At 66.9% G+C, this 55768-nt stretch carries 56 protein-coding genes and 3 pseudogenes (1 of these 59 cut by a window edge); 26 read left to right on the top strand and 33 right to left on the bottom strand.

Annotated features, from left to right (window positions below; genetic code table 11):
* The gene (locus G015_RS0108430) at nt 1-615 is read right to left on the bottom strand and encodes an L-threonylcarbamoyladenylate synthase (protein ID WP_012983095.1); all 615 of its coding nucleotides are present in this window, start codon (nt 613-615) and stop codon (nt 1-3) included.
* Between the two features lie 111 nt (nt 616-726).
* On the opposite strand from G015_RS0108430, the gene G015_RS0108425 reads away from it, so the two are divergent.
* Nucleotides 727-1023, top strand: coding sequence for a YciI family protein (locus tag G015_RS0108425; protein WP_012983096.1), 297 nt, complete (start codon nt 727-729; stop codon nt 1021-1023).
* 2 nt (nt 1024-1025) lie between these two features.
* Complete coding sequence (locus tag G015_RS0108420; protein ID WP_012983097.1) at nt 1026-1895, top strand: peptidylprolyl isomerase; 870 nt, start codon at nt 1026-1028, stop codon at nt 1893-1895.
* Between the two features lie 23 nt (nt 1896-1918).
* Here G015_RS0108420 and G015_RS0108415 read toward each other — a convergent pair whose 3' ends face one another.
* Nucleotides 1919-2467 (bottom strand): copper chaperone PCu(A)C, encoded by a 549-nt coding sequence (locus G015_RS0108415; protein WP_012983098.1) that lies wholly within the window; start codon nt 2465-2467, stop codon nt 1919-1921.
* 167 nt (nt 2468-2634) lie between these two features.
* Between G015_RS0108415 and G015_RS0108410 the strand changes: the two genes are divergently transcribed.
* From G015_RS0108410 to G015_RS0108390, 5 genes are all read left to right on the top strand, one after another.
* A complete protein-coding gene (locus tag G015_RS0108410) occupies nt 2635-3954 on the top strand; it encodes an efflux RND transporter periplasmic adaptor subunit (RefSeq protein WP_020146474.1) in 1320 nt (439 codons plus the stop codon).
* Entirely contained in the window at nt 3947-7141 is a 3195-nt protein-coding gene (locus G015_RS0108405) for an efflux RND transporter permease subunit (RefSeq protein WP_012983100.1), read from the top strand. The genes G015_RS0108410 and G015_RS0108405 overlap by 8 nt, the downstream gene beginning before the upstream one ends.
* Before the next feature lie 91 nt (nt 7142-7232).
* On the top strand, nt 7233-7670 hold the full coding sequence (locus G015_RS0108400) for a hypothetical protein (protein WP_012983101.1): 438 nt from the start codon (nt 7233-7235) through the stop codon (nt 7668-7670).
* 67 nt (nt 7671-7737) lie between these two features.
* Nucleotides 7738-8385, top strand: coding sequence for an endonuclease III (gene nth / locus G015_RS0108395; RefSeq protein ID WP_012983102.1), 648 nt, complete (start codon nt 7738-7740; stop codon nt 8383-8385).
* Between the two features lie 28 nt (nt 8386-8413).
* Entirely contained in the window at nt 8414-8839 is a 426-nt protein-coding gene (locus G015_RS0108390) for a DUF1841 family protein (RefSeq protein ID WP_018174105.1), read from the top strand.
* A 1-nt stretch (nt 8840) separates the two neighbouring features.
* On the opposite strand, the gene G015_RS0108385 is transcribed toward G015_RS0108390, so the two are convergent.
* From G015_RS0108385 to G015_RS0108375, 3 genes are read right to left on the bottom strand one after another with little or no spacing between them, the layout of a single operon-like run.
* Nucleotides 8841-11981, bottom strand: coding sequence for an efflux RND transporter permease subunit (locus G015_RS0108385; RefSeq protein WP_020146473.1), 3141 nt, complete (start codon nt 11979-11981; stop codon nt 8841-8843).
* Complete coding sequence (locus G015_RS0108380; protein WP_020146472.1) at nt 11978-13105, bottom strand: efflux RND transporter periplasmic adaptor subunit; 1128 nt, start codon at nt 13103-13105, stop codon at nt 11978-11980. Before G015_RS0108380 ends, G015_RS0108385 begins: the two co-directional genes overlap by 4 nt.
* Nucleotides 13106-13135: 30 nt before the next feature.
* Nucleotides 13136-13588 carry a hypothetical protein gene (locus tag G015_RS0108375; RefSeq protein WP_018174108.1) on the bottom strand — a complete coding sequence of 151 codons (453 nt, stop codon included), beginning with the start codon at nt 13586-13588 and terminating at the stop codon, nt 13136-13138.
* Nucleotides 13589-13710: 122 nt separating this feature from the next.
* Between G015_RS0108375 and G015_RS13635 the strand changes: the two are divergent.
* Nucleotides 13711-14146 (top strand): annotated as a pseudogene (locus G015_RS13635) (SRPBCC family protein).
* 18 nt (nt 14147-14164) lie between these two features.
* Here G015_RS13635 and G015_RS0108365 read toward each other — a convergent pair.
* Both G015_RS0108365 and aroC read right to left on the bottom strand, forming a co-directional pair.
* Nucleotides 14165-15322 (bottom strand): MFS transporter, encoded by a 1158-nt coding sequence (locus G015_RS0108365; RefSeq protein ID WP_018137755.1) that lies wholly within the window; start codon nt 15320-15322, stop codon nt 14165-14167.
* 45 nt (nt 15323-15367) lie between these two features.
* Nucleotides 15368-16474 carry a chorismate synthase gene (gene aroC / locus G015_RS0108360; RefSeq protein ID WP_018137754.1) on the bottom strand — a complete coding sequence of 369 codons (1107 nt, stop codon included), beginning with the start codon at nt 16472-16474 and terminating at the stop codon, nt 15368-15370.
* Between the two features lie 124 nt (nt 16475-16598).
* Here aroC and G015_RS0108355 point away from each other — a divergent pair, with 124 nt between their 5' ends.
* Entirely contained in the window at nt 16599-17105 is a 507-nt protein-coding gene (locus tag G015_RS0108355) for a heme-binding protein (RefSeq protein ID WP_018137753.1), read from the top strand.
* A gap of 68 nt (nt 17106-17173) precedes the next feature.
* Nucleotides 17174-17629, top strand: coding sequence for a rhodanese-like domain-containing protein (locus G015_RS0108350; protein ID WP_018137752.1), 456 nt, complete (start codon nt 17174-17176; stop codon nt 17627-17629).
* 30 nt (nt 17630-17659) lie between these two features.
* Here the strand turns inward: G015_RS0108350 and rnk are convergent, their stop codons facing one another.
* The 5 genes from rnk to G015_RS0108325 form a co-directional block, all read right to left on the bottom strand.
* Nucleotides 17660-18070, bottom strand: coding sequence for a nucleoside diphosphate kinase regulator (gene rnk, locus G015_RS0108345; RefSeq protein WP_018137751.1), 411 nt, complete (start codon nt 18068-18070; stop codon nt 17660-17662).
* 146 nt (nt 18071-18216) lie between these two features.
* Complete coding sequence (locus tag G015_RS0108340) at nt 18217-18561, bottom strand: rhodanese-like domain-containing protein (protein WP_020146470.1); 345 nt, start codon at nt 18559-18561, stop codon at nt 18217-18219.
* A gap of 62 nt (nt 18562-18623) precedes the next feature.
* Nucleotides 18624-19292 (bottom strand): thioredoxin family protein, encoded by a 669-nt coding sequence (locus tag G015_RS0108335; protein WP_020146469.1) that lies wholly within the window; start codon nt 19290-19292, stop codon nt 18624-18626.
* Between the two features lie 12 nt (nt 19293-19304).
* Nucleotides 19305-19757: a glycine cleavage system protein H gene (locus tag G015_RS0108330; RefSeq protein WP_012983113.1), complete on the bottom strand. Its 453-nt coding sequence runs from the start codon at nt 19755-19757 to the stop codon at nt 19305-19307.
* Nucleotides 19757-20155 carry a hypothetical protein gene (locus tag G015_RS0108325; RefSeq protein ID WP_018137748.1) on the bottom strand — a complete coding sequence of 133 codons (399 nt, stop codon included), beginning with the start codon at nt 20153-20155 and terminating at the stop codon, nt 19757-19759. Before G015_RS0108325 ends, G015_RS0108330 begins: the two co-directional genes overlap by 1 nt.
* 167 nt (nt 20156-20322) lie before the next feature.
* Between G015_RS0108325 and G015_RS0108320 the strand changes: the two genes are divergently transcribed.
* The 4 genes and pseudogenes from G015_RS0108320 to G015_RS0108305 all read left to right on the top strand — a co-directional run bounded on the left by G015_RS0108320 (nt 20323) and on the right by G015_RS0108305 (nt 24668).
* Nucleotides 20323-20880, top strand: coding sequence for a hemerythrin domain-containing protein (locus tag G015_RS0108320; protein WP_018137747.1), 558 nt, complete (start codon nt 20323-20325; stop codon nt 20878-20880).
* A complete protein-coding gene (locus tag G015_RS14010) occupies nt 20873-21013 on the top strand; it encodes a DUF2249 domain-containing protein (protein WP_020146468.1) in 141 nt (46 codons plus the stop codon). The genes G015_RS0108320 and G015_RS14010 overlap by 8 nt, the downstream gene beginning before the upstream one ends.
* A 255-nt stretch (nt 21014-21268) precedes the next feature.
* Nucleotides 21269-21859, top strand: a pseudogene (locus G015_RS0108310) (hemerythrin domain-containing protein); the annotation flags it as partial.
* A gap of 154 nt (nt 21860-22013) precedes the next feature.
* Nucleotides 22014-24668, top strand: a complete 2655-nt coding sequence (locus G015_RS0108305; RefSeq protein WP_020146466.1) for a diguanylate cyclase — start codon at nt 22014-22016, stop codon at nt 24666-24668.
* 24 nt (nt 24669-24692) lie between these two features.
* Here the strand turns inward: G015_RS0108305 and G015_RS0108300 are convergent, their stop codons facing one another.
* From G015_RS0108300 to rluB, 3 genes are read right to left on the bottom strand one after another with little or no spacing between them, the layout of a single operon-like run.
* Nucleotides 24693-25898: an MFS transporter gene (locus tag G015_RS0108300; protein ID WP_020146465.1), complete on the bottom strand. Its 1206-nt coding sequence runs from the start codon at nt 25896-25898 to the stop codon at nt 24693-24695.
* A gap of 5 nt (nt 25899-25903) precedes the next feature.
* Nucleotides 25904-26554 (bottom strand): endonuclease III domain-containing protein, encoded by a 651-nt coding sequence (locus tag G015_RS0108295; protein ID WP_018993996.1) that lies wholly within the window; start codon nt 26552-26554, stop codon nt 25904-25906.
* Nucleotides 26554-27510: a 23S rRNA pseudouridine(2605) synthase RluB gene (gene rluB / locus G015_RS0108290; protein ID WP_018138420.1), complete on the bottom strand. Its 957-nt coding sequence runs from the start codon at nt 27508-27510 to the stop codon at nt 26554-26556. Before rluB ends, G015_RS0108295 begins: the two co-directional genes overlap by 1 nt.
* A 98-nt stretch (nt 27511-27608) precedes the next feature.
* Between rluB and moaB the strand changes: the two genes are divergently transcribed.
* On the top strand, nt 27609-28145 hold the full coding sequence (gene moaB, locus G015_RS0108285) for a molybdenum cofactor biosynthesis protein B (protein ID WP_020146464.1): 537 nt from the start codon (nt 27609-27611) through the stop codon (nt 28143-28145).
* Between the two features lie 241 nt (nt 28146-28386).
* Nucleotides 28387-30324, top strand: coding sequence for a methyl-accepting chemotaxis protein (locus tag G015_RS0108280; RefSeq protein ID WP_020146463.1), 1938 nt, complete (start codon nt 28387-28389; stop codon nt 30322-30324).
* A 41-nt stretch (nt 30325-30365) separates the two neighbouring features.
* Here the strand turns inward: G015_RS0108280 and G015_RS13630 are convergent.
* The 4 genes and pseudogenes from G015_RS13630 to G015_RS0108260 all read right to left on the bottom strand — a co-directional run bounded on the left by G015_RS13630 (nt 30366) and on the right by G015_RS0108260 (nt 34005).
* Nucleotides 30366-30702, bottom strand: a pseudogene (locus G015_RS13630) (DUF488 domain-containing protein).
* 7 nt (nt 30703-30709) lie between these two features.
* Nucleotides 30710-32494 (bottom strand): N-acetylglutaminylglutamine amidotransferase, encoded by a 1785-nt coding sequence (locus G015_RS0108270; RefSeq protein WP_020146461.1) that lies wholly within the window; start codon nt 32492-32494, stop codon nt 30710-30712.
* 89 nt (nt 32495-32583) lie between these two features.
* Nucleotides 32584-33486, bottom strand: a complete 903-nt coding sequence (locus G015_RS0108265) for a LysR family transcriptional regulator (RefSeq protein ID WP_255325698.1) — start codon at nt 33484-33486, stop codon at nt 32584-32586.
* A gap of 129 nt (nt 33487-33615) precedes the next feature.
* On the bottom strand, nt 33616-34005 hold the full coding sequence (locus tag G015_RS0108260) for a hypothetical protein (protein WP_017925307.1): 390 nt from the start codon (nt 34003-34005) through the stop codon (nt 33616-33618).
* 50 nt (nt 34006-34055) lie between these two features.
* Between G015_RS0108260 and sohB the strand changes: the two genes are divergently transcribed.
* From sohB to G015_RS0108245, 3 genes are all read left to right on the top strand, one after another.
* A complete protein-coding gene (sohB, locus tag G015_RS0108255; protein ID WP_018649326.1) occupies nt 34056-35138 on the top strand; it encodes a protease SohB in 1083 nt (360 codons plus the stop codon).
* Nucleotides 35139-35200: 62 nt separating this feature from the next.
* On the top strand, nt 35201-35701 hold the full coding sequence (locus tag G015_RS0108250; RefSeq protein ID WP_018138414.1) for a DsrE family protein: 501 nt from the start codon (nt 35201-35203) through the stop codon (nt 35699-35701).
* 118 nt (nt 35702-35819) lie between these two features.
* Nucleotides 35820-37151 (top strand): ethylbenzene dehydrogenase-related protein, encoded by a 1332-nt coding sequence (locus G015_RS0108245; protein ID WP_020146460.1) that lies wholly within the window; start codon nt 35820-35822, stop codon nt 37149-37151.
* 29 nt (nt 37152-37180) lie between these two features.
* Here G015_RS0108245 and G015_RS0108240 read toward each other — a convergent pair whose 3' ends face one another.
* Nucleotides 37181-38155 (bottom strand): hypothetical protein, encoded by a 975-nt coding sequence (locus G015_RS0108240; protein ID WP_020146459.1) that lies wholly within the window; start codon nt 38153-38155, stop codon nt 37181-37183.
* Between the two features lie 114 nt (nt 38156-38269).
* Here G015_RS0108240 and arsS point away from each other — a divergent pair, with 114 nt between their 5' ends.
* From arsS to G015_RS0108210, 6 genes are all read left to right on the top strand, one after another.
* Nucleotides 38270-39229: an arsenosugar biosynthesis radical SAM (seleno)protein ArsS gene (arsS, locus tag G015_RS0108235; RefSeq protein ID WP_020146458.1), complete on the top strand. Its 960-nt coding sequence runs from the start codon at nt 38270-38272 to the stop codon at nt 39227-39229.
* Nucleotides 39230-39346: 117 nt separating this feature from the next.
* Entirely contained in the window at nt 39347-39742 is a 396-nt protein-coding gene (locus tag G015_RS0108230; RefSeq protein ID WP_020146457.1) for a DUF302 domain-containing protein, read from the top strand.
* A 62-nt stretch (nt 39743-39804) separates the two neighbouring features.
* Nucleotides 39805-40302, top strand: coding sequence for an ATP-dependent zinc protease (locus G015_RS0108225; RefSeq protein ID WP_020146456.1), 498 nt, complete (start codon nt 39805-39807; stop codon nt 40300-40302).
* Entirely contained in the window at nt 40299-41204 is a 906-nt protein-coding gene (rimK, locus tag G015_RS0108220; protein WP_020146455.1) for a 30S ribosomal protein S6--L-glutamate ligase, read from the top strand. Before G015_RS0108225 ends, rimK begins: the two co-directional genes overlap by 4 nt.
* Nucleotides 41204-42274: a succinylglutamate desuccinylase/aspartoacylase family protein gene (locus G015_RS0108215; protein ID WP_020146454.1), complete on the top strand. Its 1071-nt coding sequence runs from the start codon at nt 41204-41206 to the stop codon at nt 42272-42274. The genes rimK and G015_RS0108215 overlap by 1 nt, the downstream gene beginning before the upstream one ends.
* Before the next feature lie 76 nt (nt 42275-42350).
* On the top strand, nt 42351-43691 hold the full coding sequence (locus G015_RS0108210) for a TlpA disulfide reductase family protein (protein ID WP_020146453.1): 1341 nt from the start codon (nt 42351-42353) through the stop codon (nt 43689-43691).
* Here G015_RS0108210 and G015_RS0108205 read toward each other — a convergent pair.
* Together G015_RS0108205 and G015_RS0108200 are read right to left on the bottom strand one after the other, a co-directional pair.
* Nucleotides 43688-45283, bottom strand: a complete 1596-nt coding sequence (locus G015_RS0108205; protein ID WP_020146452.1) for a hypothetical protein — start codon at nt 45281-45283, stop codon at nt 43688-43690. The genes G015_RS0108210 and G015_RS0108205 overlap by 4 nt on opposite strands.
* A gap of 28 nt (nt 45284-45311) precedes the next feature.
* Entirely contained in the window at nt 45312-45905 is a 594-nt protein-coding gene (locus G015_RS0108200) for a cytochrome b (RefSeq protein ID WP_020146451.1), read from the bottom strand.
* Between the two features lie 113 nt (nt 45906-46018).
* On the opposite strand from G015_RS0108200, the gene G015_RS0108195 reads away from it, so the two are divergent.
* The gene (locus G015_RS0108195; protein ID WP_018138404.1) at nt 46019-46744 is read left to right on the top strand and encodes an HAD family hydrolase; all 726 of its coding nucleotides are present in this window, start codon (nt 46019-46021) and stop codon (nt 46742-46744) included.
* Nucleotides 46745-46770: 26 nt separating this feature from the next.
* On the opposite strand, the gene arfB is transcribed toward G015_RS0108195, so the two are convergent.
* The 11 genes from arfB to ilvB form a co-directional block, all read right to left on the bottom strand.
* The gene (gene arfB, locus G015_RS0108190) at nt 46771-47190 is read right to left on the bottom strand and encodes an alternative ribosome rescue aminoacyl-tRNA hydrolase ArfB (protein WP_018138403.1); all 420 of its coding nucleotides are present in this window, start codon (nt 47188-47190) and stop codon (nt 46771-46773) included.
* A 13-nt stretch (nt 47191-47203) separates the two neighbouring features.
* On the bottom strand, nt 47204-47476 hold the full coding sequence (locus G015_RS0108185; RefSeq protein ID WP_018138402.1) for a hypothetical protein: 273 nt from the start codon (nt 47474-47476) through the stop codon (nt 47204-47206).
* Between the two features lie 204 nt (nt 47477-47680).
* A complete protein-coding gene (locus tag G015_RS0108180) occupies nt 47681-49273 on the bottom strand; it encodes a peptide chain release factor 3 (RefSeq protein WP_020146450.1) in 1593 nt (530 codons plus the stop codon).
* Nucleotides 49274-49415: 142 nt separating this feature from the next.
* A complete protein-coding gene (locus G015_RS0108175) occupies nt 49416-50219 on the bottom strand; it encodes a tetratricopeptide repeat protein (RefSeq protein WP_018994014.1) in 804 nt (267 codons plus the stop codon).
* A 156-nt stretch (nt 50220-50375) separates the two neighbouring features.
* The gene (gene rimI, locus G015_RS0108170) at nt 50376-50855 is read right to left on the bottom strand and encodes a ribosomal protein S18-alanine N-acetyltransferase (RefSeq protein ID WP_026182202.1); all 480 of its coding nucleotides are present in this window, start codon (nt 50853-50855) and stop codon (nt 50376-50378) included.
* 94 nt (nt 50856-50949) lie between these two features.
* Complete coding sequence (locus tag G015_RS13625; protein WP_026296445.1) at nt 50950-51753, bottom strand: uracil-DNA glycosylase family protein; 804 nt, start codon at nt 51751-51753, stop codon at nt 50950-50952.
* A 3-nt stretch (nt 51754-51756) separates the two neighbouring features.
* Nucleotides 51757-52566, bottom strand: coding sequence for a CDP-diacylglycerol--serine O-phosphatidyltransferase (pssA, locus tag G015_RS0108160; protein WP_018138397.1), 810 nt, complete (start codon nt 52564-52566; stop codon nt 51757-51759).
* A complete protein-coding gene (locus G015_RS0108155; RefSeq protein WP_018138396.1) occupies nt 52563-53231 on the bottom strand; it encodes a phosphatidylserine decarboxylase in 669 nt (222 codons plus the stop codon). Before G015_RS0108155 ends, pssA begins: the two co-directional genes overlap by 4 nt.
* 63 nt (nt 53232-53294) lie before the next feature.
* Nucleotides 53295-54311 (bottom strand): ketol-acid reductoisomerase, encoded by a 1017-nt coding sequence (ilvC, locus tag G015_RS0108150; protein WP_018138395.1) that lies wholly within the window; start codon nt 54309-54311, stop codon nt 53295-53297.
* A gap of 91 nt (nt 54312-54402) precedes the next feature.
* Nucleotides 54403-54897 (bottom strand): acetolactate synthase small subunit, encoded by a 495-nt coding sequence (gene ilvN / locus G015_RS0108145; RefSeq protein ID WP_018138394.1) that lies wholly within the window; start codon nt 54895-54897, stop codon nt 54403-54405.
* Nucleotides 54898-54919: 22 nt separating this feature from the next.
* Nucleotides 54920-55768 carry the 3' portion of a biosynthetic-type acetolactate synthase large subunit gene (gene ilvB, locus G015_RS0108140; protein WP_018138393.1) on the bottom strand. 870 nt of this gene lie beyond the right edge of the window, so only the last 849 of its 1719 coding nucleotides appear in the window; its start codon lies off the right edge, out of view; it ends in the stop codon at nt 54920-54922.

Raw genomic sequence — 55768 nt, 5'->3', positions numbered from 1 at the left:
CTATTCCTCAAGAAACGCCACGTCGCCGACACCGTGACGGATGATCTCCGGTACGTCACCGGTCAGGTCGATCACGCTCGTCGGCTCCAGGGTGCCGGCCCCGCCATCGACGACTTCGTCCACGACCTTTGACAGCCGCTCGTCGATCACCCAGGGCTCGCTCAGCGGCAGATCCTCGCCCGGCAGTTGCAGCGTCGCGGTCATCAGCGGCGATCCCAGTTCCTCCAGCAGCGCCGAGACGATGCGGCTGTCCGGAACGCGCAGGCCAATGGTGCGCCGCTTGGGGTGCTGCAGGCGGCGCGGCACCTCGCGCGTGGCCGGCAGGATGAAGGTATAGGGCCCGGGCGTCAGGCCTTTCATCAGGCGAAAGGCCGTGTTGTCGACCTTGGCATAGACGCCAAGCTCCGAGAGATCCCGGCACAGCAGCGTGAGGTGATGGGTCTCGTCGACCTGGCGAATGCGGCGGATACGGTCGGCGCCGGCCTTGTCGCCCGGCAAACAGGCCAGGGCATAGCAGGCATCGGTCGGGATCGCGATCACGGTGCCCTCGTGCAGCCGATCCAGGACCTGCCGGACCAACCGGGGCTGCGGGTTTTCGGGGTGTATCGCGATCATGAAGTCGGGCCACTGATGACAAGGCGCGCAGTGTAGCGCATGGTGGGCGCCGCTTATAAGGCGGTCTGGCTGCGTTAGAATTTACGTCCCAACCCACGGAGACGCCGATCAATGCTCTACATGATCCAGGGCCAGGACGCGCCCGACTCGCTGGATGCCCGCCTCGCCGCGCGGCCGGAACACGTCGCCCGCCTGCAGGCGCTGCACGACGCCGGTCGCCTGGTCCTGGCCGGTCCGCTGCCGGCGATTGACAGCAACGACCCGGGCCCCGCCGGGTTCACCGGCAGCCTGATCGTGGCCGAGTTTCCGTCGCTGGAGGCCGCCCACGACTGGGCCGACGCCGACCCCTATGTCGCCGCGGGGGTCTATACCTCGGTGGACGTTCGTCCTTTCAAGCAGGTGTTTTGATCATGCGTACCCGTCCCGCCGCGCTCGTTGCCACTCTCGCCCTCGCGGGCCTTCTGGCCGCCTGCGGGAATGGCGACGAGGGTCTGCCGCTGCCCGACGAAGAGGCTAGCGAGCTCGACACGGTCATCACCGATACCGATGACGAGGACACGGTCGCCATCGTTAACGATCGCGCGATCACCCGCGCCGACCTGTTCACCTATGCCGGCATGGACGAGGATCCGGGGTTGGCCACGCAGGGCGAAGGCGTGCTGGACGAGGTCATCAGCCTGGAGCTGCTACGCCAGGAGGCGTTGAAGCGCGGGCTGGGCGACGACCCCGAGATCCAGCGCATCCTGAAGATGGTCGAGACCAATCTGCTGGCTTCGATGCTGATGGAGCGCATCGCCGAGGAGCTCGAGATCAGCGAAGAGGACGTGGAAGCGGAATACGAGCGCCAGGTCGAATACCTGCGCGGCACGGAGTACCGCGCGCGTCACATCCTGGTCGAGGACGAAGACAGCGCGCGCGAGCTGCTGGCACAACTGGACGACGGGGCCGATTTTGCGGAGCTGGCCGAGGAGCACTCCATCGACCCGGGATCCGCCGCCCGGGGCGGGGACCTGGGCTGGTTCACGCCCGATGGCATGGTGCCGGAATTCGCCGCCGCCACCGAGGCCCTGGAACCCGGCGAGACCACCGACGCGCCCGTGCAGTCCCAGTTTGGCTGGCACCTGATCCGTCTGGACGACACCCGCGAGGTGGAAGTCCCGCCGCTGGACGAGGTGCGCGCCGAGATCATCGAGATCCTGGAAAGCCGCGCCATTCAGGAAAAGCTGGAGGCCCTGCGCGCCGAGGCGACGATCGAGATCCCGAACCGGCCGGAGAACTGATTCGGCCCGTTCGGGCGGGCGCGTCAGTGCCCGTGACCGCCGTGCCCGTGACCCGCGTCATCGTGTTCCATGTGATCGTGCCCGGCACCCTCCTCGGCCTCGCCGCGGCGGACCTGCATGTGCAGATCCATGGTCTCGCCGTCCTCGAAGGTCACACGTACGGCGACCCAGTCACCGGCCGTCAGCGGCTCGTGCAGACCGATGAACATCAGGTGCAGGCCGCCCGGCTCCAGCACCAGGGCCTCGCCCGCGGGCAGATCCAGGTGTTCGACCTCGCGCATGCGCATCACGCCATCCTCGTGGGTGTGCTCGTGCAATTCGGTAGTCTCGGCGATCGGCGACTCGGCGGCCACGATGCGGCGATCGGACCCGCCGGTATTGCGCAGCTCCAGGTAGCCGGCGGTGGTATCCCCCGGTACCAGGCGCACCCATGGCGTGCCTTCCATCTCCAGCCCTTCCAGGCATTCGCACGCCTCCGGGGCCTCCTCGGCCATCGTGGTACCACCGCCCACACCGAGGCCAAGGACCAGGGCGACGGCCCCGAGATTTCGTAATACGCCGAGTTTCATCATCGCGCTCTCCAGATGTGTGGCTGGCCGCATACTAACCCAGCGAGGATCATCGAGGAGGCGCGGTCGCGCACACAGACAATTCGCTTAGAATAACGCGCCGGGAAGGAACCCTCCGACCCTTTAGTGCCTCCAACCGACCGGCCCTGCCCCATCCGACCGAGAACACCATGCCGCGCCTTCTTCGACGTGCCCTGCCCCCCTTGCTGATCCTCGCCGCTGCGATCGTGGGCTTCCTCGTATTGCGTGCGACGGGCCCCGAGGCGCCTGCGCCGGAGGCCACCGAGCGGACCTGGCCGGTGCAGGGGCTGGTGGCCGAGTTGGGCGAACACCACCCAGGCATCCTGCTGAACGGGCGCAGCGCGTCGGCCCAGACGGCCACCCTGCGCGCAGCCGTGGAGGGCGAGATCGAAGCCGTCCCAGCCCGGATCGGGGCGCGCATGGAGGCTGGCGAAACCCTGTTGCGCATCGACCCGCGCGAGGCGGAACTGCTGCTCGTCCAGCGCACGGCCGAACGCCGTGAGCTCGAGGGCGCAAAAGAGAGCGAGGAGATCCGCGCCCGCTTCGATCGCGAGGCCCTGGTGCGCGAACGCGAACTCCTGGAGATCGCCGAGCGTGGGCTGCGCCGGGCGCAGAACCTGCGCGAACGCGATCTCGGCTCCGAGACCGACGTGGACACAGCCCGGGAGGCCCTGGAACAGGCCAGCCTGACGTTGGACAACCGCGAGCAGGCGATGGCCGATGCCCCGATGCGCATGGCCCAGGCAGAGGCCCGCCTGGAGCGCGCGCGGGCTGCCGAGGATCAGGCGCACATCGATCTCGAGCGCACCACGATCACCGCACCCTTCGATGCCCGGATAGTCGAAGTCGAGGTGGCCGTCGGCGAGCGTGCACGCCCGGGCGACCCGCTGGTGCGCCTGTTCGCGCTCGACGACCTGGAGATTCGCGCCAGCATCCCGGCCTACATCCTCCCGCGCATCGAGGAACTGCTGGACGCGGGCGAGGAGCTGACTGCCCATGCCCGGGTGGGCGGGCGCACGGTGCGCACGGAACTGGCACGCCTGGAAGGCGAGACGCGCGCGGGCGAAGCCGGGACGCGCGGCGTCTTCGAGGTACGCGAGGGTCATTCGGCGCTGAACCTAAACCGCTTCGTCGAGCTGACGCTGCGGCTACCGGCCGAGGCCGACAGCGTGGCCGTGCCCTACGAGGCCCTGTATGGCCGAGACCAGGTCTTCCGCGTCGTCGATGGCCGCATGCAGTCGTTACGGATCGAGCGCCTCGGCGAGTTCGTGACCGACGCCGGGGACGTCCGGGCGCTAATCCGTCACCCGGATCTGGAGACGGGCGATATCCTGGTCGCCACCCGCCTGCCGAATGCCGTGGACGGGCTGAAGGTCGAGGTCGAGGAGCCCGGCGAACGCCCGGACCGCGATGCCGCGATCCCGCGCGCCTCCGACAGCAACGGGGAACAGGACCCGAACGATGACTGACGCCGATCCCGGCCAGCGCGCCGGCGACGGCCCGAACGAGCGCCCGATGCCCGGCGGGGGATCGCGCGACAACGGCCAGCCACCGCGTGGTCCCATTCAGCTGTTCCTGGAACACCGCCTGGCCGCGAATCTGCTGATTGCGCTGATGCTGCTGGCCGGGGCGTTCGCGCTGACCAAGCTGAACACCCAGTTCTTCCCGAACTTCGAACTGGACTTCATGATCGTGGAAGTGGTCTGGAGCGGCGCCAGTGCGGAGGACGTGGAACAGGCGATCATCGATCCCCTGGAGCAGGACCTGCGCACCGTGGACGGCCTGCGCAACATGACCTCGACCTCTGCGCTGGGCGTCGGCGTGGTCACGCTGGAGTTCGAGGCGGGCACCGACATGACGCGGGCCGCCGAGCAGGTCAACGACCGCGTCGACCAGCAGCGCAATCTGCCGGAAGACGCGGAAACCCCGGTGGTCAAACGGATCATCCGCTACGAGCCCGTGGCGCGGCTGCTGATCACCGGCCCGGAAGACCCGCAGCAGCTGCGCCGGCTGGCCCGGCAGTTCGAACGTGAACTGCTGGATGCCGGGATCGCCCAGATCGAGTTCACCGGGCTGACTGAAGACGAGATGGCCATCCAGGTGCCGGCGCGCGAGCTCTATCGACTGGACATGACGCTGGACCAGATCGGTGCGCAGATCCGCGAGATGGCGCAGGACTTCCCCGCCGGCTCGGTCGGGCGCGACGATACCGCGCGCCAGATTCGCAGCCTGGAGCAGGCCCGCGATGTTGTCGGCTTCGAGCGGCTGATCCTGCGCGGCGACACCGATCTGGGGCGGATCAGGCTGGGCGATATCGCCGACATCGAACTGCGCCCGCGCGATGGCGAGGTACGCACCCGTGCCAACGGCAAGCCCGCTATCGAGATGCAGCTGCTGCGCTCGGAGACGGGTGACTCGCTGGAGGCCGCGCGCGTCCTCGAAGACTGGCTGGAGGAGACCAAACCCGCCCTGCCCCCGGGCGTGGATCTCCAGGTGATGGATGCCTTCTGGGAACTGCTGGCCGAGCGCATCAACCTGCTGCTGAAAAACGGCCTCGGCGGCCTGATGCTGGTGCTGGGGATTCTGTTTTTGTTCCTCAACCGGCATGTCGCGCTACGCGTGGCGCTGGGCATCCCCATCGCGTTCACCGCCGCGTTTGTCGTGCTGTGGCTGGTGGGCGGCTCGATCAACATGATCTCGCTGTTCGGCTTCATCATGTCGCTGGGGATCATCGTCGACAACGCGATCGTGGTCTCGGAGCATGCCTACAGCCTGCACCAGCGCGGGCTGGACGCGGGCCGGGCCGCGCGCGACGGCGCCCGGCGCATGGTCGGTCCGGTGATCGCAGCCTCGCTGACCACGGTCGCCGCCTTCATGCCGCTGATGCTGATCGGCGGGGTGATCGGAAACATCCTGTTCGACATCCCGCTGGTGGTGATCTGCGTGATCGTGGCGACCCTGCTGATTGCGTTCCTGATCCTGCCGGCCCACCTGAAGGGTGTGATGCATCGGCTCAAGGAGCCCGCCCCGAACAGCCTGCGGGCGCGCTTCGACGCCGGCTTCGAACGGCTGAGAAATGGCCCGTTCCGCCGCGCTGTTACGCACTCGGTGGACCACGCGGGCGTCACCCTGGCACTGGCCGTGGGCGCGCTGATCCTGGCCATTGGTCTGGCCGCCAGTGGCCGCATCGGCTTCACCTTCTTCCCCTCGCCCGAGGGCACCATCGTCAACGCCGGGGTGAACTTCGTCGCCGGCACCCCGCCGGAGCGGGTGGAGTCGTTCCTGATCCACGCCGAGCGCGCTCTTGAGGAGACCGAGGAGGCATTGGGCGGCAACCTCGTGCGCACCTCCGTGACCCGCCTCGGCAAGGGGATCGACCCGGGCGATGGCAATGCGCCCAAGGGGGAGCAGTTCGGCAACATCCAGGTGGAACTGGTCTCGCCGGAAGAACGGACCGTGCGCAATCGCGAGTTCATCCGCGAATGGGAGGACCGCATCCGCCAGGCCCCTGGAATCGAGAACTTCTCCATCGACGAGCGCCAGACCGGTCCGCCCGGGCGTGACCTCGATATCCGCCTGACCGGGGACGACCCGCATGTACTGAAGGAGGCGGCGCTGGAACTGGCCGACATGCTGGACGACTTCCCCGGGACCTTCGCCACCAGCGACGACACCCCGTTCGGGCGCGAGCAGTTCGTATTTCAGCTGAAGCCCGAGGGCCGCGCGGTCGGGCTGACGACCGAATCGGTCGGGTTGCAGCTGCGCAACGCCTTTGATGGCTACCTCGCCCAGCTCTATCAGGACGGGCTGGAGGAAGTGGAGGTTCGCGTACGACTGCCGGATGGCGAGCGCCACCGCAGCGAGAGTCTGGAGCGGCTGAACCTGCGCCTGCCGGACGGGGCCTTCGTGCCACTGGACGACGTCGTGGAACTGCGTTCACGCCAGGGGTTCGAGACCCTGCGCCACGCCGATACGCGGCTGGCCATTCAGGTCTCGACCGAGGTGGATCGGGCGGTGAACAACGCCGCCCGTATCCGGGCGGCACTCGAGGACGGGCCGCTGGACGAGCTGGCTGTCCGCTATGGCGTCGAGTACTCCTTCGAAGGGCGCGCGGCCGACCAGGAAGAGACCTTTGCCGACATGCGGATGGGCCTGCTGCTGGCGCTAGGGCTGATGTACATCGTGCTGGCCTGGGTGTTCGCCTCCTGGGGCTGGCCGCTGATCGTGATGGCAATCATCCCGTTCGGGATTCTCGGCGCACTGTTCGGGCACTGGGTGATGGGTGTGGAGCTCACCATCCTGTCACTGTTCGGCCTGTTCGGACTGACCGGGATCGTGGTCAACAACTCGATCATCCTGGTCAGCTTCTACCAGGGGCTGCGGGAGACCGGACTCGCTCTGCGCGAGGCGATCGTAGAGGCCGCCTGTCAGCGCCTGCGTGCGGTCATCCTGACCTCGGTCACCACCATCGCCGGGCTTACACCCCTGCTGTTCGAGCGCTCGGTGCAGGCCCAGTTCCTGATCCCGATGGCGATCTCGATCGTGTTCGGACTGGCCTTCGCGACCCTGCTGGTGCTGTTCGTGATCCCCGCCCTGCTGCGCCTGTACGAGGGGCGCTTCGGACGCGCGGAGGCCACCGAGGCACGCGTTTCTTGATTCTCGCTCGCCAGCGAGTAAACTTCCGGCGCCACGAATTCCGTTTCACCGGGGCCTGGCCCCGGCAATCCAAACGTCCCAGGAGATAGGCATGGCTGGACATTTCCCGTTTGCTGGTAAGCGCGGCACGCGCTACGGCCTCGCCCCGCGCGGCACCATCGCCGCCTTTTTCGAAAACCACGGGTTCAACGAGGACCTGCAGGAGAAGTACTACAAGTGGTGGTACGACTGGGCCAAGGACTTCGTCGAGAAGGACGCCGATCTCTCCTACACCATGATCACCAAGTTCGACAGCTATCCGATGGGCACCCATGCCCACCACTCGTTCCATCTGAACGGCAAGTACTGGCCGAGCTGCCTGGACGAGCTGGGCTCGTTCATCCGCGACGTCATCTTCCCGAAGATGGACGAAAAGGCGATGCACGATCTCGAAGAGAAGCACGCCAAAATGATCAAGGACCTGGAGAAGGAAGCCGAGTCCAACCCGCGCGAAGCGGCCCCGGACGTCGGTCTGTTCCGCCACGTCTGATCGGCAGTCTTGCCGCAGCATCCGGCCCCGCCCTGCGGGGCCGGTTTGTTTAGGGAAACACTGATTAATGAACGCCGCGAAGCGTGAAGCCATCTTCGAACGCCTGAAGGCGGCGAACCCCGAGCCGACCACCGAGCTCGAATACAACACGCCCTTCGAACTTTTGATCGCAGTCATCCTGTCGGCCCAGGCCACGGATGTCGGCGTGAACAAGGCCACCCGCCGCCTCTACCCCGCCGCCAACACGCCCGAGGCGATCCTCGCGCTGGGGCTGGACGGGTTAAAGGAACACATCAAGACCATCGGCCTGTACAACGCCAAGGCCGAGAACGTGATCAAGACCTGCCGCATCCTGGTCGACCAGCACGGCGGCGAGGTTCCGCGCGACCGCAAGTCGCTGGAGGCCCTGCCGGGGGTGGGCCGCAAGACCGCGAACGTCGTCCTGAATACCGCCTTCGGCGTACCCACCATCGCGGTGGACACCCACATCTTCCGGGTCGCCAACCGCACCGGACTGGCGCCCGGCAAGAACGTGCTGGAGGTCGAGAAGCGGCTGATGCGGCTGACGCCAAAGCCCTATTTGCAGGACGCCCACCACTGGCTGATCCTGCACGGACGCTATGTCTGCAAGGCGCGCAAGCCCGAATGCTGGCGCTGTCCGATCGAGGACCTGTGCGAATACAAGGCGAAGACGCCGCCACCCATCGGCGCCTGACCACCCCCATACCTTCGAGGAACACCCCATGTACGGCAACCGCGACCAGATCCGCACCCAGTTCGTCGACGCCTGGCACAAGGCGCAGGCCGGCGAGACGCTGACCGACCTGGAACAGCAGCTGGTGGACGTGATCTCAGAACACCCCGAGTACCACGAATTCATCAAGGACCGCGAGACCGCGCTGACTGGCGAATTCCCGCCGGAGCTGGGCACCTCCAACCCGTTCCTGCACATGGCGATGCACCTGAGCCTGCGCGACCAGGCCCGCACCGACCGCCCAGAGGGTATCCACGCCCTGCACCAGGGCCTGTGCGCCCGCTTCGGGGTGATGGACGCCGAGCACCGGATGATGGAGTGCCTGGGCCAGGCCCTGTGGGAGGCGCAGCGCAACAACGTGGCGCCAGACCAGAACGCCTACATGGAGTGCCTGCGCCAGCTCGCCGGGCGCTGACTCAGGCGCGCTGCGGCTCTGGCGCGGGCCGCCGGTCCAGCCCCAGCCGATCCAGCAGCACCAGCATCGCAGGCGTGAACAGCAACGTCAGCGGCGTGGCGACAAACAGGCCACCGGCGATCGCGGTCGCGAGCTGCACCCAGAAGCCGGTCACCGGCGCCCCGACGTAGAAATCCCTTCCGGCGAAATCCACGGTCCAGGCCAGCACCATCGGCATCAGGCCGAGGATGGTGGTGATCGCGGTCAGCAGCACCGGCCGCATGCGCTGGGCCGCCGCGCGCAGGGCCGCCTCCAGGGCATCCAGCCCGCGTCGACGCTGCTCGTTGTAGGTGTCGATCAGCACGATGTTGTTGTTCACCACGATCCCGGCCAGCGCCAGCACCCCGATCCCGCTCATCACGATGCCGAATGGCTCGTCGCGCAGCAGCAGGGCCAGCAACACCCCGGCGGTGGAGAACACGATCGCCGACATCACCAGCAGCGCCTGCGAGAAACGGTTGAACTGGGTGACCATCATCGCGAGCATCAGGAACAGCGACAGCGCGAAGGCCGCGAGCAGGAAGCGCGCCGCCTCTGCCTGTTCTTCCGCCTGGCCGCGAAACCGCAGCTGCACCTCCGGGTCCAGCTCCATGCCGGCGATGCGCGCCTCCAGCGCGCGCTGGCGCTCGTCTACCAGGTAGCCGCTGGCCGCATCCGCCTCCAGGGTGTAGGCGCGATCGCCGTCGCGCCGCTTGATCAGGCCGGTGGCCGGAACCGGCACCAGTTCCGCGAAATGCGCCAGCGGCACCAGCCCGGTCGCGCCGGGAAGGTTCAGGGTGGCCAGCTGCTGCAGGTGGCGCTGCTCCGCCGGCAGGCGCAGGCGGATATCGACCTCCTCGTCGCTGTAGTCCGGGCGGTAGCTGCCGAGCTGGATGCCGCGGGTCAGCAACTGCACGCCCTCGCCCAGCAACGGCACGTCCACGCCGAAGCGCGCCGCCTGCGTGCGATCGAAGCGCACCTCCAGTTCCACCCCGGGCAGCGGCAGGTCGTCGGTCACGTCCTCGAAGCCGCCCAGCTCGTCCATCGCACTGCGGATCTCGCGGATCACCGGCGCAATGCGATCGGCGTGGCGACTGGAGGCCTCGACCACGATCGGCCGACCCTCTCGCGGCCCTCGTTCCTGGGCACGAAACTGCAGGCGGATGCCCGGCAGGTCGGCGGTACGCTGGCGCAGGTCCTCGATGATCGCGGCCGCCGGCGGGCGCTCGCGCCAGGAGATCAATTCCAGCTGGATCAGCCCGACCAGGTCTTCCGGGTAGTCGCCCTGCAGCCGCCCGAGCTGGGTACCGATGGTCCGCGCATAGACATGCTGGATCTGCGGCACCCCCTGCAGGCGCCCCTCCACCTGCCGCACCAGTGCGTCCGCCTCCCACACCGACAGGTCGCCGCGCGCCTGTACCTGCACCTGCACGAAGTCCGGTTCCACCTGCGGGAAGAACTCCACCCCGCGCCCCTGCTGGGCGTACAGCGCATAGGTGGCGGCCACCAGCGCCAGCGTGGCCGCGAGCGTCCAGACGGGGCGGCGCACCAGCGGCTGCAGCAGGCGGATGTAGGCGCGGGTCAGGCCCTGCAGTTCGTCATAGCGGCCGTCCTCGGCCGCGCGCACGTAGCGCGTCTGGGCCGCGTTGATCGGCCGGCTCTGGCCGATCACCGACCCCAGCGCCGGGATGAATACCAGCGCCATCGCCAGCGAGGCGATCAGGGTCACGATCACCGTGGCTGGCAGGTAGACGATGAACTCGCCGACCATGCCGGGCCACAGCAGCATCGGCGCGAACACCGCCAGCGTAGTCCCGATCGCGGTGGTGATCGGCCAGGACATGCGCTGCGCCGCGGCGCGGAAGGCCTCCCGCCGCGGCATGCCTTCGGCCACATAGCGGTCGGCCAGCTCCACCACCACGACCGCACCGTCCACCAGCATGCCGACCACCAGGATCAGCCCGAACAGCACCACCACATTGAGCGTGAAGCCCATCAGATAGATCGCCAGGATGCCACCGAGGAAGGCCCCGGGGATGGCCACCCCCACCAGCAGCGCCGCGCGCGCCCCCATCATCGCCAGGATCACCAGCGCCACGATCAGCACCGCAGCGATCACGCTGTTCTCGAGATCGCCCAGCAAGTCGTCGACATCGCGCGCCATGTCCTGCAGGTAGGTGACCTCGACCGTCTCCGGCCAGTCGGCACGCGCCGCCTCGATGGTCGCGCGCGCGGCCGCCACCACCTCCAGGATGTTGGCCTCCGAGGCCTTGCGGATCTCCAGCGACACCGAGGGCTGGCCGTCGATGCGGGTGAAGCCTTCCGGGTCCAGATAGCTCTGGCGGACCTCGGCGACATCGCGCACCCGCACCACCGCGTCGCCCTCCACCCGGATCGCGGTATCCAGCACGTCGTCGACATCGTCGATGGTGCCCGGCACCCGCAGCGGGATGCGCCCGGCCCCGGTGTCCAGCGCCCCAGCCGCGACCAGACGGTTATTGCGTTCGATCGCCCGGGTCAGCTCGTCGAACGACAGCTCGAAGGTCTCCAGCACCAGCGGATCGACCAGCACCTCCATCTGCTCCTCGCGGTCGCCGCCGACATCCGCCTCCAGCACCCCGGGGATCGCCTCCACGCGGTCGCGCAGGTCGCGCGCCAGACGCACCAGCGTGCGCTCGTCCAGCGGCCCGGACAGGTTCAGCGTGAGCACCGGGAACAGCGACAGGTCGACCTCGGAGACGCTCGGGTCCTCGGCCCCGGCGGGCAGTTCCGGGCGCACCTGGTCGACCTCCTCGCGCAGGTCCGACAGGGCCCGGCGGTTGTCCCAGCCGGGCTCGAAGTCCAGCCGCACCAGGGCAAAGCCCTCGCCGGCCCAGGACTGCATCTCGTCCACCCCGGGCAGGGTCTGCAGTTCGCGCTCCAGCGGGCGCAGCATCAGGCGCTCGGCATCCTCCGGACTGACCCCCGGATACGGCACGGACACGAAGAAGATGGGGATGTCGATCTCGGGGGCCGCCTCCTTGGGCACCACCTGGTAGGCGGTCGCGCCCAGTACCAGGATCAGCAGCAGGAACAGCAGCACCGTCCGGGCGTGCTCCACCGCCCAGGCGATCAGGGCCTTCACCGCAGGGCCCCGCCCACCGGTTCCGGCCCGTCCGCGCCCGTCGATGCCTCCGTGGGCCGGGGCCGCACGGTCTCGCCCGGGGTCACGAAGCCATGGCCGATGGTGATCACCCGTGCCCGCTCCGGCAGCCCGGTGACCCAGACGCCGTCAGTGGCGGCACGGATCACCTCGACTGCGTGGAAGACCACCCGGTCGTCGTCATCCACTGTCTTCACCCCGACCCGGCCGTTGTCGTCCAGTCCCATCCAGGCCGGCGAGAGCTTGTGCGCCGCGACCGTCTCGGTCGGGATCTCGACCCCGGCGCTGATCCCGGAGGGCAGCGCCTCGTCGGCATTCGGGACCTCGACCTCCACGCGGAAGGTCTGGGTGCCGACCTCGGCCACCCGCGAGACGAACCGGACCTCGCCCTCGGCGCGGCGCCCGTCCAGGAAGCGGATGCGCGCCGCCTGGCCCGGCTCCACGCGCCCGATCTGGTGCTGCGGCACATGCACCACCGCCAGCAGCGGGTCGTTGTCCACGATCTCCGCCACCGGGTCGCCACGTGCCACGAAGTCGCCCCGCTCCGCCAGGCGCTGATTCACCACCCCGTCCACCGGGGCGATAATGCGCGTGTTGCGGATATCCAGCTCGATCGCCTCCAGCTCTGCCCGGGCGGCCTCGCGCTCGGCCTCGCGGGCCTCCAGCTGGGTGCGCGACACATGGCCCTGATCGTGCAGCCGCTGGGCGGCCTCGAATTCGCTCTCGGCGCCGCGCAGCCGGGCGATCGCCTGGCGCCGGCGCGCCTCGCGGTCATCCATGCGCAGCCGCGCCAGCGGAACGTCGGCGGCCACGCGTGCCCCGCGGGCCACCTCCCACTCGGCCACCTGACCGGCGGTCTCGGCGCGCACCAGCACGCGCAGATCCGGCTCCACTCGCCCCTGCAGTACCAGCAGGCGCTCCACCGGCTCCGCCTCCAGCGTGGTCACGGCCACCGCCATCGGCTGCGGCTCGGCCGCCCGCGGCGCCTCGTCGGCCTCGCGCCCGAACATCCCGGAGGCGATCCAGACGATCACCAGCAGCAGGATGCCCAGCGCGAACAGCACGCGCGCCTGCCCGCGCAGGCGCTGCCACCAGGAATCAGCCATCGCCCCGTCTCCCCTGTGTGCCGGCTGTACTCATTTTGCCCCGCCGAACAGGCGCTGCCACCAGCGCCGGCGGCTGCCGGTCGGCGGCATCGCTGCCTGCAGATCCACGGGCGGGACCCGCGAGAGTACCCAGCCGGGCAGTATCCTCAGCCCCGAGGACCCGCAACTGGCCCCCAAGTGGTTCGGGTCGAAGATCTTCACGAAGCTTGGGGCATCACGATCGTCGACATAGACGATGCCGCAGTAATCTTCGTCGTGGTCCTGCCGCAGCAAGTGATCGACCTCCTCCAGGAAGCGCCGAAAATCATCCGCCGGCACTGGCGCCTGGGGCACTGCATCGCCCACGGCATAGATATACCAGTGGTCGTCCGCCCGTTCGCGCAGCCGCGCCCACAAGGCTTCCAGGTCAGTCCAGTGCAGCACGCCGGTGCTGCCCGCCTGGAAGCGCTTGAGAAACTCGGGTTCGGCGGACGGGGCGGACATCGCGGTAACCGGTGGGGGGTGAACCGTCATCGTAGCCCGCCGCAGACTCGCTTGCATGGAACCCACGGCCTGCGCGAGCCTCTGATCAGCAAGTACCGCTCAACCTTCCCGGCAGCCGGACGATGCGTCAGCTCACCCACAACACCTCTCTCCACGCGGAACCGGAACAGGTCTTCGACCTGTTGAGCCATGTGCCCAACTTTGTCGATCTGTGCGACAACGTCGAGCATATCGAGCCGCTGGGGGGGCGCGCGCTACCGCTGGACCATCCGCGCGGCGGGGATGAAGCTGCACTTCGATGTGGAGGTCTGCGAGGCGGCGCGCCCGGAGTATTTTGCCTGGCGCTCGATCCGCGGTATCCAGAATCGGGGCAGCTACCGGCTGAGTCCGGGCGAACCCGGCCACACGCAGGTGGAGTTCGAGCTGCAATACCGCCTGGGCAGCCCGCTGCTGGAGGCCGCGGTGCGCCGTGCCGCGAACTCGCTGGTCGAACGCGTCTCCGGTCAGTTGATGACCCGTGTGCAACGCCGGCTCGATGCCGAGAACGGGCGCGCCTGACACTTCAAGCGGCGCGGCCTATGGCGTGCGTACTGGCGTCTTGTGTCGCCACTCCCCGTATACCGAGGCCAGCACGCCAGCCGCCGCCAGAAACGCCGCGAACACATAGACCGAGGCGGGGCTGATGCCATCCCAGAGGTAGCCCGCGACCAGACTTCCGCTGGCACCGCCCATCCCGAATGCCAGGGAGGAGTACAGGGCCTGCCCGCGCCCTTGTAGCCGCCCGGGGAAGAAATAATGGATCAGCGAGATGGCGGCCGCGTGATAGACGCCGTAGCTCGCCGCATGCAGGGCCTGGATAAACAGCAGCATGGGGAGCGAGTCGGGTATGGCGGCCAGAAGCCCCCACCGCAGAGTGGTCAGCACCAGTGCCGCCGACACCAGGAACCAGGCGCCAAAGCGCAGGATCAGCCTCGGCATCAGCAGGAACAGGACCACCTCCGCCGCGACCCCAAGGGCCCACAGCTGCCCGGCCACCGCGCGCGAAAACCCGGCCTCCTCCAGATACAGCGTGAAGAACGCGTAGTACGGGCCGTGGCTCGCCTGCATAAAAAAGCAGGCCACAAACAGCGCGATCACCTCGGGCCGCTTGAGTACTGCCACCAGCGCCGGGACGTTGTTGTCCTGATCCAGGTCGCGCACCGGCTCGCGCACCCAGAGGGTCGTCAGCCAGAGGGTGGCGAAGATCCCGAGGACGATCCAGGGCAGCCAGGCGATGTCGATCTGGTCGAACGCCCAGCCCAGCAGCGCGACCGCCACGATAAACCCGACCGACCCCCACAACCGGACCAGCGCGTAGCGATGGGCATCGCGACCCAGCGTACGCATGGTGGTCGCCTCGAACTGCGGGAGGATCGCATTCCAGAAAAAACTGAAGGCGGCCATTACCACGGCCAGCCACCAGTAGCCGGTGTACAGCAGCACCCCGGCAAAGGCGACCACACCGCCAAAGGCCCCCCAGCGGGTGATCGGCATGTGCGCGCCGGCGCGATCCGCGAGCCAGCCCCAGACGTTGGGTGCAATGATCTTGGTGGCGAGCACGATCGCCATCAACTCGCCGATCTGCGATCCGCTAAAGCCGGCCTCGGACAGATACGGGCCCCAGAACGGCATGAACGCGCCGAGGCTCGCGAAATAGAAGAAGTAGACCGTGGACAGGCGTGCGCTGGGGATCACCGGAGCGGACCCCCGGCGATGCGGGCACGACGGAGCGCGCCCATATCAGTCGTGCGGCAGGTCGCGCAGTTCCGGCAGACCGGTGTCACCGACGTCGGCGTTTTGTCCGCGATGGCGCAGGGCATGGTCCATCAGCACGAGTGCCATCATTGCCTCCGCGATCGGGGTCGCGCGGATGCCTACGCAGGGGTCATGGCGGCCCTTGGTGACCACCTCCACCGGTTCGCCGGCGGTGTTGATGCTGCGTCCGGGCAGACGGATGCTCGAGGTCGGCTTGAGCGCGATGCTCGCACGCACGGCCTGGCCGGTGCTGATCCCGCCCAGCACGCCGCCGGCGTGGTTCGACAGGAAGCCGTCGGGGGTGATTTCGTCACGGTGCTCGGTACCCCGCTGGGTCACCGACTCGAAGCCGGCCCCGATCTCCACACCCTTGACCGCATTGATGCTCATCAGCGCATGCGCCAGTTCCGCATCCAGGCGATCGAACACCGGCTCGCCCCAGCCTGCCGGCACACCGACAGCCTCGACGGTCACCCGCGCGCCAATCGAATCGCCGGACTTGCGCAGGGCATCCATGTATTCCTCCAGCTCCGCGACCTTGTCCGGGTCGGGGCAGAAGAACGGATTGTCGTTGACGATCTCCGGCTGCTTCGCCTCCAGCTCGATCGGGCCCAGCTGTGACAGCCAGCCACGGATCTCGATCCCGTAGCGCTGCTGGAGGTAGCGCCGGGCGATGCCACCCGCCGCGACACGCAGCGCGGTCTCGCGCGCGGAGCTGCGCCCGCCGCCGCGGTAATCGCGCGAGCCGTATTTGCGGTGATAGGTGTAGTCCGCATGCCCCGGGCGGAAGCGATCCATGATCTCGCTGTAGTCCTTGGAGCGCTGATCGACGTTCTCGATCAGCAGGCCGATCGGGGTGCCGGTCGTTCGGCCCTCGAACACCCCGGACAGAATGCGCACCTGGTCCGGCTCGCGGCGCTGGGTGGTGTGGCGCGACTGTCCCGGCCGGCGGCGATCCAGATCAAACTGCAGGTCCGCCTCGCAAAGCTCCAGACCAGGCGGACAGCCGTCCACCACCGCGCCCAGGGCCGGCCCGTGACTCTCACCAAAGGTACTGACGACGAACAGTCGCCCAAAGCTGTTTCCCGACATGCGCGATAGTGTATCCGCGCCGCGCGGTGCTGTCGCCTGTCGCGAGCCCGACCGAGCAGCAAAACCAAGATGTTTCTGCCATGATCGGCAGCGCAGCACCCATAACAAAAGACAGGAGATGGATATGTCGCGTTCGATCAAGCGTCTGGCCGCCGGTACCGCCGCCGCGGCCTGTCTGGGACTGGCCAGCGTGGCCCAGGCCGACGTGTTCAACCAGCGCATGATGAGCATGGAACTGGCCAACGACATCGCCGAGGCGGCGGTGCTGGCCTGCCGCGAGAAGGGACACCAGACCAGCGCCGTGGTCGTTGACCGCGCCGGGAACGATCGCTCCGTAATGCGCGACAATCTGGCGGCCGTGCAGACTATCCAGATTGCCGGCGACAAGGCCCGCGCCACAGTCATGTCCGGCACCAGTTCCGGCAGCTTCCGCGACAACCGCGAAGAAATCCGCATGGAGATGAACCACGTAGACGGCATCATCATGCTGGCCGGCGGGCTGCCGATCGAGGTGGCCGGCAGCATGATCGGCGCGGTGGGCGTGTCCGGTGCTCCCGGTGGTGATCTGGATGAAGAATGTGCCCAGGCCGCGCTAGACTCGGTCCAGGAACGACTCGACTTCGCGATGTAATGCCATTGCAACCCCAGGGATCGGGGCGCGCGGCCAGGGATGGCCGCCCACCCGCGTCCGGAGCTTGAATGGAAGACCCTCTCGCCAATCAGAAGACGGTTCCCGCGCCCGGCGTACGCCGGATCCGCCCGCAGGAGGCGCATCAGCGGCTGCAGGAGCGCCCGCGCGACCTGCTGATCGACATCCGCTCCACGATGGAATTCCTGTTCGTCGGGCACCCGCAGGGCGCCATCCATATCCCGTGGATCGACGAACCGGACTGGACCGTGAATCCTCACTTCGTGCCCCAGGTACGCAAGCTGCTGCTGGGCGGGGCCGAGGATCACAGCGAGGATGCCCCCGCGCTCTACCTGATCTGCCGCAGCGGCAAGCGCACGCTGGCCGCTGGCCAGGCCCTGGTCGATGCCGGTATCGAGAACGTGTACTCGGTGGAAGAAGGTTTTGAAGGACCGCTGGACGAACACCACCAGCGTTCCACCCGCGGCGGCTGGCGCTACCACGGGCTGCCCTGGGAACAGTGCTGAGCGAGTCAGCGCCTGACGCAACTGAACTCGCTAGCGGTGATACTCGCCGGCGCGCTCCGGCTGGTACTCGACGGCCTCGATGCGCACATGCATCTTCCCGCCACCCGGGCGCGGCCATTCGATCTCGTCCCCCTCGGACAGCCCCAGCAGCGCACTGCCCACCGGCGCCAGAATCGACAACGTGCCGCCGCTCTCGTCCACGTCACGCGGATAGACCAGCGTCAGCGAGAACTCCTCGCCGGACTCGATCACCCGGAAACGGACCCTGGAATTCATCGTGACCACCGAACCCGGGATCTCGCGCGAATCGACGACATCCGCGCGGTCCAACTCGGCCTCCAGGTCGGCCTTGCCGGGAAAGCTGTCGTCCGGCAGCGATTCCAGCAGCTTGTCCAGGCGCTCCATGTCCGTGTTGGAGACGACGATCTTCGGATTACTCACCTTTACACACTCCAATAAAGCAGAACGCGCCCCCACCGGAGGCGCGCTGAATAAAACGGGGACAAATCCCAAATCGGAGAATCAGACCCGAGAGTAGCCAAGCCCCGGCCAAAAAGCCATATCAGCCGCGACTGGCATTCCTGCGATCAAGTCTGCGTGTCACGCCACGCCGAGTAGCCACCACGCAGGACCCGGGCATCCATTCCCATCGCGCGCAGACTGTCCGCCACCAGCTGGGACCGGCCACGGCCCCCGCAAAACACCACGACGGGCTGCTGGGGGTCCTGCATGTGGGATTCGATGCTGGCCTCCAGCTTGGGCCGGGGGATATTCACCGCGCCTTCAATACTGCCTTCGGCCGCCTCCTCCTGCTGGCGCACATCCACCAGCAGAAAGGACCGCCCAGTTTGGCGCCAGTCGACCAGTTCCGCGGGGTCCAGATGCGGCAGCTTTTCTTCCAGCTCCGCGATGCGTTTGTCGAAAAGACTCACTGTCAGCGGCTCCGTTGAAGGCCCATGCGCAACATTCTACCGCCTCGGCAGAAGCAGGACCCTCACAGGGACGGGCGCAGCAGGAGCGGCGCGATGCGCAGCGTAAACAGCGCAAGCCCGACAAACGCGGCCACCGCACCGACGGCGGTCAGCATCGGCACGCTCAGCAGCCAGCCGAAGCCCATGCCCAGCACCGAGACATGCACGAGCACCTGCGGCGTCCAGGCCCACAGCCAGCCACCCGCGATCGGGTGCCCAGTAAAGCGCGGCAGCATGTGCTCGCCGAGGCCCATGATCAGGAGCAGAAGGAACCCGAGCGTAAAGCCATGCAGCGCGGCCGGGCGCGCGGCGCCATCCAGGAAGAAGCCGCCCAGCGGCAAGGCGGCACCCGCGATCAGCAGCCAGATCATGGCGCCCAGTACCGAGGCACGGCTGGAGGCCGAAAGCCCCAGCCCGACATGACGTGCAGTCTTCTGCGTGCGCTCCGGCGCCTCGGCGACCAGCGCGGTCGCGGCCGTGCGGTCCAGCAGCCCGATGTGCTTGAGTTCGCCGTCCACGACCACGGCCGGGATGGAACGTATGCGCAACCGGGTCGCCAGTTGACGCCCCTCCGGCTGCCCCATGTCGACGACTGCGAAATCGATCTGTTTCTTCTGGGCCACCTCGCGCCAGATGCGCTCGGCATCGTGACAGGAGGCACACCATTCGGACACCAGCAGTTCCACCTTCATGAGTCCGTCCCCTCAGTCCGCGCAGCGCATGCAGTGGATGTCGTAGCGGTCGATCCACTGCTTGAGCCCGTCGACGGCTTCGGGCCCTGTATGCAGCCGCTCCAGCGCCTTTTGCGGGTCGTCCGGGCGCATCACCACCACCCAGGCATCGGTATAGGGGGCCACATTCACCAGCCCGGGGTCGGCCTCCACGGCCGGGTTGATGCGCTCAATGGTGCCGTCGAAGGGCGTGGGGATGCCCCCCGCCCACTTGCCGGACTCCAGCCGCGCGACCGGCTTGCCCGCGGCCCGATGCGAACCGGGCTTGCGAAAGCGGAAGTACTGTACGCGGCCCGCCATGGTCTGGGCGGGATCGGTGATCCCCAGGGTGAAGGTCCCGTCGTCCTCCGGGCGGACCCAGACATAGTCGAGGTCGTAGAACAGGTCGTCCGGCAACTCGCAGCCGTTGTATTCGGTATGGCTCATCACGCCCCCTTCGGGCCGTAGTGGCGCACGGTGAGTGCGATATTCAGCGCGAACAGGATCATCGCCCCCCAGGCCATCGCCCCGCCGACCGCAACAGTCGGGTTATGGAACATCATCCAGCCGGCGATCATCACCCAGAGACCGAGATTGGCCAGCACGAACTGCGCATGCCCCAGCCGTTCCGAGAACAGCGAACGCCCGGAGAAGCGCGGTAGTACGTGGAGCCCTACGCCGTAGATCATCATGGTGACAAAGCCGAGCAGCATCAGGTGACCATGGATGCGTGGCACATTGCCGGGGATCAGCCCCGGATGGGCCAGCCAGACGATGCCGATGAGTCCACCCAGCAGCGCATAGGCCAGCGCGGCCAGGATGAACATCCGGTTGCGTGGATGCATGTCGCGTTTGCTCCCTTTTTTGTTTGTTCTGCAGCGAGGCTAGACTACGATAAGATACATCGTAAATGCATTGATCGAGATCAACACGGACGCTTGCGCATTCAGTGACAGTACGCCCCACATGTGCGCTGAGCACACGCCGATTGCCCCGCCATCCGAGCCTATTGATGAAACTGCACCTCCAAGAACCCGCGCCCGGCTTCCACCGCCCGATCGAGCTCCTGCGAGCCTGTCATCGGCGGATCACGAACTGCCTCGACACAATGGAGCGGCTGTCGGGACACATCGAGCAGCACGGGGCCGACGCGGAGGCCCAATCCGCGGCTCGCCGTGTGCTGGCCTATTTCGAGCAGGCCGCCCCGCAACATCACGCCGACGAGGACCAGGATCTGTTCCCGATCCTGCAGGCGTACCGCGACCACCCCGAGGCCCATCCACAACTGGGTGAGTGGATGGATCGCCTGAGCGCGGAGCACCCCCAGCTAGAGGCTGGCTGGGACGCCCTGGAGCCTGCGCTGCAAAACATTGCGGCCGGGCACGCAGATCCGCTGGAAGGCGCGACTGACTGGATCCAGCGCTACCGGGCCCACCTCGAGCTGGAGGAACAAGCCGTACTGCCGCTGGCTGAACACCTGCTCAACGCCGAGGAACGCGCCCGTATCGGACGCTCCATGGCGCACCGGCGCGGCATCCCGGATGCGTACACGGAACCCGCCGATGAGTGACTTCCTGCTGGACCTGCGGGGGCTGGCCGACCACGCGCACACCCGCGCCTACTACACGCTGCGCGAACTGCAACCGGGTCAGGTCTTCGACGTCTGGCTGGATCAGGAGCCACAGTTGTTAAGGAAACACTGATCAATGTACACACTCGCGTTGGTACCCCAGGTTTTCCGAGACAAGGCGCGTCGGGCAGCGGGTAGTGGTTCTACCCGCAAGCGGCGCAACGCAGGATCGGGGAACCTGGGGTGCCAACCCCGAAGGGGCTCGGCCGCTTTTGCGCGCGCACGGCGTTGCGGCTCCCTTGTGCAGAATGACTGCACGGCAGTCACCGCGCCTTGTTCGCTCGCAAAAGCGACTCGAGCGCGAGCGTGTACATTGATCAGTGTTTCCTTAATGGATGCGGTCAGCCTGCAGTTGCGCCACGCCATCCACTGGCAGGTGCAGGAGAACGGCCCGCCCCTCTGGAAGCTGCGCGTCCAGCGGCGCGAGGACGTCGCGCCCGTGGACCTTGTCGATCTGCTGCAGCGCGACCACCTGCGCGTCGACCGGCTGTTCGCCAGCGCCCTGCACAAGGTCAATGCCGGCGATCTCGAGGGTGCAGCACCCGACTTCCAGGCCTACGTGGGAGGCCTGCGCCGGCACGTTCATGTGGAGAACGAACTGATCGTCCCGACACTGGAAATTTCGCGCGGGGCCGGCAGCCAGGACCCGGTCACGATCATGCTGCGCGAACATGACGAGATCCTGGAACAAACCGCGCTGCTGGAACACGAGTTCCAGGAAGGCGTCGAGGAGGCCTGGATGGTAGCCCCCTTCTTCGCCCTGATCTCCGGGGCCCTCGCCAAGCACGAAAGTCGCGAGGAGCAAAACGTCTTCCCGAACTGGGGACGCCGCCTGCGCCACGAACCCGACCTGGCGGCCGAACTCCTGGAGAAGGCCCGTCAGCACCTGGGGGATGACGCCATGACGCCCAATCGATAGGGGTCGGCAATACGCAAGGACTGTGTCACGATAGCTCATCGACACGGCCCGAAACGACGTGACACCACTCCACCCCGCTACCGGCTTCCCCCGCCTTTTCCAATGGCTTCGCGAGTGCCGCCGGCTCGTCGCATCGCCCGCCAGTGTTCTGGCAATGGGCCTCCTGCTCCTTTGCGGCGCCAGCGTTCAGGCCGACGAACCGACACAACCGCTGATCGTCTCCCAGGACCATGCCTGGCCACCCTTCGCCTTCGCGGACAACGGCGGCGAGCCACGGGGTTTGCTGGTCGATCTGTGGCAGGAACTCGCAAACGAGCTCGACCGCCCGGTGGAGTTCCGGCTAGTCGACTGGCCGCGCACCCTGGATCTTGTCCGCGACGGCGAGGCCAATGTCCACGGCGGGCTCATCCGGTCTCCCGAACGCGAAGGAACACTGGCCTTCAGCGACGTGCTGTTCCCCCTGCGCACCTTCGCCTTTGTGCGCACCGGCGCGCCCGTGGCCCGACTGGACGAACTCGCGCACAAGCCGGCGGGCGTGGTGTCGGGCAGCTTCGAACTCGAGTTCATGCGGCGCGAACGACCCGAACACCCGCTGCAGGTCTTCGACAACAACGAGCAAATGGTGCGCGCCGCGGTGGAAGGCACGATCGATGTCTTCGTGGGCGACTACCCGGTCGCGATGTATCTGCTGGACCGTCATGGCGAGCCGGGCATGTTTCACCCCCTGGAGCTGCTCTACGAGCAGCCCCTGCGCGCAGCGGTGACTCACGGTAACGAGGAACTGCTGGACGAAATCAACACGGCCATCGCCCAGCTGGATGACGAACTGCTGCGCCAGATCACGCAGCGCTGGATCCACTCGGATACGGTCGAGGTGATCCCCACCTGGCTGCTCCCAACCGTCATTGGCCTGGGCCTGCTGGCGGTGTTGCTGTATGCCGCATTACTGCTTCGCCAGCGGCGCGCGCTCGAGACACGCGTTCGCCAGCGCACTGCCGAACTCGAGGACGAGCGCGAGCTGTTCCGCACCCTGACCGAACACGCCGCGGCCGGGGTATTCATCCTCCAGGACGACCATTTCCAGACTGTCAATCCGGCCCTTTCCCGTATCCTTCAGCGCCCCGAACACTGGCTGCTGAACCAGCCCTTCTACGAGATCATCCACCCGGAACAGCGCGAGGCCGTGACCCAGCGGGCCCGCGACCGGATCGCGGGCAAAAAGGTGCCGGATCACTACGAGATGAAGGTCATCACCGGCGAGGGCGAGACCCGCTGGGTCGACCTGACCGCCGGCCGCGTGGAGCTGCAAAGCGGCCCGGCCAGCATTGGCACGATATACGACATCACCGAACGGCGACTGCTGGAGGATCAGCTGCGCACCAGCGAGGCCCAGTACCGCCAGCTGGTCGAGAACATCGGCGACATCATCTACACCCTCACGCCGGCCGGCGTCATCACCTATGTCTCGCCGCAATGGACACGAGTGCTCGGTTATACCGCCGAAGAGGCGACCGGAACCCCCATCACCGACTACGTCCATCGGGACGACCGCGAGGAATTCGGCCGCTTCCTCCAGCGCACCATCCGCTCCGAGAAAAACGAGCAGGAAATCGAGTACCGCATTCGGCATCAAGAAGGGGAATGGCGCTGGCACGTCTCCAGCGGCGCCCCGATCCGCAGCGCGACGGGCGAGATCACGGGCTATGTGGGTGTCGCCCGAGACATTACCGATCGCCGCCGCATGCACGACGAGCTTCAGTATCAGGCGCGTTTCAATGCGATGCTGGCACACCTGTCCTCGGACTTTGTAACCGCCAGCGCCGACTTGATGGACGAGCGCCTGGATGCCGCGCTGGCCGATATCGGGCGCTTTTTCGCGGGCGACCGCTGTTACCTGTTCGAGTTGTCGGCAGATGGCGAGAATATGGACAACACCCACGAATGGTGTGCCCCCGGCGTGTTCTCCGTAATGGATCAGCTGCGGGATGTAGACCTCAAGGAACTGCCCTGGTGGCGTGCACGCATGCTGGAGATGCTCGAACAGCGCACACCCGTGGTCATCCCCTCTGTGGACGACCTCCCGAAGGAAGCGGCCACCGAGCGCGGGCTGTTCCGGCAACAAGGGGTCAAGACCCTGATCTGCGTACCCATCCTGACTGGGCAGCAGGTCACCGGCTTCGTCGGGATGGACATGCTGCGCCCACGCACCTGGCGCAAGGATCAGGATGAACTGCTGCTGGTGCTCGGCAACCTGATCTCGGAGGCACTGCAGCGCAACCACCTGGAGATCCAGCTACGCGATCTGGGGATCACCGACCCGTTGACCGGCCTGTACAACCGCCGCTACCTGATGGAGCGCCTGCGCGAACAGATCGAGGCCTGGCGCCGCCACGGCGAACACTTTGCCCTGGCGATCCTGGATCTGGACCATTTCAAGGCCCTCAATGACACCCATGGGCACCTGGCCGGCGACGAGGTGCTGCGCAACTTCGGCGATCTGCTGCGGCGCCAGCATCGGGTCTTCGACATTGTCGCTCGATTTGGCGGCGAGGAATTCATCGTGGTGCTCAGCCATGTCGATCACGAGGCCGCCATCACCGCGATCGAGCGCCTGCTGCAGGCCACCCGCGAACTCGACACACGGTTCGAGGGCGAATCGCTGGCCTTCACGGTCAGCGCCGGCCTGGCATGGTCCGAAGAGTGCGGCCCGGAGCACCTCACGCCCGAAGCCCTGATCGATCGGGCCGATGATCGCCTGTATCGCGCGAAGGCCCAGGGGCGCGACCGGCTTGTGGCCGGGGACACATAGCCCATCCGGGCGGCGCTGAAAGCGTCAGCCTCTCCCGGCGCCCCGTGGGCCCGACAGCCGGCTGAGCGCCCACAACCCGAGCGCGGGCCCGGGCAACAACAGCCACACCACCCACAGCCCCAGGTCATCCCACAGCCAGGCGGTCACCAGGATCGAAGGCAGGGTGAGCGCAAAGCCGATGGCATTCATCACGCTCAGGGCCGAGCCCACCGCATCCTGTGGCGCACTCTCCGCGGCCAGCGCGGAGAACTGGGGCGAATCCGCGATCACCGTCAGCCCCCAGAGGGCCAACAGACCCAGAAGCAGCCACGGCGCCAGCCCCGCCAGCAACGGATACAACAGGCACACCAGCCCGGATGTGGCGAGCGCCACCCGCGCGACACGCAGGCTCCCCAGTCGGCGGCTCAGCCGGCCACCCCAGACACAGCCCACCGCGCCCAGCCCAATCACCGCGAAGGCCAGCCAGGGCACCAGCCCCGCCGGGGCATCCAGACGGGTCAGCTCATGCGCAACCAGCAGCGGAACCAGGGTCCAGAAGGCATACAGTTCCCAGCAATGGCCGAAGTAACCGCCGGCCACCGCACGAAAGTCACGCCCGCGCAGCGCAAGAAAGCCCTTGCCCAGCCCCGGTGTACGCCCCGGCGGCGGCAGGTGCGGGCCGTCGCCCAGGCGCGCAATCATCCACGCGGCCGCCACCGCCAGCACGGAGGCCAGCATCATTGGCACCGGCCAGACCAGGTCGAGGGTCACGCCCCGCAGGAGATGGGGAAGCGCCGTTCCCAGCGTGAGCATCCCGAGCAGCCAGGACAGGGCCCAGCCCTTGTGCTGCGGCGTCCAGCTGATCACCAGCTTCATGCCCAGCGGATACACCCCGGCCAGGCACAGCCCGACGACAAAGCGCACCGCCAGCGCCAGCTCCCAGACGCCGGCCAGCAGGATAAACCCGGCATTGACCAGCGCCCCCAATAGCGCGGACACCATGAACAGGCGACTGGCACGCACCCGGTCGGCCAGGCCGGTCGCGGCCGCCACCAGGGTGCCGGTGATAAACCCCAGCTGCGTCGCCATCGTCAGCCAGCCGATCTCGGTCGCCGTCCAGCCCAGTTCCTGCTGCAGGGACAGCCCGACCCCGTTCACGCTGAACCACAGCGAGGTCGCAAAGAGCTGAGCGATCACGATCACCGCCAGGGGATGGCGGTGCAGCAGCCCCGCGAAGCGGCCTGCCTGCACGAGTTCTAATCCACCACGCGGCCGGGACAGGCGTCGCTCAGGGGGCATCCCTGACAAAGCGGTTTCGGACGGCAGCGCTGCTTGCCGTGTTCCACAATCAAGGCGTGCAGATCATTGAAGGCCTGCGCATCCGGCCCCAGCTCCGACTCCACCCAGGCCCGCAGGTCGTCGTAGGCGCCACGCGCATGCGGCAGGCCCAGCCGTTCGAACAGCCGCCGGGTGTAGGCATCGACCACGAACACCGGCCGTTCGAAGGCGTACAGCACGATGTCGTCCGCCGTCTCCGGCCCGACGCCCTTGACGCCCAGAAGGGCCGAGCGCAGGGCCTCGGTCTCCATGCGGGCCAGGGCTTCCACCCCGCCGTGCTGTTCCAGAAAGCGCAGCAGGTGCCGCAGACGGTCGGCCTTCACGTTGAAGTAGCCGCTCGGGCGGATGTGTTCGGCCAGGGTCTCGTGCGGGAGCTCCAGCAGGGCTTCCGGGTCCAGCACATCGGCCTCGCGCAGATTCGCGATTGCGCGTTCGACATTGGTCCAGCTGGTGTTCTGCGTGAGCACCGCGCCCACCATGACCTCGAACGCCGACTCCGCCGGCCACCACTGCAGGTCGCCGTAGGCGCCCTGCAGGCGCTGCCGCACTTCGGCCACCCGCAACGACATCAGGAACGCGCCCGACCACCCGGCTTGCGCGGCCCACCCTTGCGCCCGGAACCTCCTGGCCCCGAACGCCCGGTCTTGCCGCCCTTGCCGGGTCCGCTCCCCGGCTTGGTGGAGCTCCAGCGATCCGCTTCACGTACGCGCCCGCCCGACTTGCCCCGCTTGCCGCGCGCGGGCCGGGTGTTGCGGCCCGGCCCGCGGCGCCGACCCCGCTCGCGAATGGACTCCGGCACGGGCAGCTCGACTGCCTCGTACAGGGCCTCGACCTCGCGCACCTCCAGATCGCGCGAAGCGCCCGTCTTCAGACCGCGCCCGAGCACCACCGGTCCGTAGCGCACCCGGATCAGCCGGCTCACGGTCACACCTACGGCGTCCCACAGGCGGCGCACCAGACGGTTGCGGCCCTCGCTGACCACGACATGAAACCAGTGGTTGGCGCCGTCGCCGCCACGCTCTTCCAGGACATCGAAGCGCGCGGGACCATCCTCCAGCTCGACCCCTTCCAGCAGCATGCGCCGCGTATCGTCGGGGACCTCGCCCAGCACCCGCACCGCATACTCGCGCTCCAGCGAATGACTGGGGTGCATCAGGCGGTTCGCCAGTTCGCCATCGGTGGTGAACAGCAGCAGTCCCGAGGTATTCAGGTCGAGACGCCCGACCGCGACCCAGCGCTGCCCCTTCAGGCGCGGCAGGCTGGCGAACACCGGCTTGCGGCCCTCGGGGTCGCTGCGACTGCAGATCTCGCCGACCGGCTTGTGATACACGAGCCAGCGATGCGCATGCTCCGCCATGTGGATCACGCGGCCGCGCACGCGGATCACGTCATTCGGCCCGACCTGATCGCCCAGCTTCGCCGTGCGCTGGTTGACCTTCACCTCGCCGCGCTCGATCCAGCCCTCGATCTCGCGCCGCGAACCGAGGCCGCGCGCCGCCAGGACCTTTTGTACCCGCTCCGACATTCCTGCTGACTCCAGACGTCTCGATCCGGCCGCATTGCCGCGACCGGACCCGCATTCATTATGATGGGCGCTCACGATACACCAACAGGACGTTGCCCATGAGCGCGAAGACCCCGGAAACCACCCCCGTCCAGACCCCGCTGAACATCGCCGTCCTCACGGTATCCGACAGCCGAACCCTGGCCGAGGACCGCTCCGGCGATGCCCTGGTGGAGCGGCTGGAGGGCGCAGGGCACCGGCTGGCCGAGCGCCGCGTGGTCCGGGACGACATCTACGCGATCCGCGCCGAACTCTCGCGCTGGATTGCGGATTCGGAGATCGACGCGGTGCTAACCACCGGCGGCACCGGCATCACGGGCCGCGACGGCACCCCGGAGGCCGCCTCGGTGCTACTGGACAAGACCATCGAGGGCTTCGGCGAGCTGTTCCGCATGCTCTCCTTTGAGGAGATCGGCACCTCCAGCCTGCAATCCCGCGCGCTGTCGGGCGTGGCCAACGGCACCTACGTCTTCGTGCTGCCGGGCTCCACCGGCGCCTGCCGCACCGCCTGGGACCGCATCATCCAGGCCCAGCTGGACGACCGCACCATGCCCTGCAACCTGACCATGCTGATGCCGCGCCTGAAAGAAGGTTAGCGCCCTTGCCCCCGAGGCAGGGGTACCAGTTGTTGCGGCCCGTCCATCCCGCTCTCCGAGCGGAAACCGGGTCCGACTCCGCCCGGCACCCCATCCGCATGTGGTTCATTTTGGGCGCAGCATTCAAGATCCACCCACCAAGGCCGATACCTGACTGGTAAGCGGTCCGTGAAGTCGATCACAAGAACCGCGCGGAAGTACAACAAGCGGCACAACAACCATTGCAGATGCAGGAGCCACCATGAACGCTCGCACCCCCCTCGCCGGACTGGGATTCGGCACTCGCCTGACCCTGATGATCCTCTCCCTTATTGTCGGGGCGATTCTCGTGGTCGCCACCCTGATCTTCCTGCAATACCGCGCCTCATACACCGATGCGACCATCGATCGACTGCACGAGATGGGCAGCTCCAATGCCCAGGCCTTTACCGAGTGGGCCATCGAACGGCAGGACGAGATGCGCTATCTGGCCGATCTGGATGCCGCGCGCGACCTCGACACGCAGCAGTTAAATCATCTCCTCGAACGGATCGCCGAGCTACGCGGGGAGTACGACACCATCTATGTCGTTAACGCCGACGGCATGGGCATAGCCGGGGTGTTCTATGACGGCGGGGCACGCATCCTGAGTGAGGAAGAGGCCAACGAATTCAACGTACCAGACCGGGCCTGGTTCCAGCGGGCAATCGGAGGCGAAGATACCTTCTCCCAGCCAGTGGTCTCGCGGGCCACGGGGAATCGGGTCAGCACCATCGCGATCCCTATCGAAGGCCCGGATGGCGAGCCCATCGCCGTGATGCGCGGGGCCGTGCAACTGGATATGGTCTTCGACCGGGTTAACGAACTCAGCCTCGGCGACGGCTCGGAGATCTATCTGGTCAACCGCGACCGTCAGCCGGTCACCCCCGTCGACTCCGCCCCCGACGAGGACCAGGCCATCGACACCCAGGCGGCGCATGCCATCGCGGAAGGTGAGAGCGGGATCGGCCGTTACCGCAACGCGGCGGGGACCCCCGTCATCGGGAGCTACGCCGACATCCCGCTGCTTGGCTGGGGCCTGGTTGTGGAGCTGGATGAGGGCGTCGCGCTGGCCTCACTGCAGCGCTCCCTGTGGATGGTGATCGGGCTGACCATCGTCATCCTGATCATCGCCTCGCTCATTAGCCTGGGCGTCATCCGCAACATACTGCGCACACTCGGCGGCGACCCGGCCTATGCGTCCAGCGTCGTGCGCCAGGTGGCCGAGGGAGACATGACCGTACCCATCGAACTGCGCAAAGGCGATGACAGCTCCCTGCTCGCCGCCATCGCGACCATGCAGTCGCGGTTGCGCGAACTGATTGGCAACGTCCGCGGCCATGCCGAAGAGGTTGCCTCAGCGGCCACCGAGCTCTCTCACATCAACGAAGAGACCGACAAGGGCGTGAACCGGCAGAACGCGCAGTTGAGCGATGCCGCCGCGGCCATCAACGAAATGACCACCACAGTCGAAGAGGTCGCCCGCAACAGCCAGAGCACCGCGGACGTCGTGCGCGAGACGACCGAGCAAGCACAGAGCGGACGCAACGTGGTCACCACTTCGGTCGCCGAGATCAACAAGCTCTCCAACGAGATCCAGAGCACCGCCGATGTCATCACCGCGCTCAAGAGCGACAGCGACAACATCGGGGAAATCCTGCAGGTCATCAACGACGTCGCCGACCAGACGAACCTGCTGGCACTGAACGCCGCGATCGAGGCGGCCCGTGCCGGGGAGGATGGTCGTGGCTTCGCGGTGGTCGCCGAGGAGGTGCGCAACCTCGCCGTTCGCACCCAGGAATCGATCACCGAGATCCGGCAGATGATCGAGGCCTTGCAGCAACGCGCCGACCAGGCAGTGACTGCCATGGCCGCTAGCCAGTCCCAGGCCCAAAACGGCGTAGACCAGGTCAACCAGGCCGGCACGGCGCTAGGACAAATCGTCGGCGCGGTCGAGAAGATCGAGGACATGACGCGGCAGATCGCGAGCGCCGCCGAGGAACAATCAGCGACCTCCAACGAGATCAACCGCAACATTCACGCTATCAGCGAGGTCTCGGAGCACAACGCGACCAACGTCGTGCAGATGGGTCAGGCCAGCGAGACCCTGGCCGGGCTTTCCGAGCAACTGCGCGAGATCGTCAACCGCTTCAAGGTCTGACGCCGGTCAGGAAGCGCGGGGGGACACGGAGCCGATCGGATCTACTCCGTGTCCTCCCCACTTTCGGGCTCAAAGCACACCGGCGAGGCGCGTTCGCCCGACGGTTCCTCCTCGGCGCTTTCGGCTTCAAGGAGATCACGCAACACCGCCGGATGGCTATGCTCCGGGTCCCGGGTGGCCGTCAGCAGGGTCACGCGACCCCGGGTCATGGCCGAACCAGCGGCGTAGCTCCGGGGACGGTGCGATGGCCATTTCCCAGGCGTCCAGTGCGAGTGTGGATTTCTTTATCCCCCGCGGCCAGAGGCGATCAACCAGCACACGGCACCCGTCGTCGGGCCCGACCGGATCGTAGACGCGCCGGATCCGCACCCGTTCCATGGGGCGCTTACCGATCCACGTGGGTCTGCAGCCAGTATTCGAGCAGGGCCGCATGCCACAGCTTGGAACCCTGGATGCGGGTGAAGTACTGATCCGGGGCGTCCAGCAGCTTGTCAATGTAGGCCGGCTGATAGAGGCCCCGCTCGCGCGAGGCGCGCGAGGTCAGGATGTCGCGCATGAACTCGAGGAAGTCGCCGCGCACGTATTTGAGTGCCGGCACCGGGAAGTAGCCCTTGGGCCGGTCCAGCACCGCGTCCGGCAGGCGCCCGCGGGCGATGCGGCGCAACACGTCCTTGCCGCCGTCGCCCAGCTTCAGGTGCGGCGGCATGGCGGCGGCGGTCTCCACCAGCTCGTGATCCAGGAACGGGACCCGCGCCTCCAGGCCGAAGGCCATGGTCATGTTGTCCACGCGCTTGACCGGGTCGTCCACGATCAGCGTGGTTACATCCAGCGCCAGCACCGCGTCGATGAAGGAATCGGCACGGTCGGTCTCGAGTTCGGCGAACTGCTCGCGCAGCCAGTCGCCGGTCACGTCATTCGCCGGCGGGTGGCGCAGCATCTCGGCCATCTCGGGGTGGTCGCGGTCGAAGTAGTGGCGACGGAAACGTTCCACCCAATCGCCGTGACGGTCCTCGGCCATCTGCGGGTACCAGAAGTAGCCACCGAAGACCTCGTCCGCGCCCTGCCCGGACTGCACCACCTTCACATGCTGCGAGACCTGCTCGGACAGCAGGTAGAAGGCGACCGCGTCCTGGCCGAACATCGGCTCGGCCATCGCCCCCACCGCCTCCGGCAGGCGGTCCAGCACCTGGTCGTTGGGGATCAGCGTGGCCTGGTGGTCGGTGGCGTAGCGCTCGGCGACCGGATCGGAGTACTCGAACTCCGAGCCCTTCTCCTCCGGCTGGTCCTCGAAACCGACGGTAAAGGTGCGCAGATCCTGGGCCCCCTCCTCCATCGCCAGCGCGACCAGCAGAGAGGAATCCAGTCCTCCGGAGAGCAACACGCCCACCGGCACGTCGGCCACCTCCAGGCGCTTGCGCACGGCGCTGCGCAGACTGTGCTCGATACGCTCCTGCCATTCGGCGTCGGACACGGCCTCGGCCGGGCGGTGGGCATACAGCGTCCAGTAACGTTGCAGTCGCTCCTGCCCACGCGCATCGATACTGAGGTAATGCCCCGGCTCCAGCTTGCGGATACCGCGCAGCACGGTACGCGGCGCGGGCACCACCGCGTGCAGCGAGAACAGCATGTGCAACGCCTCGGCATCCAGCTCGGTGTCCACGTCGCCCGCCGCCAGCAGCGCCTGGGTGTTGGAGGCGAAGCGGATGCCGTCGCCACCGCGCGCCAGATACAGCGGCTTGATGCCCATGCGGTCGCGCGCCAGCAGCAGGCGCTGGGCGTGGCCGTCATACAGCGCAAAGGCAAACATGCCGTGCAGCCGGGCGACGATGCCCTCGCCCCACTCGGCATAGCCGCGCAGGATGACCTCGGTATCGCCGGTGGAGAAGAAGCGATGGCCGCGGCCCTCCAGCTCGCTACGCAGGGCACGGAAGTTGTAGATCGCGCCGTTGAACACCAGCGCGAGCCCAGTCTCCGGGTCGAACATCGGCTGGTGCGCGCGCTGCGACAGGTCCAGGATCGACAGGCGCCGGTGCCCCAGGGCCACCCGCCCGGAGGCCCACAGCCCGTCGGCATCCGGCCCGCGCCGTTCCAGGCAGGGCAGCATGCGCGCCACGGCCTCGCCACTGGCGCGCCGTTCACCCCAGACGAATTCTCCCGCGATCCCGCACATCGATTCTTTCCTTGCTGGTTGGGTGGCTTGGTTTTGGAGCCGGCTTGTTCCTCTCCGGCGCAGGCAGGGCTTCGCCTGCAGGCAGGCTCCTACCGTTCAGGGGGCTCTGACGAGCTTCCGCCGAAGGCGGCCTCCAGGGCCTCCATCAGGGCCTGGCTGGCGGCCCCGGCGCGGTCGCGATCCGCGTGCGCCATGTAGAACGGCACCTCGTGGCGCGTGCCTGCCTCCAGGTTCAATTCGACCAGACACCCCTGCTCAAGATCCTCCGCGATACGATCCAGCGGCAGCCAGGCGAAGCCGATCCCGGAGCACAGGATCGCGCGCGCGGTACTCATGTGCGAGACCGTCCAGCGCTGGTCGGCCTCGAGCCAGCCACCCTCCCCGGCCTGCTGTTCGCCGGAGTCGCGCACCACGATCTGGCGCTGCGCCTGCAGGTCCCGCCGCGTCAGTCGTCGGCCGTCGGCCAGCGGATGTCCCGGGTGTGCCACGCAGACCATGATCTGATCCGCCAGCCAGACGCCCAGATAACCGCCCGGCAGCTCCGGCGCGATCAGGATATCCACCCGGCCTTCGCGCAGGAGTTCCGGGCCGCCGCTCAGGACGACCTCCTCCAACTGGACACGGGTGGCCGGATAGGTATGGGAAAAGCGCTCCAGCGCCTGGATCACCGGGCCCCGCGGCAGGATCTGATCCACCGCCAGCCGCACCTCGGACTCCACACCGGCGGCGAGCGCACCGGCCAGGGCCTCGATCTCGGCGGCCTCCTCCAGCAGGTGCTCGGCACGGCGCAGCAGCGCCTCGCCCGCCGGGGTCAGCACCGCCTTGCGGCCCTGGACTTCGAAGACCTCGACGCCCAGGCGCTCTTCCAGCTTCTGCACCGCATGATTCACACTGGAGGGGCTCTTGTGAACTTGTTCCGCGGCACGAGCAAAACCGCCGGCGGCGACCACCGCCTGCAACATGCGCCATTGCTCCAGGGAGACGCGGATCAATGGACCCGCCTACGTCGGCATCCAGGAGTCCACGCCAGGACGCGGCGGCCCCGTTCTGGTGACAGGCTGCACCGCCACTGCCGCGGCTTCTCAGCACACAGCATCGAACCAAACGCCGCCCGATTCATCCTAGTGTTCCTCGGGGCACCCGCAGCCGGTCTTGTGGATACGCCGATGCCATTCCTCGCGCATCCGCGCGCAGGCGGTCGTGGTCATCAGCAGCAGATGGACCGTGGAGGGGTAGATCCGGCCATCCATGCGCAGGGTCTCGGTCAGCTCCGGGTCCTTGCCCTCGGGGATGTAGAAAAAGTCCTGCCCCTCGCGCAGCTGGTCCTTTTGCGCCTTAAATAGACGAAAGGCCGTGCCCTTGGGCACGCCGTTCCATTCGTCGATCTGACGCAGGCTCAGGGTGGCGTACCCCGCATGAATAATCGGTTCCGGCGGGGTCGCGCTGGCGGAACCCTCACGCCCGGGAAACAGTCCTGCACTACGGGGGTCTTCGTCGCTTTCGATCCTCATGCTGGCATTATGGCATGCCGAAAGCCGGCCGACGGAACAGGACGACACGGATGGAATTGTTACAGGAATACGGGCTGTTCTTCGCCAAACTCGTGACCGCCCTCGTAGTGGTGCTGATCTTCGTGAGCGCCGTGGCGGGGGTGGTCGCCAAGAGCCGCGAGAGGCGGCCGGACCGCCTGACGGTACGCAAGCTGAACGATCGCTATCGCCGCATGGAGAAAACCATTCGCCACGCGGTCGAGGGAAGCGCGACCTGGCGGGCCCGGCTGCGCAAGAAGCTGGGATGGCGCGGCAGCGATTCCTCGCCCGGCGAAGGCGAATCCACCGAAGCGCCAAAGCCGGAAACCCCGACCGAACACCCCGGCCCGGATTCCGGCGAACAGGAACGGCCCAGGGTGTATGTGCTGCACTTCAACGGCGACATCCGCGCCTCCAGCGTCGACAGCCTGCGCGAGGAGGTCACCGCAATCCTGACCCTCGCCCGCCCCGAGCAGGACCGGGTGATCGTATGTCTGGAAAGCCCGGGCGGGCTCGTCCCGTCGTACGGCCTGGCCGCCTCGCAACTGGCCCGCCTGCGCGACCAGGGACTGGACCTGACCGTCGCGGTGGATCGTGTCGCGGCCAGCGGCGGGTACATGATGGCCGCCGTGGCAAACCGCATTGTGGCGGCACCCTTCGCGGTGCTGGGGTCGATCGGGGTCGTAGCCCAGATTCCGAACCTCCACCGCTGGCTGGAGCGTCATGACATCGATGTCGAACTGCTGACCGCCGGTGAGTACAAGCGCACCCTGACCGTACTCGGGGAGAACACGGACGAGGGCCGGCGCAAGTTCCGCGAGCAGCTGGACGAGGCGCACGACCAGTTCAAGACGTTTCTTTCCCGCTACCGCCCATCCCTGGACCTGGAGAAAGTGGCAACCGGCGAGCACTGGTACGGCGAACAGGCACACGATCTGGGCCTGGCCGATGAACTGCGAACCAGCGATGATCTGCTGCTGGAGACCAGCCGCGAGGCCGACCTGTTCGAGATTACCTATACGCGCCCGCAGCGCCTGAGCCGACGCGTCACGCTGGCGATGGAATCCATCGTCGAGCGTGCGCTGCGCGGCAGCGCTCCTCATGAACGGCTATAACCGGGGAAGAAGCGCCCAGCCCCAGTCGTCCAACATCAAGAACCGACCCGGAGGACACGACCATGCAACATCGCTCCCGCACCCCTGCTTTTTTGCTCTGCCTGCTTGCCGGCATTGCCCTGTTCGCGTTGCCGCTGGCGGGCAGTGCGGACGACAAGATGCCCTGGGGCTCGGCCGAGATGATGGACCGCGAATACGAGCCACGAAAGGTGGTCTACGACGTCTATGTGGATACCGAAGACGAGCTGAACATGGTGCTCGATCGCGTCAGCATGCTGAACAACGTCTACGAGTCCGATCCGTTCGAGGCCCACATCGTGCTGGTTTTGCATGGCCGCGAGGTCCCGTTCTTCACGCGCGACCAGTTCGAGGAGCGCGAGGAAACCATGCGTCGCGCCAAGTCCCTCAGTGAAGGCGGCGTCATCGAGTTCCGCATGTGTGAGGCCTCCGCCCGGCTGCGCGGCATCGACCACGAAGACGTCCACGGCTTTGTGAACCTGGTGCCGATGGCCGACGCGGAGATCATCGAACTGCAGCACGAGGGCTACCTGCTGATGCAGTAGGAACCTGCCTCCAGGCAGACGCGGGCACCCTGGCGTCTGCCTGGTCACGCGCCTTCGAGGCGCGCGCCGAGTGGGCTTCTCCACGCACCGCCGAACCTGTCCCGAGGAACGACCGCTCATGAAACGACGCCTGCTCGCCTTTCTGCTCGCGGCCACCGCCCCCGCCCTGGCCATGGCCGACGAACCGCGGATGAACGACCCCGATCGCAATGTCTACATCCCCGGGGCCAGCGAAAGTCAGGGCGTGTTGCGGGTCGCAGCCGTCTACAACGGCGACCGCATCCGGATTCACTACGAATACGAGACCAACAGCCCCAGCTGGTATCACCAGTACTGGCGCTACGAGGATGGCGAATGGGTGCGCTATGGCTCCGGCGGCCCGGAGCCGGACGAACACGGCCTGTACGAAGACCGCATCTCGATGATGCTGGACGACGGTTCGGTCGAGGACTTCGTGCGCCTCGGTGGCTGGATGACGGCGCACGCGGGAATGCGCAGCCTGAGCTCGGAGATCGATCGCGACGACGTGCGCGACCACCCCAAGCTGGGCGAGGAGATGGGCCGCAGCGACGTGCGCAAGTACCTGCCGCAGACCCGCGAGACCGAGGACCCGGAAGACGTCTCCTGGGACGCCATCCGCGACAAGGACGAGCTAGAGGCGATGCGCGACGACGGCGAGTTCCTCGACCTCTGGCAGTGGCGCGCCCATCGCAGCCACCCGATCGGATACGCAGACAACGGCTATGTGCTGCACTACCGGCTCGCCTCCGAGGGCGACAGCATGTTCACCACCAACTGGGATGACGACGCCGACCAGCCCGCCTACATGTTCGACCCCGACCAGGTGGGCGCCCCGGCCCTCGACTGGGAGCGCCTGGTGGCCGGCGAATACGGCCAGAACGACCCCTACTTCCTGTCGGAAGAGAATTCAGTGACATTCGACGCCGACTACGACTGGCAGGATGGCGACACCCTGCCCCAGCGCTTCCTGCGCGAGCCCAGTGGCAGCCGCGGGGCGATCGAGGCCAGCGGCGGCTATCAGGACGGGGCCTGGCGCATCGCGCTGACCCGCTCGCTTGACGCCCCGGACCCGCGCGACAGCAAGGCACTCGAGGAGGGCAACACCTACAACGTCGCCTTCGCTGTACATAACGGCACCGGGGCCCGCTGGCATCTGGTCTCGCTGCCCCTGACGCTGGGTCTGGATGGTGGCGAGGCCGACATCGAGGCCCAGTACGCGGATGGACACCTGGATGATGTTGATCTGGAGTGGACCGAGATCCCGGTGTTCTATCCGGGGCAGATGACCTACCAGGATCTGCACGGCGACACGCACGGGGCCGGCGGCCCGCTCGTGCGTGATGGCGACCTGGGCGTGCTTGACGCTCACGATCCGGAGGGCCTCGCGGACCTGATCATCGAGCACGAACTGCGTCAGCTGGAGGACTAGGGAGACCAATATCTCCCCAGGACTGATCGTCAGGTCGACCCGGATCGATCCAAGGATGCCTGCGCGGCAGGAAACAGGCGCGGCATCCAGCGCAGGTAGCCGAGCATCCCGAACAGTTCGACCAGTGACTGCAGCACGATGACCATGACGGCCGCGTGCAGGGCCTCCGGCAGCGCAAGGGCCACCGGCAGGACGACAAACGAGTTGCGCGTGCCCAGGCTGAACGCCAGCGTGCGCCCCTGCTCGCCGGGCAGGGCGAAGGCCCGTGCGAGACCCCATGCCAGCGCGGCCGCCCCGAACAGGAACAGCAGGTACACCGGGATCACCCCCAACAGCTCCCGCCCGCCCTGGAACACCACCGGGGCCTCCACCAGCGCGATCATTCCCACCACCAGGGCCAGCAGCGGAACGGTGGCGACCGCGAAGCGGTGCTGCCAGACCTCCACACGCCCCCGCAGCCTGAGCGCCTGTTCCAGCAGGATGGCCGCCAGCAGCGGCAGGCCGATCAGCAGCGCCGCCGCAGCGAACACGGCCGGCGACATCAGGCCCACGGCCTCCCCTGGTCCCAGGATGATGGCCAGATAAACGGGCAGCATCAGAAACTGGGCCGCCAGGCTCACCGGTGCAAAAGCCGCGGCACGCGCACCATCGCCCCCGCCCTGGCGGGCAAAGGTGATGAACCAGTCGGTGCAGGGCATCAGCAGCACGAGCAGGATGCCCAGCCGTATCGCCGGGTCGGCGGGGGCCAACGGCAGCAGGGCGACCAGCAACAGGGGTACCAGCACAAAGTTCCCGACGAGCGCGGCGGCCAGGAAGCGGCGGTCGTTAAAGGCGAGCCGGATCGCCTCCCAGGGGATCTGTGCAAAGGTGACGAACAGCAACAGACCGAGCGCGGCCCATAGCCAGGTAGTCAGCCCATCGCCAAACCCCGGCCAGAGGCTGGCCAGGATCAGCCCCAGAACAATCGCGGCGAGATAGACCCAGACCTGAAGGCGCTCCAGCATCCCGCTACGGTATCAGAACCCCACCCGCCGTCCGGCTTCGTTGTCCGCGATGCCGCGACCGGTCAGGCTTGGGGTGTTGCATTGCGTTCGTATCCGCACCGTTCAGAGGATGTGATGATCCAGCAAGAGCCATTGGTCGCCTACCACGATTTCCCGCCTGTAACACGCGACCGGCTGGAAACCCTGCAGGCCAACCTCGGCTATGTCTGCAACCAGACCTGCTTTCACTGCCATGTGAACGCCGGGCCGAACCGGCGCGAGATCATGCCGCCGGAAGTGATCGACGAACTGCTCGCCTGCTGTGATCGCTGCGACATCCAGACCCTGGATCTGACCGGTGGCGCCCCGGAACTGAACCCCGGTTTCCGTGACCTGGTCCGCGCCGCCCGCCAGCGCGGGATACACGTGATCGATCGCTGCAACCTCACCATCCTCGGTGAACCCGGGCAGGAGGACCTGGCAGCGTTCCTGGCCGAGCAGGGCATCGAGATCGTGGCCTCGCTGCCCTGCTATCTGGAAGAGAACGTCGATGCCCAGCGTGGCGACGGTGTGTTCGAACGCAGCATTGCAGGTCTGAAGCAGCTCAATGCCCTGGGTTACGGCCAGCCCGACAGCGGGCTCGGTCTCAACCTGGTCTACAACCCGCAAGGGCCGAGTTTGCCGCCCCCGCAGGCCGAACTGGAGGCCGCCTACCACGAGCACCTCGAGCGCGAGTACGGCATCCTTTTCAACGCGCTGTTCACGATCACCAACATGCCCATTCACCGCTTCGCCAAGACGCTAGCGCGTGAGGGCCGTTACAACGCCTACATGCAGACGCTGCGAAACGCCCATCAGTCGTCTAACCTCGCGAGCGTCATGTGTCGGACACTCGTCTCGGTCGACTGGCAGGGATACGTGCACGACTGTGACTTCAACCAGATGCTGGGGTTACCCCTGGGGGCCGGTCGCGGCCACCGCGTCCACATCGGCGAGCTGACGCCCGAGTACCTGGCGCAGGCACCGATCGCGGTCGGCGACCACTGCTACGGATGCACGGCCGGCCAGGGTTCCAGCTGCGGCGGGGCGCTTTGATCCCCCCGCGACCATTCAAGTCCTCAACCACGATGAAAAGGAATTCGTCACGAAAAAACCCTTCTGGCCACCACACTGTCGCTCGCCCTCGCCGCCACGTCCGCGCAGGCGTTCGATGTGGACGGCATGATCACCAAGCCCAGCCCGCACTCGGCCGCGGAAACGCTGGACCGCCTCGAGTCCGCCCTGCAGGCGAACGATGTCAACGTCGCCCTGCGCTGGGATCACGCCAGCAAGGCCGCGGGCGAGGACATTGATCTTGGCCCGACCGAGCTGCTGCTGTTCGGCAATCCGGCCCTGGGCAGCCACATGTTCACCAGCCGCCAGCACGCGGGCATCGACCTGCCGATGAAGGCGCTGGCCTGGACCGATGCGGAAGGACAGACCTGGCTGGCCTATAACGATCCCGAGTGGCTGGCCGAACGCCACGGGATCGACGATCGCGAGGATATTGTCGAGCAGATGAACAACGCGCTCGACAACCTCTCCGGTGCGGCGATCGCCGACGACTGAACACCAGCAACCGGCGGGCGATTCGTTATAGTGGGGGCCAGACCCAATGTCCCGGGAGACTCATGGATCGCCCGCCTCATTACAATCCGTCGGCGCGTGCCGAAGATGTGCTCGGCTGGCGCGAGTGGGTCGGCCTGCCGGATCTCGGCCTCGGGTCCATCAAGTGCAAGGTGGATACCGGCGCGCGCAGCTCCGCGCTGCATGCCTTCTATATCGAGAGTTTTACCCGCGACGGGCGTGAATGGGTACGCTTCGGCATTCATCCGTACCAGCAGGATGACCAGACCGAGGCCTGGTGCGAGGCCCCGGTACTGGACGTGCGCAACGTCACCGACTCCGGCGGCCATAGCGGCGAGCGTTACTTCATCGCCACCCGCGCTAAAATCGGTGATCGAGTCATCCCTCTGGAACTCTCCCTGACCAGTCGCGATACCATGCGGTTTCGTATGCTGCTCGGGCGCGAGGCCATGCGGGGGCGGTTTCTGGTGGACCCCCGCGCCTCGTTCCTGCTCGGGCGCCCCGCTCCACATCCTGCAACGCCGGAATCCATGCCCGAATGAAGATTGGAATCCTCTCGCGCAACAGCAAGCTCTACTCCACCCGGCGTCTGGTCGAGGCCGCCCAGGAACGCGGTCACGAGATCCGCGTGGTGGACCCGCTACGCTGCTACATGAACATCACCGCGCACAAGCCCCAGATCCACTACAAGGGCGATGTGCTCGACCAGTTCAACGCGGTGATTCCGCGTATCGGCGCCTCCATCACCTTCTACGGCAGCGCCGTGCTGCGCCAGTTCGAGATGATGAGCGTCTATCCGCTGAACGAGTCGGTGGCCATCTCGCGCTCGCGCGACAAGCTGCGCAGCCTGCAACTGCTCTCGCGCCGCGGCATCGGGCTCCCGGTGACCGGGTTTGCCCACTCCCCCGATGACATCGACGATCTGCTGGCCACCGTCGGCGGCGCGCCTGCCGTGATCAAGCTGCTGGAGGGCACTCAGGGGCTGGGGGTCGTGCTGGCCGAGACCAATCAGGCAGCGGAGAGCGTAATCCAGGCCTTCATGGGTCTGAAGCAGCACATCCTGGTGCAGGAGTACATCAAGGAGGCCAAGGGCTCGGACATTCGCTGCCTGGTGATCGGCGACAAGGTCGTCGCCTCGATGAAGCGCCAGGCGAAGGAAGGCGAGTTTCGCTCCAACCTGCATCGCGGTGGCAGCGCGAGCCTGTGCCGCATCACCCCCGAGGAGCGGGCCACGGCGGTGCGCGCGGCCAAGGTGATGGGGCTGAACGTCTGCGGCGTGGACCTTTTGCGCTCCAACCACGGCGCGGTGGTGATGGAGGTGAACTCCTCGCCGGGGCTGGAAGGAATCGAAAACGCCTCCGGAAAGGACGTGGCCGGCATGATCATCGACTTCATCGAGAAGAACGCCAAGCCGAACCGCACCAAGACCAAGGGCCGTGGCTGATGGCCACGCCCCGGGCCGACCGGAACGACCCGATCACGATCGGCGGGACGACCGTCCGCCCGGGTGAGCGCCGCACGGTGGAACTGCAGCTCGGTGCCCTGTACACCCACACCCCGACCAATATGCCCGTGCAGGTGCTCTGCGGACGACGCAAGGGGCCGGTGCTGTTCATCAGCGCCGCCATCCATGGCGACGAGATCAACGGCGTGGAGATCATCCGCCGCCTGCTGAAGATCCCGGCACTGCGGCGCATGCGCGGCACGCTGCTGACCATTCCCGTGGTCAACATGCACGGCTTCATCAACCAGAGCCGCTACCTGCCCGACCGCCGCGACCTGAATCGCTGTTTCCCCGGCTCGCCCAAGGGCTCGCTGGGGGCCCGGGTCGCACGGCTGTTCATGCGCGAAATCGTCCACCGCAGCACCCACGGGATCGATCTGCATACCGGGGCGATCCATCGTTCCAACCTGCCGCAGATCCGGGCCAACCTCGACCACCCGGAGACACAGGCGCTGGCGCGCGCATTCGGCGCGCCGGTGATCCTGAATTCCGCGCTGCGCGACGGCTCCCTGCGCGAGGCCGCGGCGGAGCGCGACACCCCGATCCTGCTGTACGAGGCTGGCGAGGCACTGCGCTTCGACGAGCTGTCCATCCGCGGCGGCGTGCACGGGATCATCGAGGTCATGCGGCATCTTGGCATGCTGCCGGCGAGCCGGCGGCGCACCCCGCGCGAGCCGATCATGGCTCGCACCAGCGGCTGGGTACGCGCCCCGCAAAGCGGCATCCTGCGCAGCTTCGTCCGTCAGGGCGACCGCGTGGTCCGCGACCAGACGCGCCTGGCGATCGTCTCCGACCCCTTCGGCGAGACCGAGACCGAGGTCCTCGCCCCGGCCTCGGGGATCATCATCGGCCAGCTCAACCTGCCGCTGATCAACGAGGGCGATGCCCTGTTCCATATCGCCCAGTTCAACCGGACCGATCTGGCGGTGGAGCGCCTGGAGACCTTCCAGGAAAACCTCGAGGCCAGCGACTACCCCTACGCCGACGCCCCGCGCCCGGAAACGCCCTGACGTTCACACTCGCGGGGGATCAAAACCCGCAGCGGTCGCGTCTAGGAACTGAACCTATTCCATTAGAACCCTGCCCATGATCCCTCTGCCCCTGTGGCTCAGTGCCCTGCTCCTGACTGGCGCCCTGTGTGCCAGCCCCGCCCTGGCACAAGAGATTGCCGAAGAGACCCCGGACGATGCCCAGACCGGCGCGGTCTCGGCCGCCACCAGCGTCGATGCGGGCGGGGCCGAGATCCCGGTCGAGCGCTACCCCGCCGATGGCGAGGCGGTGCTGCTGTGGTTCCCGTCCGAGCACGGGCTGCTGGACGGCCACCGGCAGCAGGCCCTGGCGCTTCAGGCTGCCGGCGTCGAGGTCTGGCTGGCGGACCCGTTCGCCGGGCATTTCCTGCCGGAGGCCGCCTCCAGCTTCGACGAGATGCCGATCGAGACCGTGGGCGACCTGATCGAGGCCACACACGCGGAGGACGAGCGTGCGGTGTTCGTGTTCGGCAATGACCGCGCCTTGCCCTGGCTGCTCACGGGCCTGTATCACTGGCAGGAGGAGCACCCCGAGGCAGAACACCTCGCGGGGCTGATCATGATGAGCCCGTACCTGCATACCGGCGTGGACACCGACGAGGCCGAGATGCAACCCATCGTCGGCGTCACCAACCTGCCGATCTACATCATCCAGCCGATACTCTCCCCGCAGTTCCAGCACCTGGGCCTGATCCGTTCGACCCTGAGCGACGGAGGCAGCTCCGTCGGGGCGCGCCTGCTGCCCGAGCTGCGTGACCGGTTCTTCTTCCGCCCCGATGCAATGGAGGCTGAACTCCTGGCACGCGAGATCTTTCACCAGGAGCTCGTCTACGGCATGGACCTGTTGCGTCGCCTGCCGGCCGCGCGCACCGCCGCCGCATCCGACGACCTGGACCTGAGCGTGAACACGCCCACCGGCGGCGACGTCCAGCTGGATACGCTGGACGAACCCGTCACGGCGCCCGAACTGGTCCGCCCGGACCTGGCCGGCGAAGAGCACCGTCTGGAGGACTATCGTGGCGAGGTCGTGCTGATCAACTTCTGGGCCAGCTGGTGTCCGCCCTGCGTGCACGAAATGCCGTCGATGCAGCTGCTGGAAGACGAGCTGCGCGAACAGGGCTTTCGCATCCTCGCGGTCAATCTTGGCGAGGACGAAGAGACCATCCGGGACTTCATCGAGAACGAGGTGCAAACGGAGTTCACCATCCTGCTCGATCCGGACCAGGAGTCGCTGAACGACTGGCGCGCGATGGCCTACCCCACCAGCTATGTCGTCGACCGCGAGGGCAACCTGCGCTACTACCTGTTCGGCGCGATCGAGTGGACCGAGCCCGGCGTCGTCGACCAGATGCGCGAACTGCTCGAGGAAGACTACAGAGCCCTGGACGGCGACGATTAGTCCGAATCAGGTGCCGCCCCGAACGCCTCGCGCAGCCACTCGCGCAGGGCGTCAAAGCCATGCTCCGCCCGCTCCGAAGGCGGCTGCATGCCCGGGACGAACCCGTATTCGCGAAACGGCTCCAGCAAGGCCGGATCGCCGCTGATGATATGCACGGGCACGGCCCAGCTAGCGTCCTGACCAGTCACCAGGGCGGCCGGCTGGTGATCGCCCAGCATGAAAAACAGCGTGTCCTCGTCCGCATACCGCGCCGCATAGCCCCCGGTCACCTCCAGCGAATAGCGCACGGACTCCGCGTAGTACTCGCGCACGCGATCGAAGTCCCGCCACAGCCCCTCTGGTGTCGGCCCTTTGCCAGCCCACTCGTCGAAGACCGCGCCGTCCCCGACCGCCTCCCAGTCCTCCAGCACCGGCAGGATCGGGGTCCACGGCGCATGCGAACTGATCAGGGCCAGCATCGCGAATACCGGGCGTTCCGAGGGCCCGCGGATCTCGCGCTCGAAGAACGACCAGGTGTACTGATCCGGCATGGTCACCCAGAAAAACGGCGGCCCGGCGTAGTCGAATCCGTGCTTGTCGACGATCCGGTCCCAGCGAAACCACTGCCCCTCCGGCCAGTCGAGCTGGATCGCCGGGGCCAGCATGGTCGTCTCGTGCCCGGTCGCCTGAAAGTCCTGCACCAGGGTGTCGCGGGTCTGCGCCTGCAGGGCGTCGTAATGTCCGGCGTAGCGCACCTGCAGGCCCGTGAGCAGCGAGGCCTGCGCCAGCCAGGACTGTCCACCCGCGATCGGGGCCTCCAGCACGCCGGTCACCACATGCAGGTCCGCGGCGTCGAGCTGCTCGCCGATGGACTCGAGGCTCGGCACAATCACCGGGGCATAGCGCTCGTCGAACACAGCCGAGACCCCGTAGGACTCCACCAGCCCCAGGATCACGTCCACGTCACCAAGACCTGGCAGAGGGCGCCCCTCGGCCTGCTCGCGGGTCTGTGCCAGGCGCTCGCGAAACGCCCGGTTCTCCGCCAGCGCCTCCTGCCCGGCCACGATCTGCTCCTGGACCGAAACGAGCCCGGGCGCGGCCGTACCCGGCGGTGCCGCACCCCGTGCGGAGACGACCGCCCCCACCAATCCAAGCGTGAGCAGACCGACCGTAACGGACAGGGGTACTCGGCGCAGACGCTCCGGATGCGCGGTCAGCGCGAACAACCCGCGGCCCGCGCCCGCGATCACCGCGACCAGCCCCACGATCAGGACACCGGCCAGCGCCACGGTGGCCCAGACATCCAGGTTGCCGGTCACCAGCCGGTAGACCGCGTCCAGCAGGATCCAGTCCTGCATTACGTTCAGGGGGCGCACCAGACTGACGCGGGTCAGGGCATCGAACAGCGCCAGCACCACCAGCGCCAGCAGAACGAATCCGGCCAGCCAGGCCAGCGCGCGCGCCATCCGCCCAGAGGGCAGCAGCGCGAACAGCCCGACCAGCAGGACCGCCTCCCAGGCCAGCCAGTGCGGGCCGATACCCGCGTACCGGGGCACATCCAGTCCCAGCAGCACGAGGTTGAGTGCCGCGAGGGTCAGCAGCAGTCGAATCACGGGCGGACGGGCATTAGGGAAACACTGATCAATGTACACGCTCGCGCTGCGGGGAACCGAACGTCATCCGCTGCAGGACACCATCCCGTCGCACACGCCAGTGGTACAGGGCCGCCGAGATATGACCCAGTGCCAGCACCAGAAGGGTGATCCCCAGGATCTGGTGCCAGGCAAACAGGCTCTCCGACAGCGCCTCGTTTTCCGGGAACAGCCCCGGCAGGATCAGCGGACCCAGCTGCACCGGGTAGCCGCCGGCGGCCGTGGCCCACCAGCCGATTACCGGCATCACGATCAGCAGCAGATACAGCAGCCCGTGGACCGACTCCGCGGCAATGCGCTGAGCCGGCGGCAACGCGACCGCGTAGGGTGGTTTGCCGTGACGCAGGCGCAGGCCCACACGCACCAGCATCAGCAGCAGCACCAGCACGCCGAAGCTCTTGTGCCAGGTGTAGATGGTGTCGGTCGTGCCTTCGCCAAAGCGCTCCTGGAGACCCTCGAAGCCATACCAGCCAATGGTCCCGCCCAGCGCCAGCGCACCCAGCACCAGCACGGCGACCGCCCAGTGCACGATCCGCTGGCTCAGGGCGTAACGCGGCCACACTCCGGTATTGTCCGTCTCCATCCCGCACTCCCGTTCGTGTATGCCCCCAACATGCCGCCCCCACAGCATGCCCGCAACCCCAGCCCGGCTGACGATATCCCCCATTGGCCATACCGGGCCATTATGCTTTGAGGATGCGATCCTCCATCCCCAACCCCACGCCGCTGACCGGCGTACGCTGCCTGACGTTCGACCTCGACGACACGCTGTGGCCGGTGATGCCGGTGATCCACCATGCGGAGGCGCGCTTCTACGCCTGGCTGCGCGAGCACGCGCCGGCGGTCTGCGAACGCTTTGATCCGCAGGCCCTGATTGCTGAACGGGCCGCCTTCATGCGCGCGGCCCCGCAGAGCGAGCGCCACGACCTGACCGGCCTGCGCAAGCGCTGGCTGCGCCGGCTGGCCACGGATTGCGGCTGCTGTCCCGATCTGCTCTCGGGCGAGGGATTCGCGGTGTTCTGGCATGCGCGCAACGAGGTGACGCCCTTCCCCGAGGCGGATGGCGTGCTCGCCACGCTGTCGCGTCACTTCCGGCTGGGCGCGATCAGCAACGGCAATGCCGATGTCTTTCGCACCCCCCTGGGGCGCCACTTCGACTTTGCGATCGCGGCGGGCGAGGCCGGCGCGGCCAAGCCCGACCCGGTGATCTTCGCCCAGGCCCGCGAGCAGGCCAGCGTCGAGGCCAAGCAGATCCTGCATGTGGGGGATGACAGCACCAGCGACGTCCTGGGAGCCCTGAACGCGGGGTTTCAGGCCGCCTGGTTCAATCCCGACGCGCTGCCCTGGGAACACGGGCGCCCCCGACCAATACTGACACTGGGCCGCCTGGGCCAGCTGCCGCGGCATCTCGGGATCGACTAGGCGTCTATCGCCGCAGCCCCACCCTCTCAGTCGGGATCGACGCGGCCGCGCAGGGCCTTCTTGCGGCCACGGTGGGTCTTGCCCTCTAGCCGACGCAGCTTGGAGGCACGTGTGGGCCGGGTCGGCTTGCGCGTCTTGATCGGGCGGCCCGCCTCGCGCAGGAGCTCGGCCAGGCGCTCCAGCGCATCCTCGCGATTGGCCTCCTGGGCACGGTACTGCTGCGCCTTGATCACCACCACGCCGTCCTTGCTGATACGCTGATCACGGCGGCGCAGCAGGCGCTGCTTGTAGACCTCCGGGAGACTGGAGGCATGGATATCGAAACGAAGATGGATGGCCGAGGCCACCTTGTTCACATTCTGCCCGCCCGCGCCCTGGGCCCGGATCGCGGTCAGTTCGATCTCGTCGTCCGGCACCGTAACGCTGTTGGAGATACGCAGGGTCATGGCAGCGTATTCGCTAGCGAAAGTCGCCGTCCTGGATTCGACCCTCGTCATCCAGCTCGGCGAAGAAGCGCGAGTTGTCCTGGCGGTACTCGTGGGTCGCGATCTCGCCCGGCAGCACCAGCGTCACGTCCGGGTAGACGCGCTCGAACTCCTCGGGGCTCGGCCGGGTTTCCAGAAAGTGCAGAAACGGATTCATCTGCTTGACCGTCCCCGGACGCGGCTCCGGCCCGTCGGGCCGCGTCTCGGTCTTGTGGACCGCGCAGCCGCTAACCCCCAGCGCCAGCATCACTGCCACTACGGACATCCATCGAAGTACTCGTGACATGCATCCCTCCGGCGTCAGTCGTATGCAACTTTATTGCGAGGCACCGCAGGCGCCGCAGCAGTCGCAAACTGGCATCAAGCCACGAACCACTGGTTTCGGATGGAGGTCCCCAGGTCGCTACGCTCCTCGCGATGACGGTGCCAACGCAGGGCTCCGGGGTCGCCCCTACTCGGTTGGCTGGCCGTGCTCGCGGGTGGCCTCGAAGCGGACCTCCGGCCATTTCTCCTGCGCCATCTGCAGGTTCACCCGTGTCGGGGCGATATAGACCAGATCGCCGCCGTGGTCGATCGCCAGGTTGACCGCAGCCTTCTCCTTGAACTCCTCGAGTTTCTTCGGATCGTCACATTCGACCCAGCGTGCCGTCTGGACGTTCACGTTCTCGAACTGCGCCTCGACCTTGTACTCGGTGCGCAGGCGCTCGGCGACCACATCGAACTGCAGCACGCCAACCGCGCCCAGGATCAGGTCGTTATTGGTCAGCGGGCGGTAGAGCTGGGTCGCCCCTTCCTCGCACAGCTCCTGCAGGCCCTTGGCCAGCTGCTTCATCTTCAGCGGGTCCTTCAGCTGTGCGCGACGGAACAGCTCCGGCGCGAAGTTCGGCACGCCGGTAAAGGTCAGGTCCTCGCCCTCGGTGAAGGTATCCCCGATGCGGATGGTGCCGTGGTTGTGGATGCCGATGATGTCGCCCGGATAGGCGGTCTCCACATGCTCGCGGTCCGAGGCCATGAAGGTCAGCGCATCGGGGATCTTCACGTCGCGCCCGATGCGCACATGGCGCAGTTTCGCGCCCTTGTCGAAGGTGCCGGAGCAGATGCGCATGAAGGCGATGCGGTCGCGATGTTTCGGGTCCATGTTCGCCTGGATCTTGAACACGAAGCCGGTGAACTTCTCCTCGGTGGGCTCGACCTTGCGCGAATGGGTCGGCCGCGGCAGCGGACCCGGGGCGTATTCTACGAAGTCGTCCAGCAGTTCCTCGATGCCGAAGTTGTTGATCGCGGAGCCGAAGAACACCGGGGTCTGTTCGCCACGCAGGTAGCCGTCGGAATCGAACTCATGTGAGGCGCCCCGCACCAGCTCCATCTCGTCACGCAGCTCCTGTGCCTGATCGCCGAGCACCTCGTCCAGGCGCGGATTGTCCAGCCCTTCGATGATCTCGCCGGTGGACTTCTTGCCACCCTCTTCCGGGTCGTACAGGTGCACCGCATCGCGGCGGATATGGTAGACGCCGCGGAAACGCTTGCCGGACCCGATCGGCCAGGTGATCGGGGCACACTGGATTTTCAGCACCTCTTCGACCTCGTCGAGCAGCTCGATCGGGTCGCGGCCCTCGCGGTCCATCTTGTTGACGAAGGTCATGATTGGCGTATCGCGCAGCCGGCAGACCTCCATCAGCTTGATGGTGCGCTCCTCAACACCCTTGGCCGCGTCGATCACCATCAGCGCGGAGTCCACCGCGGTCAGCGTGCGGTAGGTGTCCTCGGAGAAGTCTGCATGCCCGGGGGTGTCCAGCAGGTTCACGATGCGGCCCTTGTAGGGATACTGCATCACCGAGGAGGTCACCGAGATCCCGCGCTGCTTTTCCATCTCCATCCAGTCGGAGGTGGCATGGCGCGACGCCTTGCGCCCCTTGACCGTACCGGCGAGCTGGATCGCACCACCGTACAGCAGGAGCTTTTCGGTCATGGTGGTCTTGCCCGCGTCCGGGTGCGAGATGATCGCAAACGTCCGGCGCCGGGCGGTTTCCTCGAGAAAAGACATGGTCTTGGGCCGCCTGAGTGAAGCGCGGGAGTTTAACGCGAAAACGGGGCAGGCGTTGCGTTTCCCGGTGCCCGCAATGCAAACGGCCCCGGATCAAGATCCGGGGCCGTTTGCAGCAGGCCCTTAACAATAATGGCTCGCGCTAGCGTGCAGAGGCTCGCTGGATCGCGGAGGACTGTTCGTCCAGCCGGCTCTGGGCCAGGTCCAGATCACGCTGGCTCATGCGCGTCTTCACGGCCTCCATGCGCTCGCTGTCCTCGGCCAGGGAATACCAGACATAGGCCTCGACCAGATCACGCTCCACGCCCTGTCCGTTCTGGTGCAGGCGCCCGAGACCGATCTGCGCATTACGATCGCCTCGCTCCGCAGCCTTGGTGTACCAGCGGGCGGCCTCACCGGGATTCCGGTTCGTCCCGCGACCCGTCTCGTGCAGGAAGCCGTAGTAGTACTTGGCCGAAACCTGGCCCTGCTCGGCCGCCTTGCCCAGCCACTCCAGGGCCTCGCCATTCGACTGCTCGTTACGGGCATAGTGGCTGCCCAGCCAGTACTGCGCATTGGCGTAGCCGAGTTCGGCCGAGCGGGTGTAGTGCTCGAGGGCCTTGTCTTCATCGGCAGCCGTGCCACGGCCGGCGGCAAACATGAAACCAAGGTAGTAGTGGGCGCCCGCATGGTCGTCGTCCGCCGCACGCGCGAACCAGTGCAGCGCCGCGTCGTAATCCACGTCAGTGCCACGGCCGACATAGTTGGCCATACCCACGTCGAACATGGCGCGGGTGTCACCGCGCTGGGCGTTGCCTTCACGAATCTCGTACCAGACGCCGAGCAACTCCTGTTGCCGCTCGACTTCGTCGTAGCCGAAATCCTGGGCCTGAGCCGCACCGACCCCAAAGGCCAGGGGCAATGTCAGGGGAAGAGAGAAAAACAACGCACGCAGGGATCGGGACATGGGGCAGCCTCGCAGGGAATTCCGGCATCAATGCCGGTTACGATCATAGACCGCCCCCCATCCGCGCGCAAAACCCGTCCACGGGTACGAGAACCGCTGGCCGCAAAACGCCCTCCGAACGCCGAAAAAACGTGGCGGACGTCACACTGTGTCGCGTCACGCCCCGGCCGGGGCGTCGCAACGGCAACTCAGCACCCAGGCATCCTCGCGGCCGCTGTGCAACGGGTAGTAGCGCGGCCGGGTGCCGATGTGCTCGAAGCCCTCCGAACGATAAAGCTGGACCGCCGCGACATTGGAGGGACGCACCTCCAGAAGCAGGGCCTCGGCCCTCTGGTCGCAGGCATAGTCGAGCAGGCGGCGCAGCATGAAGCGACCCAGCCCGTAGCCCTGCCAGCGTCGGTCCACGGTCAGATTCAGAAGATGCGCCTCGCCGGCCGCCACGGTCAGCACGGCGTGTCCCACCTGGCGTTCATCCACCTCCAGCACCCAGCAGTCGTATCCGACCCGGATGCAGTCCTCGAAGATGCGCGCGGTCCACGGATAGTGATACGCCTCGCGCTCGATGCCCATCACACACTCGACATCCTCGGCCAGCATGCGGCGCATCCGGGGTTGTACTTGCGGCTCGGCACTCATGGCGTCGGGCTGGATCTCCTGAGTTTATTACCTGGGCTGAACATATAGGCGAGTCCGCGTTCGCTGCGTTCCCTAACACCTACAGTCTGCAGGGTTACCCTCCGGGCGCACTCGTCAGACAGGCCCGCGCGCGCTGCAGATCCTGCCAGGCCCTGGCCTTGTCCTGCGGCTTCCGCAAAAGGTAGGCCGGATGATAGGTCACGACCAGCGGGACCTCACGATACCGGTGCAGGCTGCCCCGCAGGGATCCCAGCGGCTGGTCGGTCTCCAGCAGTTGCTGGGCGGCGACACGCCCCAGCGCCACGATCACCTCCGGCTGCACCAGTGCGATCTGCCGGTCCAGGAAGCCACGGCAGGCCCGGGATTCCTCCGGACTGGGGTCGCGGTTGTTCGGCGGACGACACTTGAGGACATTCGCGATAAAGACATCCTGCCGTCGATCGAGTCCCAGCGCGGCGAGCATGCTGTCCAGCAACTGGCCGGCACGCCCGACAAACGGTTCGCCTCGGCGGTCTTCCTCGACCCCGGGTGCCTCGCCCACGAACAGCCACCGGGCACGGCGGTCGCCCACGCCAAACACGGTCTGCGTACGCTGGGCCGCCAGTTCGGCGCAGGCCGTGCAGTCGCGCACACGGGCTTCGAGCTCGGGCCAGTCCAGAGCCGCAACTTCGACTTCCAGCGGCCCGCTCGCGGGGGACACGAGCGGCTCGGGTATCTCGGGTGTCTCGGGGGGTGCACTGGTCGCTTGAGCCGACGCGGCCTCGGGCATTAGCGGGGCAGTGGGAGGCTCGACGGTCGGGGCTGCGGCCGGCACGCCAGGAAAGGCGCCGTCCCGGGCACGCCAAACGGGGATCCCCATATCGGCCAGGATACGGCGTTTGCGCGCCGACAGGTCCACGCCTCAATCTCCCGAGGGCGTACGGCGACGGTGACGGCGCCAGCGCTCCAGCGTCAGCAGGGGTCCGGACAGGGCGTAAATCACGAAGCCCGCCCAAAGGACCTTGGGCGGATCCAGCGCCAGCAGCATCAGTGCGCCCACCACCCCGACGATCGCCAGGAAGGGCACCCGATGCTTGAAGTCCATGTCCTTGAAGCTGAAGTAGGTCAGATTGCTGACCATCGCCGCACCCGCCAGAACCGTCACGATCAGGATCGCCACCACGTACGGATCGGCCAGATCCGCCGGAATGCCAAGATCCTCGAGCACCCAGACCATCCCCACCACCAGCGCGGCGGCGGCAGGGCTCGGCAGCCCCTGGAAGAAACGTTTGTCGACCACGGCCAGTCGGCTGTTGAAGCGCGCGAGACGCAATGCCGCGGCCGTGGCAAAGAAGAAGGCCGCCACCCAGCCGAGATTGCCCAGATCCTGCAGCTGCCACAGGTACACGACGAGGGCCGGGGCCACGCCGAAGGAGACCAGGTCGGAGAGCGAGTCATACTGCGCGCCGAACTCGCTTTGCGTGTCCGTCATGCGCGCCACGCGGCCATCCAGGGTATCCAGGACCATGGCCACGAACACCGCGATCGCGGCGGTCGTAAATTCGCCATTGATCGCGGAGACAATCGCGAAGAAGCCGGAGAACAGCACCCCGGTCGTGAACAGGTTGGGCAGCAGAAAGATCCCGCGGCGACGCCGGGAACGGCCCTCGTGCCGCTCGTCGGCCCCGTTCATCTCGTCGATATCGCTTGATCTCTCGTCATCCGGCGTCACTCCAGCACCTCCACGGTCGCTTCCTCGTCGCCACTGGCCTCCGGCAGCCCACCGATCACGGTGGAGCCCGCCAGCACCTTCTGGCCGACCTGGGCCATGACCTGCGACCCGGCCGGCAGCCAGACCTCGAAGGTAGCACCGAACCCGGCAAAACCCATGCGTTTGCCGCGCCCGAGTCGATTCCCGGGCACCACATTCTGCAGGCGGATCATGCGCGGCCAGTGATTGACCGACAACGCGAGCGTCAGGCGCGTGCCCTCGTCGGTCGCCAGCGCAAATGCCAGGCGGTGATCGAGCTGCCCGTCCGGCGGGCTATCCGTCTCCTTACCCGGCCAGACCCGCTCCACCACCTTCGATTCCTGCGGGGCATGGACGTTGTATTCCCCCAGGCGTCGCTGACGAATGCGGATCCGCAGGGCTGACTTGCCCGTGAACGGATCGGTCGTCTCGTCGATCGCCTCCACCGTGCCATCGGCCGGGGCAATCACGCCCAGCGCGGGGGCCGCCGCCTTGCGCCGAAGGTCGCGGAAAAGCCCCATCAGCGCCACGGTCAACAGCACCATGAACAGGCCCAGCTCCGCCTCCCCGACTAGCAGCGAGATCACCGCCATCCAGGCGGAGATGATCACGAACAGACGGCCTTCGGGGGCAAGCGGAAACAGCATGGGGTTCTCGGAGGGGGTGCGGGTGCGCGACCCGGGGTCTGTGCCCCGGGTCGCCCCGACGGATCAGTTGCGGGACTTGTCGACCAGCTGGTTGGCCTTGATCCACGGCATCATCGCACGCAGGCGTTCGCCCACCTGCTCGATCTCGTGGGCCGCGTTCAGGCGGCGGTTGGCGGTCATCGACGGGTAATTCATCGCGCCTTCCAGGATGAACTGCTTGGCGTACTCGCCGTTCTGGATGTTCTTCAGCGCCTCGCGCATCGCCCAGCGCGACTCCTCGTTGATCACCTGCGGGCCGGTCACGTACTCGCCGTACTCGGCATTGTTGGAGATCGAGTAGTTCATGTTGGCGATGCCACCCTCGTACATCAGGTCGACGATCAGCTTGAGCTCGTGCAGGCACTCGAAGTAGGCCATCTCCGGGGCGTAGCCGGCCTCGGTCAGGGTCTCGAAGCCGGCCTTGACCAGTTCCACCGCACCGCCGCAGAGCACGGCCTGTTCGCCGAACAGGTCGGTCTCGGTCTCGTCCTTGAAGGTGGTCTCGATGATGCCGGTGCGGCCGCCGCCGATCGCGGAGGCGTAGGACATCGCGATGTCACGGGCCTTGCCGGAGGCGTCCTGCTGGATCGCGATCAGGTCAGGGATGCCGCCGCCACGCACGAACTCGGAGCGCACGGTGTGGCCCGGGGCCTTCGGCGCGATCATGATCACGTCCAGGTCCTTGCGCGGCACGATCTGGTTGTAGTGGATCGCGAAGCCGTGGGCAAACGCCAGGGTCGCACCCTCCTTCAGGTTCGGCTCCAGCACGTCGCGGTACAGGGCGGCCTGGTATTCGTCCGGGGCCAGCACCATGATCAGGTCGGCGCCGGCGGTCGCGGCGTCGACATCGGCGACCTTCAGGCCAGCTTCTTCGGCCTTGGCGCGCGAGGCGGAGCCGTCGCGCAGGCCCACGGTCACGTCCACACCGGAATCCTTCAGGTTGTTCGCATGGGCGTGGCCCTGCGAGCCGTAGCCGATGATCGCGACCTTCATGCCCTGGATGATGGAGAGGTCGGCGTCTTTGTCGTAATACAGATTCATGGCAGTCATTTCCTTGGCAACAGGCCCCGCCAGGGGGCCGATGACGAATAAAAAGTCCGTGCCTGGCCGGCACGGACGAAAACGAAGACGATTACAGCTGCAGCGCGACGTCGCCGCGGGCGATGCCCATCACGCCCGAGCGCACGACTTCCAGCACCGGGAACGGCGAGACAGCCTCGAGGAAGGCATCCAGCTTGGAGCCCTCGCCGGTGATCTCGATCACGTAGGTCTGTTGGGTCACGTCGATGATGCGACCGCGGAAGATATCGGTCAGGCGCTTGACCTCTTCACGGTCGGCGGCCTCGCCGACGCGTACCTTGACCAGAGCCATCTCGCGCTCGATGTGCGGATGCGCGGTCATGTCCAGCAGCTTGATCACGTCGACCAGCTTGTTCAGCTGCTTGGTGATCTGCTCGACGATCTCGTCGGAGCCACTGGTGACGATGGTCATGCGCGACAGCGACGGGTCGTCGGTCGGCGCGACGGTCAGCGATTCGATGTTGTAGCCACGCGCGGAGAACAGGCCGGCCACCCTTGAGAGGGCACCGGATTCGTTTTCCAGCAGGACACTGATGATATGACGCATACGGCTCTTCCCTGTACCCGGTTCAGACCAGGATCATTTCGTTCTGGCCGGCGCCGGCCGGGATCATCGGATAGACGTTCTCGGACTGGTCGGTGAGGAAGTCCAGGAACACCAGGCGCTCCTTCTGCGCGAGGGCCTCCTTGATCGCGCCCTCGACGTCGCCCGGCTTGTCGATACGCATGCCCACATGGCCATACGCCTCGGCCAGCTTCACGAAGTCCGGCAGCGCGTCCATGTAGGACATCGCGTAACGGCCCTGGTAGAAGAATTCCTGCCACTGCCGGACCATGCCCAGGTAGCGGTTGTTCAGGTTCAGGATCTTGATCGGGAGCTGGTACTGGTAGCAGGTCGACAGCTCCTGGATGCACATCTGGATGCTGGCCTCGCCGGTGATGCAGCCGACCGTCGCGTCCGGGTGCGCGAACTGCACGCCCATCGCAAACGGCAGGCCCACGCCCATCGTCCCCAGGCCACCCGAGTTGATCCAGCGGTTGGGCTTGTCGAAGCCGTAGAACTGCGCGGCCCACATCTGGTGCTGGCCGACGTCGGAGGTCACGAAGGCATCGCCCTGCGTCAGCTCCCAGAACTTCTGCACCACGTACTGCGGCTTGATCAGTTCGGACTCGCGGTCGTATTTCAGGCAGTCCTGCGACTGCCACTCGCGGATCTGCTTCCACCAGGCATCCAGCGCCGCTGGGTCCGGCTTCGCGTTGGCGGCGTCCAGCGCCTTGATCAGCTCGCGCAGCACCGGCTCCACCTCGCCAACGATGGGCACGTCGACCTTCACGTTCTTGGAAATCGAGGATGGGTCGACATCGACATGCACGATCTTCGCGTGCGGGCAGAACTTCTCGATGTTGCCGGTCACGCG

It is taken from the genome of Thioalkalivibrio sp. ALJ15 (assembly GCF_000383695.1).
Taxonomy (GTDB): Bacteria; Pseudomonadota; Gammaproteobacteria; order Ectothiorhodospirales; family Ectothiorhodospiraceae; genus Thioalkalivibrio.
The sequence above is the reverse complement of the archived record's forward strand: the minus strand, read 5'-3'. Positions and strand labels throughout refer to the sequence as shown.

Excerpts from the sequence above, each read along its gene's own strand:
- G015_RS0108410 (WP_020146474.1), top strand. The coding sequence starts at position 2,635 with ATGCCGCGCCTTCTTCGACGTGCCCTGCCCCCCTTGCTGATCCTCGCC.
- rluB (WP_018138420.1), bottom strand. The coding sequence starts at position 27,510 with ATGTCGGAGCGGGTACAAAAGGTCCTGGCGGCGCGCGGCCTCGGTTCG.
- G015_RS0108175 (WP_018994014.1), bottom strand. The coding sequence starts at position 50,219 with ATGTCCCGATCCCTGCGTGCGTTGTTTTTCTCTCTTCCCCTGACATTG.
- moaB (WP_020146464.1), top strand. The coding sequence starts at position 27,609 with ATGAGCGCGAAGACCCCGGAAACCACCCCCGTCCAGACCCCGCTGAAC.
- G015_RS0108245 (WP_020146460.1), top strand. The coding sequence starts at position 35,820 with ATGAAACGACGCCTGCTCGCCTTTCTGCTCGCGGCCACCGCCCCCGCC.
- ilvN (WP_018138394.1), bottom strand. The coding sequence starts at position 54,897 with ATGCGTCATATCATCAGTGTCCTGCTGGAAAACGAATCCGGTGCCCTC.
- nth (WP_012983102.1), top strand. The coding sequence starts at position 7,738 with ATGAACGCCGCGAAGCGTGAAGCCATCTTCGAACGCCTGAAGGCGGCG.
- G015_RS0108240 (WP_020146459.1), bottom strand. The coding sequence starts at position 38,155 with ATGCTGGAGCGCCTTCAGGTCTGGGTCTATCTCGCCGCGATTGTTCTG.
- G015_RS0108270 (WP_020146461.1), bottom strand. The coding sequence starts at position 32,494 with ATGTGCGGGATCGCGGGAGAATTCGTCTGGGGTGAACGGCGCGCCAGT.
- G015_RS0108335 (WP_020146469.1), bottom strand. The coding sequence starts at position 19,292 with ATGAAGGTGGAACTGCTGGTGTCCGAATGGTGTGCCTCCTGTCACGAT.
- G015_RS0108380 (WP_020146472.1), bottom strand. The coding sequence starts at position 13,105 with ATGGCTGATTCCTGGTGGCAGCGCCTGCGCGGGCAGGCGCGCGTGCTG.
- G015_RS0108200 (WP_020146451.1), bottom strand. The coding sequence starts at position 45,905 with ATGGAGACGGACAATACCGGAGTGTGGCCGCGTTACGCCCTGAGCCAG.
- G015_RS0108320 (WP_018137747.1), top strand. The coding sequence starts at position 20,323 with ATGAAACTGCACCTCCAAGAACCCGCGCCCGGCTTCCACCGCCCGATC.
- G015_RS0108415 (WP_012983098.1), bottom strand. The coding sequence starts at position 2,467 with ATGATGAAACTCGGCGTATTACGAAATCTCGGGGCCGTCGCCCTGGTC.
- G015_RS0108390 (WP_018174105.1), top strand. The coding sequence starts at position 8,414 with ATGTACGGCAACCGCGACCAGATCCGCACCCAGTTCGTCGACGCCTGG.
- G015_RS0108195 (WP_018138404.1), top strand. The coding sequence starts at position 46,019 with ATGCGATCCTCCATCCCCAACCCCACGCCGCTGACCGGCGTACGCTGC.
- G015_RS0108185 (WP_018138402.1), bottom strand. The coding sequence starts at position 47,476 with ATGCTGGCGCTGGGGGTTAGCGGCTGCGCGGTCCACAAGACCGAGACG.
- arfB (WP_018138403.1), bottom strand. The coding sequence starts at position 47,190 with ATGACCCTGCGTATCTCCAACAGCGTTACGGTGCCGGACGACGAGATC.
- G015_RS14010 (WP_020146468.1), top strand. The coding sequence starts at position 20,873 with ATGAGTGACTTCCTGCTGGACCTGCGGGGGCTGGCCGACCACGCGCAC.
- G015_RS0108430 (WP_012983095.1), bottom strand. The coding sequence starts at position 615 with ATGATCGCGATACACCCCGAAAACCCGCAGCCCCGGTTGGTCCGGCAG.
- G015_RS0108210 (WP_020146453.1), top strand. The coding sequence starts at position 42,351 with ATGATCCCTCTGCCCCTGTGGCTCAGTGCCCTGCTCCTGACTGGCGCC.
- G015_RS0108330 (WP_012983113.1), bottom strand. The coding sequence starts at position 19,757 with ATGAGCCATACCGAATACAACGGCTGCGAGTTGCCGGACGACCTGTTC.
- sohB (WP_018649326.1), top strand. The coding sequence starts at position 34,056 with ATGGAATTGTTACAGGAATACGGGCTGTTCTTCGCCAAACTCGTGACC.
- G015_RS0108405 (WP_012983100.1), top strand. The coding sequence starts at position 3,947 with ATGACTGACGCCGATCCCGGCCAGCGCGCCGGCGACGGCCCGAACGAG.
- G015_RS0108295 (WP_018993996.1), bottom strand. The coding sequence starts at position 26,554 with ATGTCGTTGCGGGTGGCCGAAGTGCGGCAGCGCCTGCAGGGCGCCTAC.
- G015_RS0108355 (WP_018137753.1), top strand. The coding sequence starts at position 16,599 with ATGTCGCGTTCGATCAAGCGTCTGGCCGCCGGTACCGCCGCCGCGGCC.
- G015_RS0108375 (WP_018174108.1), bottom strand. The coding sequence starts at position 13,588 with ATGTCCGCCCCGTCCGCCGAACCCGAGTTTCTCAAGCGCTTCCAGGCG.
- G015_RS0108280 (WP_020146463.1), top strand. The coding sequence starts at position 28,387 with ATGAACGCTCGCACCCCCCTCGCCGGACTGGGATTCGGCACTCGCCTG.
- G015_RS0108155 (WP_018138396.1), bottom strand. The coding sequence starts at position 53,231 with ATGCTGTTTCCGCTTGCCCCCGAAGGCCGTCTGTTCGTGATCATCTCC.
- G015_RS0108400 (WP_012983101.1), top strand. The coding sequence starts at position 7,233 with ATGGCTGGACATTTCCCGTTTGCTGGTAAGCGCGGCACGCGCTACGGC.
- rimK (WP_020146455.1), top strand. The coding sequence starts at position 40,299 with ATGAAGATTGGAATCCTCTCGCGCAACAGCAAGCTCTACTCCACCCGG.
- G015_RS0108420 (WP_012983097.1), top strand. The coding sequence starts at position 1,026 with ATGCGTACCCGTCCCGCCGCGCTCGTTGCCACTCTCGCCCTCGCGGGC.
- G015_RS0108260 (WP_017925307.1), bottom strand. The coding sequence starts at position 34,005 with ATGAGGATCGAAAGCGACGAAGACCCCCGTAGTGCAGGACTGTTTCCC.
- G015_RS0108350 (WP_018137752.1), top strand. The coding sequence starts at position 17,174 with ATGGAAGACCCTCTCGCCAATCAGAAGACGGTTCCCGCGCCCGGCGTA.
- ilvC (WP_018138395.1), bottom strand. The coding sequence starts at position 54,311 with ATGAATCTGTATTACGACAAAGACGCCGACCTCTCCATCATCCAGGGC.
- G015_RS0108425 (WP_012983096.1), top strand. The coding sequence starts at position 727 with ATGCTCTACATGATCCAGGGCCAGGACGCGCCCGACTCGCTGGATGCC.
- G015_RS0108215 (WP_020146454.1), top strand. The coding sequence starts at position 41,204 with ATGGCCACGCCCCGGGCCGACCGGAACGACCCGATCACGATCGGCGGG.
- arsS (WP_020146458.1), top strand. The coding sequence starts at position 38,270 with ATGATCCAGCAAGAGCCATTGGTCGCCTACCACGATTTCCCGCCTGTA.
- rimI (WP_026182202.1), bottom strand. The coding sequence starts at position 50,855 with ATGAGTGCCGAGCCGCAAGTACAACCCCGGATGCGCCGCATGCTGGCC.
- G015_RS0108325 (WP_018137748.1), bottom strand. The coding sequence starts at position 20,155 with ATGCATCCACGCAACCGGATGTTCATCCTGGCCGCGCTGGCCTATGCG.
- aroC (WP_018137754.1), bottom strand. The coding sequence starts at position 16,474 with ATGTCGGGAAACAGCTTTGGGCGACTGTTCGTCGTCAGTACCTTTGGT.
- G015_RS0108250 (WP_018138414.1), top strand. The coding sequence starts at position 35,201 with ATGCAACATCGCTCCCGCACCCCTGCTTTTTTGCTCTGCCTGCTTGCC.
- G015_RS0108180 (WP_020146450.1), bottom strand. The coding sequence starts at position 49,273 with ATGTCTTTTCTCGAGGAAACCGCCCGGCGCCGGACGTTTGCGATCATC.
- G015_RS0108305 (WP_020146466.1), top strand. The coding sequence starts at position 22,014 with ATGGGCCTCCTGCTCCTTTGCGGCGCCAGCGTTCAGGCCGACGAACCG.
- G015_RS0108225 (WP_020146456.1), top strand. The coding sequence starts at position 39,805 with ATGGATCGCCCGCCTCATTACAATCCGTCGGCGCGTGCCGAAGATGTG.